Source organism: Streptococcus sanguinis (assembly GCF_013343115.1).
Taxonomy (GTDB): domain Bacteria; phylum Bacillota; class Bacilli; order Lactobacillales; family Streptococcaceae; genus Streptococcus; species Streptococcus sanguinis_H.
This window is the reverse complement of the sequence record NZ_CP054570.1, coordinates 1,727,189-1,784,859: the sequence shown is the minus strand read 5'-3', so window position 1 is coordinate 1,784,859 and position 57,671 is coordinate 1,727,189. Positions and strand designations below refer to the sequence as shown.

Here is a 57,671-nt window from a genome sequence, read left to right as displayed (position 1 = left end):
TAGAAAGTCAGGGCCAAAAGGCTCTGCCTTTGCTGCAGGAATTGGGGAATTTAACGAAAATCCTTGAGAAGGCTATTTCTATCAAGGACCTGATGACAATGGGACAAGCTATGACCAAGGCTCATGAGAAGCTAGCCAAGCTAGGGGTTTCTTGCCAGAAAGCAGATGAGCTGGTAGCGGCAGCTCTTGAAAATGGAGCTTTGGGAGCTAAGATGAGCGGCGGCGGTCTGGGTGGCTGTGTCATTGCTCTTGTAGGAGAAAGAAGTCAGGCGGAGGCCTTAGCCGCCTTATTGAGAGAGAAAGGGGCCATTAACACATGGATCGAAAGCCTGTAAGTGTCAAATCCTATGCCAATATTGCAATTGTCAAATATTGGGGGAAGAAAGATGCAGAAAAGATGATTCCGTCTACCAGCAGTATCTCGCTGACACTGGAAAATATGTATACTGAGACCCAGCTGAGTCCTTTGCCGGATTCAGCGACTGGAGATGAGTTTTATATTGACGGTCAGCTGCAAAGCCCGGCAGAACATGCCAAAATCAGTAAGATAATTGACCGTTTTCGTTCTCCAGAAGATGGTTTTGTCCGCGTTGATACCAGCAATAATATGCCGACAGCAGCGGGCCTGTCTTCCAGCTCCAGCGGTCTGTCAGCCCTAGTCAAGGCCTGCAATTCCTATTTTCAGACAGGCTATCAGACGGAAGAACTGGCTCAGCTGGCCAAGTTTGCTTCAGGGTCATCAGCTCGGTCTTTCTTTGGTCCGCTAGCGGCCTGGGATAAGGACAGTGGGGCCATTTATCCAGTCAAGACGGATTTGAAGCTAGCCATGATTATGTTGGTTCTGCACGATGAGAAAAAGCCCATTTCCAGCCGTGACGGTATGGAGCTCTGTGCTAAAACTTCCACCATTTTCCCAGATTGGATTGCCCAGTCTGCCTTGGATTATCAGGCTATGCTAGGCTATTTACGAGACAATAATTTTGCCAAGGTGGGTCAGCTGACGGAAGAAAATGCTCTCCGGATGCATGCCACGACAGAGAAAGCTTATCCGCCGTTTTCTTATCTGACAGAGGAGTCTTACCAAGCTATGGATGCTGTCAGAAAGCTGCGGGACCAGGGCGAGCGTTGCTACTTTACCATGGATGCGGGGCCAAATGTCAAGGTGCTCTGCTTGGAGGAAGACCTAGCCCATCTGGTGGCTATTTTTGAGAAGGACTACCGGCTTATCGTCTCCAAAACAAAGGACTTGTCAGATGAAGACTAGTGCAAGAGTTCAAACCTGCGGCAAGCTTTATCTGGCGGGTGAATATGCAGTGCTGACGACCGGTCAGCCGTCCATTATCAAGGCCATTCCTATCTATATGATGGGAGAAATACAGGCAGCGCCTGCCTATCGCTTGACATCAGATATGTTTAATCATAGTGCTAACCTAGAGCCAGACCCTGATTATGCCTTGATTCAGGAGACAGTAGCAGTTATGAATGATTATTTGCAGGTCTTAGGCTACCAACTTCAGCCTTTTTCTCTGAAGATTAGTGGCAAGATGGAAAGGGACGGCAAGAAGTTCGGGATTGGCTCCAGCGGTAGTGTTGTTATTCTGACCATTAAGGCCATGGCAGCACTTTATGAGCTAGACTTAGAGCCAGAACTACTCTTTAAGCTGGCTTCTTACGTTCTCCTCAAGCGCGGAGACAATGGCTCCATGGGAGATCTAGCCTGCATTGCTTTTGAAGACCTGATTTACTACCGGTCTTTTGATAGAGAGCTGGTCCGCAAGCGTATGGGCAAAGTTTATTTACAGCAATTACTAGCAGAGGATTGGGGTTTTGAAATTCGCAGTATTAAGCCTTGCTTAGCCATGGATTTTCTAGTTGGCTGGACCAAGCAGCCGGCTATCTCTAAGGACCTAGTCAATCAGGTCAAGTCAGCTATTTCAGAGTCCTTTTTGACAGGCAGTAGGACGCAGGTTGATGCCTTGGAGAAGGCTTTATTAGCAGGAGATAAGCTTGCTATTCAGTCTAGTATGGAAAAGGCTAGTCAGCTCTTAGAAACACTCAGTCCGGCTATCTATACAGACAGGCTGAAAGTCTTAAAAGAAGCGGCAGAGGGACTGAACTGTGTGGCTAAGAGCAGTGGTGCCGGTGGTGGCGACTGCGGGATTGCTCTCAGCTTTGATGTCGCATCTAGCAACCAACTGATTCAAGCCTGGCAAGAAGCTGGCATTGAGCTATTATACAGAGAAAGGATGGGCCATGATGAGCCAGAATCGTAAGGATGACCATATTAAATACGCTTTAGAGCAGCGTCCGGGTTACAACAGTTTTGATGAAATGGAACTGGTTCACCGTTCTCTGCCCAAGTATGATTTGGCAGAGATAGACCTATCTACTCACTTTGCTGGCCGTGACTGGGAGTTTCCTTTTTACATCAATGCCATGACTGGCGGTAGCCAAAAAGGTGGTCAAATCAATGAAAAACTGGCTCAAGTAGCTGAAAGTTGTGGCCTTCTTTTTGTGACTGGCTCTTATAGTGCAGCCTTGAAAAATCCTTCTGATCCTTCCTATCGGGTGGCGACTGGTCGGCCTAATTTATTGCTGGCTACCAATATCGGCTTGGACAAGCCTTTTCAAGCCGCCCAGCAGGCAGTAGCTGATTTGCATCCCCTCTTTTTGCAGGTCCATGTCAATCTCATGCAGGAATTGCTGATGCCAGAGGGCGAGCGAGAGTTTCGTTCTTGGCGCCAGCACTTGGCAGATTATAGTCAGCGGCTGGATCTTCCTCTAATTCTTAAAGAAGTTGGCTTTGGCATAGATCGCTCTACTGTTGAAGAAGCGCGCTCCTTGGGGATTCAGACTTTTGATATTTCCGGCCGTGGTGGCACTAGCTTTGCCTATATTGAAAATCAGCGGGGTGGCAATCGTGACTACCTTAATGATTGGGGTCAATCTACTCTGCAAAGTCTGCTAGCTCTTCAGCCATTGCGTGATGAAGTCGAACTCTTGGCTAGTGGAGGTGTCCGCCATCCTTTAGACATAATCAAAGCTCTGGTCTTAGGAGCCAAGTCGGTTGGCCTTTCTCGCGCCATGTTGGACTTGGTGGAAAATCACTCAGTGGAAGAGGTTATTGATATTGTAGAAGGCTGGAAATCGGATTTGCGGCTTATCATGTGCGCCCTATCCTGCCGAAACTTGCAAGAATTAAAGAGTGTACCCTATCTACTCTATGGGCGGCTGAAAGAAGCTCAGCAACAGATTCAATAAATAGCATAAAGACATACAAAAAAGGCCATCAATGGCCTTTTTACTTGTCCTGTTTTCGTAAGTCAGCTAGTATTTCCTGGGCAGCAGCGAGGTTGAAAGTCTTCTTGACTGTTAAACAACTGGCTACAGCAGCGATTTCTTCGCCTTGGGCTCCAGCTTGCAATGCTAAAGATTTGGCTTGCAATTTCATATGACCGGCTTGGATGCCAGTGCTGACTAGGGCTTTGAGGGCGGCGAAGTTTTGTGCCAATCCGACTGAAACGATGAGGGAAGCCAATTCCTTGGCCTGAGGCTGCACCAGCAAGTCAAAGCTGGCTGCCACTGCGGGATTGAGGCCAATGGAACCTCCTTTAGTTGCAATGGGCATGGGCAGGGTCATCTGACCATGAAGCTGGCGTTTGTCTGGGTCTGCCGTCCAAGTAGAGAGGCCGCGGTAGCTTCCTTCTCGGCTGGCATAGGCATGGGCACCGGCTTCTACAGCCCTCCAGTCATTTCCAGTAGCCAGCACCAAAGCATCAATACCATTAAAGATACCTTTATTGTGGGTAGCTGCCCGGTAAGGGTCAACCTGGGCTAATTTGCTGGCCAGCTGCATTTTATCCGCAAGAAGTTCCGCCTCGGCCGTATCCCGGCTGAGAAAGCGATAGCCGATGACACAGCGGGCTGTTACGAGACTATCTGTTGCATAGTTTGACAGGATAGCCATCAGACTCTTACCGCCAGTCAGATCTTTCAGAGGAAGGGTGAGGGCCTCCAGCATGGTGTTGAGCATATTGGCTCCCATAGCTTCCTGCGTATCCACAGATAGATAGAAAATGAGGAAGTCATCCTTTTGCTCCAGCCAGAGATCTCTAGCTCCGCCCCCACGGGCAACGATCGATGGATAGGCTTGGTTGGCCTGCTCCAGCAACTCTTTCTTTTTCCTGAGAACATCTTTAATGGCTTGGTCGATCTTTTCAACCTGATAAAGGGCAATCTGTCCAATCATCTGGCGTTTGTGAACCTCGGTCTCAAATCCGCCTGAACGTTTGATAATCTTAGCCGCAAAGCTAGCCGCTGCTACAACAGATGGCTCTTCTGTCACAAATGGAACTTGATAGGTCTTACCATCCACCAGAAAGTCTGGCACCAGAGAGTAGGGCAGGGCCAGAGTGGCCAGTACATTTTCACTCATCTGGTTGGCTGTTTCCAGAGGCAAAGTCTGCTGACTGTCTAGCAGCTGCCAATGTTCATCTTGTAAAAGTCCCTTTTCTTTCAACATCTGCAGCCGTTCAGCAGGAGTTTTTTTGGAAAATCCAGTCCAGTTTACTTTCATGATGATTTCTCAACTTTGATGTACTTACGCTGGTGCTCTGCAATTTCTGCCAGAGCAAAGCTTTGGTCTTCATAGCCAGAGAAGCTGGCATTGCCCTCCGCATCAAGCTCAGCTTCTTCAAAAAAGATGCGCTCATAATCCGGGATGGAAAGAGCCTGACGCTGGTCTAATTCCTCTAGACGTGTCTGGGATAGATGCTTTTCATAGCCTTCTACCAAATTGGCGCTGAAGATTTCAGAGACAGCTCCGCTGCCATAGCCGAAGAGAGCAATCCGATCGCCAGCCTTGAGGTTGTCAGAGTTTTCTAAAAGGGACAGGAGGCCTAGGAAGAGGGAGCCTGTATAGATATTTCCAACCTTTTGGCTGTAAAGAATAGAGGCTTCAAAGTTCTTTCTAAGCTGGTCTTGCTGCTCCTGAGGAAGGCTTTTATCCATGATTTTATTGAGGCCTTTAAGGGCCAATTTTGGATAAGGCAGGTGGAAGCAGTAGGCCGCAAAATCTTTGAGAGCCAGCTTGTGGCGTTTTTGGTACTCTGTCCAAGTTGTCTTTAAGCTATCCAGATATTGCTGGGTTGAATAGAGACCGTTGACATAAGGAGTTGTCGAGTAATTTGGGCGCCAAAAATCCATGACATCACGTGTCTGAGCTACATTATCATCATTGAAAGCGAGGATACGAGGATTGCTGCTAATTAGCATAGAAATAGCTCCCGCTCCCTGGGTTGGCTCGCCAGGTGTGTTAATGCCATACTTGGCAATGTCGCTAGCTAACACCAAAACTTTGCTGTCTGGATGTTTTTCGATATGGAGCTTGGCATAGTCCAGTGCAGCAGTAGCTCCATAGCAGGCTTCCTTGATTTCAAAGCTGCGGGCAAAGGGCTGGATGCCCAAAAGGCCGTGGACAAAAACGGCTGCCGCCTTGCTCTGGTCAATCCCTGACTCAGTGGCCACGATGACCATATCAATCTTTTCTTTGTCCTCTGTTGTCAGGATGGGTTCTGCTGCCGCCGCTCCCAAGGTAACAATATCCTCGGTCAGAGGAGCAATGCTTAGTTCCTTGAGCAAGAGCCCCTTGCTAAGCTTTTCTGGGTCAGTCCCACGGGCTGCTGCTAAATCATTTAATTTTAAAACATAATTACTGGTCGCAAAACCGATTTTGTCGATTCCGATTGTCATTATAAGACCTCTTTAAATCCTTTTATTCTAGTATATTCCGAAAACTATTTTACCATACTTAGGAATAAAACTCTTACAAAAAACATCTAATCTCAGCTAAATCAGGCTTAAGATGTATTTTCCAAAATAAAAACAGCAGATGACTCTACTGTTTATTTACTGTGAGTTTGGTTTGGCGCTTTTTCAAGTAGTGGTAGAGCTTGAGTACGACGGTGCCGCTGGCCATGCCAATTGAGATGACCAAGGCTAGAATGACTACCAGAGTGGCGTGAATCATAGCCTGGCTGTAGTCACCAGTGACAAAGAAGGCAGTCGTCCGATAGGAAATGTAGCCTGGGACCAAAGGCGCTAGAATGGCCAAAACAAAAACAACAGCGGGCGTTTTGTAGATGATGCTGAGAATTTGGCTGACGCAGGAACCAATGATAGCAGCCACAAAGGTTGCTATGATGACGTTGGTCGGTCCTTTGAGCAGGAGATAGAGTAGCCAAATAGCCATACCCAGTACTCCACCGGGAATCAGCATACTGCGCTGGACATTTAGAACGATTAAAAAAGTAATGATAGCCAGTAGGCTGGCAACTGCTTGCAGTAAGAATGTCAAGATTGTCATAGGCTTATTTCATAATAAGGAGGGCGACAGAGGTACCTGCACCGAGAGCAAGAGTGATGAGGAGCGATTCAAAGAGCTTGCTCATCCCAGAGTTGATATGGTTGGTCATGATGTCACGCACAGAGTTGGTCAGAGCAATGCCGGGCACAAAAGGCATGACAGAACCCGCAATAATCAAATCATCTGTGGAGTTAAAACCAGAATAGCGTGTCCAGATATGAGCCAGCAGTCCAAAGACAAAGGCACCAGCAAAAGCTGTCACAAAAGGGATACGGATATACTTGTCCACATACAAAGAGAAAGCAAAGCCAAAGAAGGTGGCAATGGCCGCGCCTAAAGCATCGTAGAAGTTTCCGCCAAACATGATGGAGAAGAAGGGAGCACTGAGCGTTGCTGCTGCAATCAGCTGCTTGTTATTATAGGGGAGCTCCTTAACTTTGAGGCGATTCAGCTCATCAAAAGCCTCTTGAAGTCTGATTTCTCCTGTTACCAACTGACGGGAGACCTGATTGACATCGCAGACCTTCTCAATGTTGTAGTTGGTCTTGAGATTGCGCTTCATCCGTGAGACGTTTGTATTTTCAATCGAAAAGAAAATAGCCACTGGCATTGCTAAGGCGTTGCAGTCGATAATCCCTTGCGAATGAGCGATACGAATCATGGTGTCTTCCACCCGATAAGTCTCGGATCCGCTCTGCAGCAGTAGTGTTCCAGCCAGCATGATAACATCTACCGCCAGATTGAAATCTTTGGCTTCTTCCCTGATACCTTTCTCTGTCATTTCCCCAGTCCTTTTCCTAGTATAGCAATAGAACCATTATACCATAAAGCCTCTGAAAAATTTCATCAAGTTAGTAGTCATTTGAAGTCTGAAATACAAAAAAGAAGATTGGAAATCCCCAATCTTCTTTCAAATGGTTTGTAAGTCGTCAGTCGTTTATTAGCTCAAAGCATCGTCCATAGAGAGTACTTCGTGGAATACACGTTGAGTCAATTCAGTTTTTTGCTCTGGAGTCAAGTACTTAGTGTTTACACAGTAACCTGAGATACGAACGATAACGTCTTCACCAGACATAATCTTGTCGTAAACGTCCTTCAAGTCCATGACGTTCAAGTTAACGTGCTGACCACCGTTTTCGAAGTAGCCATCCAGGATAGTAACCAAGTTGTCTACTTGTTCGTCGTGAGTCTTACCAAGCGCACGAGGTGATACTTGAGTTGTCAATGAGATACCGTCAGCTGCGTAACTGAAGTCCAAGCTAGCAAGAGAGTTAAGGTTTTGCAACCAGCCACCTTTTGCCTTGTTAGATGGGTTAGCACCTGGTGAGAAGAATTCCAATTTAGACAAGTTCACGCTGCCATCTTCGTTGAGGTAAACTCCTTTGTGAACTGGTGAGTTACCAGTTTGTTTAGAGTAAGCAACGTTAGATGTGATAGTCAGAAGAGACACAGTAGCTTCTGCATTCTTATACAGTTTGTGGCTGCGCAGACGAGTTGTGTAAGCTTCAACCAACCATTCAGCCAATTCGTTTGAACGAGGATCGTCTTCACCCCAACGTGGGTATTCACCGATTGTTTCGTAATCGTAGATGTAGCCATTTTCGTCACGGATTGGTTTTACTGTAGCGTACTTGATAGCTGACAAGGTATCAACAGTGTTGGCAAAGCCACAGATACCGAATCCCATGTTAGCGCGTTGGTAAGTTGGTAAGAAGGCCATTTGAACAGCTTCGTAGTTGTACTTGTCAGTCATGTAGTGGATGATGTTCAAGGCATCTACGTAAGTGTCAGTCAACCAGTCAAGTGATTTTTCAAAGTTTGCTTTAACTGATTCGAATTCAAGAACTTCGTCACGGATAGGCTCGATGTCAAATACCTTGTAGTCTTTATGAACATCGTCGTAACCACCGTTGAGACCTGTCAGAAGGGCTTTCAGCACGTTTACACGAGCACCAAAGTATTGGATGTTGTGGCGTTGTTCTTCGTTTTCAGGGTCAAGTGGAGACACACAGCAAGAGATACAGCTCATTTCACCGTAGCCGTCTTTAGCCATAGTTGTTACACCTTCGTATTGGATAGAAGAGTGCTTGTGGCTCATGTGCATACAGTAGCGACGGAATGAGTATGGAAGTTTATCAGTCCAGAGAACGGTCAAGTTTGGCTCTGGAGAGTTACCAATGTTGTCAAGTGTGTTAAGGAAACGATAGTCCATCTTTGTAACACGGTGACGGCCATCGTTACCCATACCAGCCATAGAAGTAGTGATGAAGGTTGGGTCACCAGAGTAAAGTTGGTCGTAAGCTTTCGTACGAGCAAACTTCACTGTACGAAGCTTCATAACGAAATCATCAACAAATTCTTGGATTTCTGATTCAGTGTAAGTACCGCGAGCCAAGTCACGTTCAGCATAGATGTCAAGAACGATAGGCACACGTCCGAGAGAAGTAGCAGCACCGTTGATGACACGGCAGACAGCCATGAAGGCGATGTTAGTCCATTGGATAGCTTCTTTAACGTCGAAGGCAGGACGGCGAACGTCAACTCCGTAAAGGTCACCCAATTTTACAACTTCACCAAGTGCTTGGTATTGCAGGTTGATTTCTTCGCGCAGACGGATTGTTTCTTCGTCAATATCAGTCAAACCATTCCAGTCGCGAACTTTTTCAGCCATGAGGTAGTCAGCTCCATAAAGAGCAAGACGTGCGTAAACCCCGATGATACGTCCACGTGAGTAAGCATCTGGAAGACCAGTTACAGTGTGGGCGTGACGAGCACGGCGGATGTTAGAAGTGTAAGCACGGAAGATACCATCATTTACTGTAGTAACATATTTAGTAAAGATTTCATGAACAGCAGGATCTGGTTCGTATCCATTTTCTTTCAAAGTAGTTTCAGCCATGCGGATACCGCCTTTTGGCATGAAGTTCAATTTGAAGAGTTCGTCGTTTTGGATACCGTAAATCAGTTCGTTGTCCTTGTCAATGTAACCAGCGTCAATATCAGCGATAGATGCTGGACGAGTGTCCATTGGGAAACGAGTTTCTTCGTAGTGAGCTTTTGTTTCTTCTACGATTTTCTTGATGTGGAGTGAGCGCTCAGTAGGACCTGCCAAGAAGCTTTCATCTCCATCATAAGGTGTGTAGTTAGCTTGAACGAAGCGAGAAACACTTGCTTTCTCTTTCCAGTCTTCACCTTTGAAGCCTTCCCAAGCTTTGTCAAAAATATCTTGAGCTTCAACAACTGTTTTTACAACCATTTGATTTTCCTCTTTATTCTAGCAACATAAACTGTTACATTTATAAGTAAAGTATATCATACGGTAATCGGTTTCACAAACCATTTTCGGCAGAAAGAAAGACTTTCTTTTATAATACAGAAAGTAAAAAGTCGCGGATGTGTACTATAGATTTGAAAAACATAACTCTTTTCAAATATTTTGGAAAAATGGGTAAAAAAGTTATAATAAAAGTAATTAAAATGTCATACAAAAATTGCTGACGAAGAATCTTACGTTTAAAATACTTTTTACAAGAACGAAAAACTGTTTCAGATTTATTTGAGTAAAAGGGCTGACTTTGTGAAAGCTTGTAAGCTGAGATTGATGGCAGGAGAAAGGAGGAGGACATGCTGATTTTTCCACTGATTAACGATACATCTCGGAAGATTATCCACATTGATATGGACGCTTTTTTCGCTTCGGTGGAAGAGCGGGATAATCCTAAGCTAAAGGGGCATCCGGTCATCATCGGCAGCGATCCCCGCTTGACAGGCGGTCGTGGTGTCGTCTCCACCTGCAATTATGAGGCCAGAAAGTTCGGAGTTCATTCGGCTATGAGCTCCAAGGAAGCCTATGAGCGTTGCCCACAGGGGATTTTTATCTCGGGGAATTACGAAAAATATCAAGCAGTCGGCTTGCAGATCCGAGAGATTTTCAAACGATATACGGATTTGATTGAGCCAATGAGCATTGACGAGGCTTATCTGGATGTAACGGAAAACAAGCTTGGGATTAAATCTGCAGTCAAAATAGCCAAGCTGATTCAGCACGATATCTGGAATGAGCTGCAACTGACGGCTTCGGCAGGTGTTTCTTATAATAAGTTTCTGGCCAAGATTGCCAGTGACTATGAGAAGCCTCATGGTCTGACTGTTATTCTGCCTGAGGAAGCAGAGGTCTTTCTGGCTCCTATGGACATTGCCAAATTTCATGGGGTTGGTAAGAAGAGCGTTGAAAAACTGCATGAAATGGGAGTTTATACTGGTGGAGATCTGCTCAAGATACCAGAAATGACCCTGATTGATAAGTTTGGTCGCTTTGGTTTTGATCTCTATCGTAAAGCGCGTGGCATCAGTAATAGTCCAGTCAAATCCAATCGTATTCGTAAGTCGATCGGGAAGGAGCGGACCTATGCCAAACTGCTCTATAGTGAGGAGGACATCAAGAAAGAGCTGACCCTGCTGGCACAGAAGGTAGAAAATAGCCTGACTAAGCATGATAAGAAAGGACGAACCATCGTTCTGAAAATCCGCTATGCAGATTTCTCTACCTTGACTAAAAGGAAAAGTTTGAATCTAGCCACTCAAGACAAGGAGCAAATCGAGCGAACGGCTCATGAGATTTACGATAGCTTGGAAGAACAACCACGAGGTATTCGTCTGCTAGGACTGACAGTGACGGGGTTTGAATAAAGATAAAGGCTTGGTTCATTACCGGGCTTTTTTAGATATAGTTTTTAGTATGAGAGAGTTGCTTGTGACGAGTTTCTAAGTTGTCTGATAATTTTCATTGACTAAAAATAATCTTTTTTGAAAAAATACTGGACAAAGTTTTCTGTGTCTGTTATACTGAGTTTATAAAATAAAAAACCGTCTGGTCGGTTTTTAAAAAGAAAGGAGCAGAAATGAAGAAATCTGTAGTAGAAAAAACAAGCGAGCACATCCTCAAGTTTAATCAGGAGCTGGATCGGCAGCGGGAAGGTCAGAAAGAGTTTTTGCAGCAGCAGGCAGAAAAACGTAAGGTGTGGCTAGAAAAGATAACACAGGGTGAGAATCTCATACGCTATTCTAAGTGGGGAGTCAAAGCTGGATATGCTGTCCTTGCTGGTGGCTTGCTGACTTCTGTCTTTAGCCCTTGGCGAGGACTGGGTATTATGGCAGTAGGGGGGCTGAGTCTTGCCTCCAATCTCTGGCAAATTCGGCGATTGCAAAATCAAGAAAGGAGCAAGTAGCATGTCTTAAGCATCAGAGTCAGGACAACTTAGAAACTAAAAGCAGCAGGCAGTAGCTAAACGGTGCTGACATAGCTTTTAGCATTATTTAGTCTATCTTTGCTTTTTATTTTAGGCAAGGACTAAAAGACTACGTTTTCTATTTGGCGCAGGTCTTTATTTTTTATAACAAAACAAACCGAATGGTCGGATTTTACAAAACTACGTTTCAAAACAGGCAATCATCTGAAAGACTGAAAGTAAAGGATGCTTTTGTCCAGTTTTCGGATGACTTTTCACTATTCTACATTTGATAAGGAGTTATCGTATGAACAAACAAACACATGTAGAGCCAGAGACAAGGCATATCCTGCCCTTTCTGGCCTGGACTTTTGGCATTACCTGGGGATCCTGGCTGATTCAGTATATTTTAACCGCCCTGAAGCTGACCAGCGGGGCTGATCCTTTGGGCTTTGCTCTCAATTTCATCGGGGGCTTCGGACCGACCTTGGGAACTTTTATCAGCCTCAAAATTTCTCATCCTAAGAAGATGCTGGACTTTATCTTTTCTCATGCTAAGGGCTGGTGGATTTACATGCTGGTCTTCTGTCTGGTTCGGGTTTTGACCCTTTTTATCGCCAATCCTGTATTACCGCCACTCAATGCCATTCTGATGTTTCCTCTGGGCTGGACCTTTGTCACCTTTGCTGGGGGCGGGAATGAAGAGCTGGGCTGGCGGGGCCTCCTGCAGCCGGCTCTGGAGAAAAAATTCTCCTTCCCTCTGGCAACTGTCATCACGGCTCTGGTCTGGGTGGCCTGGCATCTGCCCCTCTGGCTGATTCCGGGAACGAGTCAAAGTCAGATTTCTTTGCCCTTCTATCTCTCCTTTGGTATCTTGCTCTGTTTCTGTCAGGCGGTTCTCTACAAGCAGACGGCCTCTGTCTTTGCCTGCATGGTCTTTCACGGCTGCATTAACTTTGCTCAGGCGACGATTGTCGGCAGTGCTACAAATGGCGGAAGGTATCTCAGCTTCCAGGCTGCTAATCTGGTCATGACCGCCCTGCTGGTCGGCTGGTGGTATTGGAAGGGCAACCGGAAAGGAGTTCAGAAAGATGCAGGCTAAAAATCTTGGCAATCGCTCTTCTTCCAAAGAAAAAGGAGTAATCATATGAAAACACAAACACATGTAGAGCCAGAGACAAGGCATATCCTGCCCTTTCTGGCCTGGACTTTTGGCATTAGCTGGTCTGCCTGGCTGGCTTCGGCTTTCTTGAGGATTCCTATTATTTCCCAGGTCCTAACCATCGCTGGTGTTTTTGGCCCGGCCATTGGAGCCAAACTGGTCTTAGGAAAATCGTTCAAGGAGCTCTTGGCTTCTATCGGATCGGCCCGAAAAAGGACTTGGGTCCATCTCTTGATTTTGACAATTCTTTATACCCTTTCCATAGTCTTTTGGAGCCCGCTCCTGCCTGGTTTTAGCCTTCTCAGGATTGCCCTGATTTTTCTCATGACGACTCTTCTGACAGGCGGCAATGAAGAGATTGGCTGGCAAGGTTTTCTGCAGCCGACTCTGGAAAGACTTCTGCCCTTTCCGATAGCGACTGTAACAACTGGGTTAATCTGGGTTGTCTGGCATCTGCCCCTCTTCTTTACCCCCGGCAGCAGTCAGGCAGGGACTTCTTTTCTAGTCTTTACTGCCGCCTGCCTACTCGCCCGTTTCTGGCTGGCGGCTCTTTACAAGGTCAGTCAGTCCATCCTTTACTGTGTTCTTTTCCACGGGGCCATCAATACCATTGGTGAAGGCATTTTCCTGGGGAAGGGGACGGAAAATCCGCTCTTTTTCCTAGGCTATATCTTGATGGCGGCTTACAGTATCTATCTTTGGTATCAAAGGGATCAGCAAGACAAGGCTTAAAGATATTTTTATGATTTTGTATTTCCCCGGCTTTTTTGGTAGAATAAAGCTATATTAGAAACAAAGGGGAACAGAATGGCGCAACGAAAAGACAAATCCCAGGCCATGAGAGAAAAAATTTTAAATACAGCAACCCAGCTCTTTATCCAAAAGGGGTCCGAAAAGACCAGTATGCAGGATATCGCCCAGACGGCAGGCATTTCCAAGGGGGCTATCTACCATCATTTCAAGTCAAAAGATGAGATTGTCGTGGCGGTGATGAGGAGCCGGCAGGAGTTGATGGAAGAAGAGATGAAGCAGTGGCTCAAGGCTACGGAAAATCTGACTGGCAGGGAGCAGCTGCAGACCATCCTCAAGTCCAATCTGGAAAGTCAGACAGCCCGGGCTACGGACGGCATTGTGGGTGAGTATGAGAAGGACGCGGGCTTTATTTTGACCATGATGCGGGACAATCTGCGGATAGGCGCCCCTGTGGTCAGTGACATTATCAAAAAAGGGATGGCAGATGGCTCCCTTCAGACCCAGTATCCGGAAGAGGCTGCAGAAGTTTTTCTGCTGCTGGTGAACTTCTGGATGCATGGGACCGCTTTTGAAAGTGAGCCCGAAAAACTGCCAGAACGTTTCCATTTTCTGCAGTTTATGATGACCTCGGTCGGTCTGGATATCTTTACTGACGAGCTCCTGCAGCTCTTTAGCCGGAAAAATAAGGCATAAAAAAAGGCGATAGGACAGAACTAAAAAATTTAATTCTGTTCCAGCCTTTTTATTTATGTGCTGAATATACTGTGGATATCTTCCTCGGTCAGGCCGATTAGGGGGTCAATTTTCAGGAAATTTTCTTCTGTCAAGACATATTTTTCCACAGGTGTTTTCATTTTATCCACAGGATTGTGGATATTGCTTTCGGCTTGCGGGAGGTCTCCAAAGCGCTCGATGAGATAAGTTTTGCGGGCGGTGCCGGTGTTTTTGACGGCATAGTTAAAGGCAGCTTTTTCCCCAAGCAGGATCAGCTTGCTCTTGGCGCGGGTGATAGCGGTGTAGATGAGGTTGCGCTGCAGCATCCGGTGACTGCTCTTAGTGATGGGCAAGATAACCACCGGAAATTCACTGCCCTGAGACTTGTGGATGCTCATGGCGTAGGCTAGGCGAATCTTGTACCATTCGCTGCGCGGGTAGATGATTTCATTGCCGTCAAAGTTGATGGTCAGCTCGTCCTGCTTGGAGTCGGTGTACTTAGCAGGCAGCAGGTCGCTGATATAGCCTAAGTCACCGTTGAAGACATTGCTTTCAGCATCATTGACCAAGTGGATAACCCTGTCTCCTTGGCGATACTGACAGTCGGGAGCTTCAAAGGTCAACTCATCTTTCTCGACAGGATTGATGAGATTTTGCATAAGATTGTTAATCTGGTCGATACCGGCTGGCCCCCGATACATAGGTGCTAATACCTGAACATCTTGAGCTGGGATACCGCTGCGAATGGCTGCGCTAGCGATTTTCTCAATCATAGGCGGGATGTGCTCATTTCTAGCTTCAAAATATGAGCGGTCCGCTTTTTTCTCTGTAAAATCTGCTGGTAAAATACCCTTCTGAATCTGGCTAGCCAGTGTAACGATTGTAGACTCTTCGCTCTGCCGATAGATGGTTTCCAGCTTGGTCTGTGGAATAGTCGGTATCTGCAGCAAGTCCGCCAGTACCTGACCTGGACTGACAGAGGGCAGCTGGTCGGCATCTCCGACAATCAAGAGTTTGGTCTGAGAGGAGATATTGCTGAGGAGTTGATTAGCCAACCAAGTATCCACCATGGAAAATTCATCTACAATGATAAAATCAGCATCTAGATAATCATCCAAATGACTGGTATCATCATCGCCAGTCATCCCCAAATGGCGGTGAATAGTAGCGCTAGGAAGACCAGTCAATTCGTTCATGCGACGAGCAGCACGTCCGGTCGGAGCTGCCAGCAGAATCGGCAGATCATTGACCTTTCGCAGATCCAAACCGCGAAGCTGGGCGTAGACTGCGATGATACAGTTGATAACGGTAGTTTTTCCAGTACCCGGTCCGCCGGTTAGGATAAAGACCTTCTGATTGATAGCCTGACGGATAGCTTCTTTTTGGATACTGTCATAGGTGATGCCGGAGTTCTCCTCCACTTGCTGGATAGCGGCAGTAATTTCATCTGCGTCAAAGCAGTCTTGTTCTCCTTTTTCCAGCAGACGTACTAGATTGCTTTTTATTCCTTCTTCAGCAAAAAATAGGCTGTTTTCAAAAATCTTGGTCTCTACATTTTGGACCTTATCTTCCTCAATCAGATGGGCCAGTTCATCAGCGACTAGACTAAGGTTCAGCTCCACTTGACGTGAGCTTTCTAAGAGTTCGATGGTGTGCTCTAGTAAATCACGAGCTTCAACATAGGTATCTCCCCGCTCCATGGACTGGGTCAGCAAGGTATGGACAAGGCCAGCCCGAAAACGCTCAGGGGCATCACTTTGGATGCCCAGCTCTTCTGCCAGATGGTCAGCAATTTTAAAGCCGATTCCCTGAATATCCTCTACTAGCTGATAGGGATATTTTTCGACAATATCCAGCGTTTCTTCCTTGTAGGTATCCTGGATTTGAAAAGCTAGCTTATTGGGAATGCCGTAGGCTGCCAGCTTGGCTAGTACCATCTCAGTTCCGTAGTTGAGTCTTAGCTTGGCGACAAAGGCCTCGCGGTTCTTAGCTGCTAAGCCGTTTATCTGAGTCAGCTTTTCCGGCTCTGCTAAAATCTTGTCAATGGTGTCCTCGGTATCTTCTCCGTAGAGTTGGACGATTTTTTGAGCAGTCTTGACCCCGATGCCCTTGAAATGGTCGCTGGAGAAGTATTTTACTAGGCCTTTGCTGCTGGGTTTGGCACGCTCATAGCGAGAAATTTTCAGCTGCTGGCCATATTTGGGGTGCTGGACGAGACTGCCCCAGAAGGTGTAATCTTCACCTTCCATGACATCTGCCATAGAGCCGGTGACAATGATTTCAAAATCTTCAAAATCCTCGGCATCTGTATCCTCAATATCTAAGAGTAGGATACGGAAAAAGTTGCTGGGATTTTCAAAAATAATACGTTCAATCGTTCCTGAAAAGTAAAATTCCATAGTTTATAGGTTCTTCTTTTAAAACGAACCCAGCTGATGTTCAGCTGAGTTCGGTATGCTTAATAGGTCTTAAAAGGCAGCAGTGGCCAGAAGCGGAACTTAGCTTCGCCCTGGATTTGTTTTGCTTTGAAAGCACCAACCTGGCGGCTGTCCTTTGAAACAATACGGTCGTCACCCAGAAGCAGGTATTCATCATCCAGAAGCTTGATGGTGAAGACAGGACTGCCATCTTTGTCAACAGTGAAGGCTTGAGCTTGAGCTGCGAGTTTCCTGAAAAACTCACCATTGTCATCATAATCATCCCCAGTATAAGTGGATTGGAGCTTGTCTTCTTTGAATTTCTTGATGTAGTCCGTCAGGTAAGGTTCGTCTGTTTTTTTGCCGTTGATGTAAAGAGTATCGTTTTCATACTGAATAGTGTCACCCGGCATACCGATGACCCGCTTGACAATCTCCTTGGTCGTTCCGTTATCATCTGTCTCAGTGGCGACGACGATATCAAATCGGTCAATAGACTGATGTTTGAGGACAAGCAGGTATTCCCCATTAGCCAGCGTAGGGTCCATAGAGTGGCCATCTACCTTTACAGGGGACCAGAGAAAGAGCCGTGATAGGATGATGATAGAGATGAAGAAGAGAAAGAGGCCCCATTCTTTGAGAAATGAGAGGACAGGATTTGATTTTTTCATAGGTTACCTTTCTAAAAGTTTTTGTGCTTTTTCAGTATTTTTAAAGTGGAGTTTAGCAGAATGCTGCAGACCGGCCATTCCGTGGGCTTGAAGAATCTGGCTGGCAACATGATCGCTCTTGCTTCCGGCTCCGCTAGGCAGGGTATAGCCTAACTCTTGGCTGAGGTTTTCTAGGTTTTCTAGAAAGAGGTCGCGAGCGATAATAGAGCTGACCGCAACAGCTAGGAACTTTCCTTCAGCCTTTTCAATCAGACTTACCGGATTTGGAAAATGATTCTTTTCCTGCTTTAGGTATTTATTGTAGTTTTGCTGGCTGGTAAAGGCATCGATGACGATTTTTTCGGGATTGATGCCTTTCTGCAGCAGTAGGTAGATAGCTTGATTATGTAGGGCTACCTTTACAGAGACGGCATTGTAGCCAGAAGCGATAACTTCATTGTACTTCTCTGGCGATAGGAGCAGAGCTTGATGAGCAATCTTTTCTTTCAAGACAGGAGCTAGTTGGCGAATCTTGCTATCGTTCAAGGTTTTAGAATCACCGACACCCAGTTTTCTCAGAAAGTCGTGCTGGTCTGGAGTGACGAAAGAAGCTACGACGGCTAGACCTCCAAAGTAGGAGCCGTTTCCGACCTCATCCGTCCCAATGAGGGCAAAATTCTGAGAAGCAGGACTATAACTGGATTTGCCTGCTTGATGGCCAAAAAAGCCAGCGTAGTGAGCAGCTTTTGCCCCTTGAAAGAGAACTTTTCCGGAGCTAAATACACTGACCGTCGCCTGATCCAGCCGGAAGAAATATTGAATATGCGGGTTCTTGCTGGGAGCCAGCTGGCTCTGATATTTCTCAACAAAAGCCTGAATTTCTTGCTGTTTGGGACTGAGGGTGATACTTTCCATACCCCCTATTGTACCATAAAAAGGAAAAGTCGAAAGTCATAAGATTGAAAATCCTACAAAAATTTTGTAGGAAAGCATCGCTGTTTGCTATGTCAAAAAAGATGAAAAAGAAAGTCCCTGTCTAGTTCCAAGTGTTTTTATAACTGACAAAGGGCTTCTTTTTTGATATAATACAATGAGGTGATTTTATGGCAAATTTGAATCGATATAAATTTACATTTGGAAACAAGACCTTAACTCTAACAACAGAACACGATAATCTCTTTATGGAAGAAGTAGAACGGGTAGCAAAGGAAAAATACAAGGCTATCAAAGAGCAGATGCCTGCGGCAGATGATGAAGTCCTGGCGATTTTGCTGGCGGTCAATAGCCTATCTACTCAGCTCAGTCGAGAGATTGAGTTTGATGACAAAGAAAAAGAACTAGAAGATTTTCGTCACAAAATGCTCAGTGATTTGAGAGAAAAGTCGGGTAAATAGAGGAGAAATAATGCTTTCTATTATTATTTTACTAATATTGGCCTGGAGCTTTTATATTGGCTACTCGCGTGGCATTGTTCTGCAGGGCTATTATGCCGCTGCGACCATGGTTTCCATGCTGGTGGCTGGAGCTTTTTATAAGAGCTTGGCCAAGTTTATCAGTCTTTGGGTGCCTTATGCCAGTGCGACTCAGGGCTCTTCGACCTATTTTTTCCCTAGCTCCCAGCTCTTTCAGTTGGACCAGGTTTTTTATGCTGGTTTGGCCTATCTCATTATTTTTACGGCTGTCTACATACTTGGGCGCTTTTTTGGGATTTTTGCGAATCTGATTCCCTACCCCAATAAGCTAGATACCAAATGGTACAATGTGACTAGCGGAGCCATCGCTGTTTGCATCTCTATTTTTGTTTTGGGAATGTGCCTGACTATTTTAGCGACGGTGCCGATGGAGATGGTTCAGGAGCGGCTCAACAGCAGCTTTATGATTCGCTTTATTGTCAAGTATACCCCTATCACATCCAATATCCTCAAAGATCTCTGGGTGAATCAAGTTATCGGATAAAAGACGACTCAGTTGGCCTGCTAGCTGAGTTCTTTTTTACTAGAAAAGAAAATTATGAACACAAAAATTTTAGAAACCTTAGAATTTAAAAAGATTAAAGAACTTTTTGCTCCCTATCTTTTGACCGAGCAGGGGCAGCTGGAGCTAGGCCTGCTCTTGCCGACCAGCAAGAAGGAGACAGTGGCCTCGGCTTTTCTGGAAATGAGAGATATGCAGCAGATTTTTGTGCAGCATCCCCACTTTAGTCTGGCTGCGACTCAGGATATCACTGCCTTGACCAAGCGGTTGGAGCTGGAGAGCGACTTGAATATTGAGGAGTTTTTGGCTCTCAAGCGCGTCTTGGCTGTGACTCAGGAACTCAAGTCCTTTTATGAGGACTTGGAAAATGTGCACTTGGAAAAGCTGGACCGTCTGTTTGAGAATCTGGCTGTGTTCCCTAAGCTACAAGGAAGCCTGCAAGCTGTGAATGATGGCGGTTTTATCGAAAGCTTTGCCAGCGAAAATTTGAGCCGTATCCGCCGAAAGATTCAAGAAAATGAAAACCAGGTGCGGGAAATTCTGCAGGAGATTCTCAAAAACAAGGGAGAGATGCTGGCTGATCAGGTAGTGGCTAGCCGGAATGGTCGCAATGTGCTGCCTGTGAAAAATACCTATCGCAACCGCATTTCTGGTGTGGTTCACGATATTTCAGCCAGCGGCAATACCGTCTATATCGAGCCTAGAGCAGTTGTCAACCTCAACGAAGAAATTGCCAGCAGTCGGGCGGACGAGCGTTATGAAATTCAGCGGATTTTGCAAGAATTATCAGACCTCTTCCGTCCCCATGCAGCTGAAATTGCCAACAATGCTTGGATTATCGGACATCTGGATCTGGTGCGTGCCAAGGTCCGCTTCATGCAGGAGACGGGAGCGGTGGTGCCAGATCTGTCAGAAGAGCAGGATATCCAACTGCTTAGTGTCCGCCATCCCCTGATTGAAAATGCAGTGGCTAATGACTTGTATTTCGGGCCTGATTTGACAGAGATTGTCATTACTGGGCCTAATACCGGTGGTAAGACCATCATGCTGAAGACCTTAGGCTTGGCTCAGATCATGGCCCAGTCAGGATTGCCGATTCTGGCGGACAAGGGGAGCCGTGTCGGGATTTTCAGTCAGATTTTTGCAGACATTGGTGATGAGCAGTCCATTGAGCAGAGTCTGTCGACTTTCTCCAGTCACATGACCAATATCGTCTCTATTTTAGAGCAGGTTGATAGCGAGAGTTTGGTTCTGCTGGATGAGCTAGGAGCTGGGACTGACCCGCAAGAGGGTGCAGCTCTGGCTATTGCTATCTTGGAAGATTTGCGGCTAAGGCAGATTAAAACCATGGCAACGACCCATTATCCTGAGCTCAAAGCCTATGGGATTGAGACGGACTGGGTGGAAAATGCTAGCATGGAATTTGATACAGATAGTTTACGGCCGACCTATCGCTTTATGCAGGGAGTGCCTGGCCGCTCCAATGCCTTTGAAATTGCTCGACGTTTGGGCTTGTCGGAAGTTATCGTTGGTCATGCCCAAGAGCAGACCGACACAGACAGTGATGTCAATCGGATTATTGAGCGCCTAGAGGAGCAAACTCTAGAAAGTCGCAAGCGCTTGGATAATATCCGCGAGGTGGAGCAAGAAAATCTCAAATTTAACCGAGCCCTCAAAAAACTTTACAATGAGTTTAACCGAGAAAAGGAAACCGAGCTGAATAAGGCACGGTTGGAAGCTCAGGAAATCGTTGATTTGGCTTTGTCAGAGAGTGAGAGCATTCTCAAAAATCTTCATGACAAGTCCAGTCTCAAACCGCATGAGATTATTGAAGCCAAGTCTCAGCTTAAAAAGTTGGCACCAGAAACGGTTGATTTATCAAAGAATAAGGTGCTCAAGCAGGCCAAGAAAAATCGGGCGCCCAAGGTGGGAGATGATATTCTGGTGACAAGCTATGGTCAACGGGGAACCTTGGTCAAGCAGCTCAAGGACGGCCGTTGGGAAGCTCAGGTCGGTCTTATCAAGATGACTCTAGAAGAGCAGGAGTTTAACTTACTCAAGGCTGAAAAGGAGCAGCAACCTAAGCGCAAGCAGGTCAATGTGGTCAAGCGGACCAATACTGCTGGACCGAAAGCCAGACTGGATCTACGGGGCAAACGCTATGAAGAGGCTATGGAAGAGCTGGATGCCTTTATCGATCAGGCCCTCCTCAATAACATGGCTCAGGTGGATATTATCCACGGTATCGGGATCGGGGTCATCCGTGAAGGGGTGACAAAATACCTCCGCCGCAACAAGCACGTCAAGTCCTTCGGCTATGCTCCGCAAAATGCCGGTGGCAGCGGTGCGACGATTGTGATCTTTAAGTAAGAAGGATAAAGAAAAATGGCTGGTTAAGCCATTTTTTTGATATAATGTAAGCAGCATAAAGAGCATTGGAGGGAAAATAATGAGATTAAAACACGTATCAGATTCCTGCACGACTATTTTGGTGGGCAAGAAGGCCAGTTACGACGGTTCAACCATTGTGGCTCGTACGGAGGATTCACAAAACGGGGTCTTTACACCCAAGAAATTTGTCGTAGTGGAGCCACAAGACCAGCCCCGTCATTATCAGTCTGTTTTGACGTCTTTTGAGATGGATTTGCCGGACAATCCAGTCCGCTATACGGCAGTGCCAGATGCAGTTCCCAAAGATGGGATTTGGGGAGCTGCTGGGATTAACAGCTACAATGTTGCTGTCAGCGCAACGGAAACGATTACGACCAACAGCCGCGTACTGGGGGCTGACCCTTTGGTAGAGTCAGGTATCAGCGAGGAAGATATCCTTACGCTGGTTCTTCCCTATATCAAGACAGCTCGCGAAGGGGTTCTTCGTCTAGGGAAAATCCTAGAGGAGTACGGCACTTATGAGTCCAATGGGATTGCAATCTCAGATGTCAACGAAATCTGGTGGCTGGAAACCATTGGCGGCCACCATTGGATGGCGCGGCGCGTGCCGGATGATGCCTATGTGACCAATCCCAATCAGCTGGGCAGCGATTATTTTGAATTTGACAATCCTGAGCACTTCCTCTGTCATCCAAATCTCCAAAACTTTATCAAGGAAAACCATCTCAATCTGAATTACTCGGACGAGGGTTTCAATCCACGCTATGCTTTTGGCAGCCAGAAGGATAAGGACCGTCATTACAATACACCGCGTGCTTGGGATATCCAGCGTTTTCTCAATCCAGAAGTGGAGCAAGATCCAAGGAGCTTCTTCATCCCATGGTGCCGCAAGCCATACCGCAAGATCACGATCGAAGATGTCAAGTATGTCCTGAGCAGTCACTATCAGGATTCACCTTATGATCCTTACGGAGCAGAGGGGGACCACCACAGCAGACGGGCCTTTCGGACTATTGGGATCAATCGGACCAGTCAGACAGCCATCTTGCAGCTGCGCCCTAATCAACCGCAGGAAACGACTGGTATCCAATGGCTATCCTACGGCTCCATGCCTTACAATACAGCCGTTCCTTTCTTTACTCAAGTCTCAACAACGCCAGACTACTTTGCCAATACGACGGACAAGGTTTCGACAGATTCTTTCTACTGGGCTAATCGACTCATTGCTGGGTTGGCTGATGCTCATTTTAGCAGTCATGTCGGAGACTTGGATGACTATCAGGAAAAGACCATGGCTTGGGGCCATGAAATGATTGGTCGGGTAGACCAAGCTCTGGCTAAGGGGGAGGATGTGGACTTTGAAGCTGAAAATCAAGCCATGAGCGACAAGGTGCAAGAAGCGACAGACCAGCTCTTGGAGAAAGTACTCTTGGATGCCAGCAATCTCATGATTAACCATTTCTCACTGAGCGACTAAGGTCTACCCGTAGCAAATATTTTTCTTTCTCTAGCTTTTGGTGTAAAATGTTATCAAAAGTAAGCTATTCAAAGGAGAAAATTTATGGTAGCAGCAGTTACAGATGCAACATTCGCAGAAGAAACAAAAGATGGATTGGTTCTGATTGACTTTTGGGCAACTTGGTGCGGTCCATGCCGCATGCAGGCGCCTATCTTGGAGCAGTTGGCAGGAGAAGTTCATGAGGACGAACTGAAAATCCTCAAAATGGATGTGGATGAAAATCCAAATACTGCCCGCGAATTTGGCATTATGTCCATTCCGACCCTTTTGTTCAAGAAAGACGGTCAAGTCGTTAAGCAAGTCGCAGGTGTTCACACCAAAGACCAGCTCAAGGCTATTATTGCCGGATTAAGCTAAGCAAGAAGCCTTTGGGCTTCTTTTTTTGTATCAAAAAACGTTTACATCCTTAAAATTTTTCATAAAATATTGACAAAAGGCGAATGTTCTTTTAGAATAATAGAAAATTAATAATCAACACCGAACGAAGTTTTTCAGAAAGAGGCGGACGCTTCTGACTGTGAAATGGACGGAACTCTGGAGAGACCATGAATGGCACCGAAGGGGCAAGGCGGTTTAGAACCGCTCAAACTCTCAGGTAAAAGGACAGAGCGAAGAGGCAGGGATTTCCCTACTCCAGCACATCCAGAGTACATGTTTTGCATGTGCTCTTTCTTTTTCTCGGTGTGAAAAGGAGCTTATATCATGTTGGAAATATTGAATCAATTAGATTCTTTTGTTTGGGGTCCGCCCCTGCTCATTTTGCTGGTTGGTACCGGTATTTATCTCAGTCTGCGTCTGGGCTTGCTGCAGATTTTTCGTCTTCCGCGTGCCTTTCGATTAATCTTTGTATCAGACGAGGAGCATCAGGGCGATGTCTCTAGCTTTGCGGCTCTCTGTACGGCTCTGGCTGCGACTGTGGGAACGGGAAATATCATCGGAGTGGCAACGGCCATTAAAACCGGTGGACCGGGTGCCCTCTTCTGGATGTGGGTAGCTGCTTTCTTTGGGATGGCGACGAAGTATGCCGAAGGCCTCTTAGCTATCAAGTACCGCCGCAAGGATGCTCATGGTGCTATGGCGGGCGGACCCATGCACTATATCTTACTAGGAATGGGCGAGAAGTGGCGCCCGCTGGCCATCTTTTTTGCGATAGCTGGTATCTTGGTGGCTCTCCTGGGGATTGGGACCTTTACGCAGGTCAATTCCATCACAGAGGCCATGCAGAATACCATTCAGCTGCCTCCAGCTGTGACAGCTTCTATCTTGGCTATTTTGGTGGCTCTGGTTATTTTCAGTGGCATCCAATCTATTGCTCGAGTATCGACCAAGGTTGTGCCCTTTATGGCAGCGATTTATATCTTGGGGACTGTGACTGTTTTAGCGGTCAATCTAGATCGATTGCTGCCAACTCTCCAACTGGTCTTTAGCTCAGCATTTAGCCAGACGGCTGCTGTCGGTGGCTTTGCCGGTGCGACCATCCAGATGGCAATTCAAAACGGGGTCGCGCGTGGAGTTTTCTCCAATGAATCTGGTTTGGGATCAGCGCCCATTGCAGCGGCGGCAGCTCGGACTAAGGAACCGGTAGAACAGGGCTTGATTTCTATGACCGGAACCTTCATAGACACCCTGATTATCTGTAGCCTGACAGGATTGACGATTTTAATCACAGGGGTCTGGGATGGCAATCTCAACGGTGTGTCCCTGACTCAGGCAGCCTTTGCGAGGGTTTTTGCTAATTTTGGTCCGGTTCTGCTTTCAGTCTTTCTAGTTCTGTTTGCCTTTACGACTATCTTGGGCTGGAATTACTATGGTGAGCGCTGTTTTGAATTTCTCTTTGGGGTGCGCTATATCCGCGTTTATCGCTTGCTATTTGTCCTTATGATTGTACTCGGTGGCTTTGTGGGTCTAGAGGCGGTTTGGATTCTTGCAGATATTGTCAATGCCCTCATGGCCTTGCCAAACTTAATCGCTCTTCTGGTGCTTTCTCCTATTGTTATCAGTGAAACAAAGAAATACTTTGCCAAGCATCGAAAGAACTAATTTTCGCACATAAAAAAGCCTCTAGTTTTCTGTAATGATGGAAGTCTAGAGGTTTTTTGTCGAAATTAATAGCGTTTTTCTTTTGGCCAGCTGCTCATCTCGGCCACAGCTGTAAAGAGAACGTCAGTAGAAGAGTTGAGGGCGGTCTCGCAGGAGTCCTGAATGACACCGATAACGAAGCCGACGCTGACTACCTGCATGGCCAAATCATTGGAAATCCCAAAGAGGCTGCAGGCGACTGGAATGAGCAAAAGAGAACCGCCAGCTACGCCGGAAGCCCCGCAAGCAGAAATTGCCGCTACGACACTGAGAACGAGAGCCGTTCCAAAGTCAACCCTGATACCTAGCGTGTTGACAGCAGCCAAGGTCAGGGTATTGATCGTAATAGCAGCCCCTGCCATGTTGATAGTGGCTCCCAGAGGGATAGAAACTGAGAAGGTTTCTGGATTGAGTCCCAGATCCCGACAAAGCTTCATATTGACAGGGATGTTAGCCGCTGAGCTGCGCGTGAAAAAGGCAGTCACACCACTGACTCGCAAACAGCGCCAGACCAAGGGATAGGGATTTTTCCGCAGCATGATAAAGGTAATCAAAGGATTGATAATCAGAACGACAATCAGCATGCTGGCTATCAAGGCTAGCAGCAGGACACCATAGCTTTTTAGAGCCTGGAAGCCTTTCCCGGAAATGGTCGTGTAGACCAGGCCTAGAATACCGAGAGGGGCTAGATTGATAATCCACTCGACAATCTTAGAAGTGATATCTGCCAAGGTCTGCAGCAGTTCCTTGCTGTGGTGGCTAGCTTCTCGCATGGCAATCCCAAAGATGACAGCCCAGGAAAGGATACCGATATAGTTAGCGGTGATGAGTGCGTTGACGGGATTGTCCACCAGCTGAAGCAGAAGATTGCTGAGGACTTGTCCGATTCCGTCTGGCGGAGAAACCTTTTGGGAGGACGAAGCCAACTCTATGCGAATGGGAAAGAAGAAGTTGACCAGAACCGCGACCAGGGCAGCCGCAAAGGTTCCCAGAAGATAGAGCAAGATGACTGTCTTCATATTGCTCTTTTGCCCTTTCTGCTGTTGAGACAGGGCGTTTGCCACCAGAGCGAAGACTAGGAGCGGAGCAATGGCCTTGAGGCCGCCAACGAAGATTTGGCCCAGAAGTCCAATGGCCTGTGCTTGGGGGAAGATGACAGCCAGCAGGACACCAATGCCAATACCAATGGAAATCCGCTTGATTAGATTGGTTTTATTCCAAATAGTGATGAAGCGATGGACCATGTAAGTTCCTTTCTTGTCTTAGATACTTATTTTATTATACGATAGGAAGGGGGTGAAAGCAATGCTAGGTCATGCTAACCATTCTATGTCCATGCAGATTGGTCTTTGTGGTATAATGGTAGTAATCTTTTTGGAGGTAGCCTATGTCTAAGACCGGAAATGTCTTTTCCCGTTATATCCAGCAGTTTGACTGGAGCAAGATTGCAGATGACCTTTTTTCCAAGCTGGTCTCTTTACTTCTGCTTTTTATCTTATTTTACATCGTTAAGAAAATCCTGCATTTGTCAGTGACCAAGATCATTGCTCCCTCTCTCAAGCTATCCAAGCAGGATGTAGCCAGACAGAAAACCATTACCCGTCTCATTGAGAATCTGCTTAATTATGTCTTGTATTTCCTCTTGATTTACTGGGTTTTATCCATCTTGGGACTGCCGGTTTCCAGCCTTTTAGCTGGTGCCGGAATTGCCGGGGTGGCCATCGGGATGGGAGCCCAGGGCTTCTTGTCGGATCTGGTCAATGGCTTCTTTATTCTTCTCGAGCGACAGTTAGATGTCGGTGACAATGTCCGCCTGACTAACGGCCCTATCAACATCGCTGGAACAGTAATCAGTGTCGGGATTCGGACGACGCAGGTACGGGACGCGGACGGAACGCTTCATTTTGTGCCCAACCGCAATATCATGGTTGTCAGTAATCTGTCTCGTGGAGATATGCGGGTCCTGATTGATATCCCCATTTATGCCCAGACGGATTTGGACGAGATTTACCGCATCATTGCCAAGGTCAATGAAGAAGCCGTGCCAGAACATCCAGAGATTCTTAAAGAGCCGAATATCTTGGGGCCGCAGATGGCTTCAAATGGCCAGTTCAACTTCCGTATCAGCATGATAGTGCAGGGAGGCATGCAGATTTCTATTTACCATATCTTCTACCGTCTTTACCATGAGGCGCTTTTACGAGAGGGGATTGAGCTCCCAACGCTTGGGCCTCTTTCAAAAGGCAAGTAATTATTGATTAGAAAGGTCCATATGAATCAGCGAATTCAGCAGGAGATTGTCAGTGAGGACAATCTTGTTTACCGTTTAAAACGTCCTCTCCACAAGCAGGGTCTCTTTTGGGCAGCTCTAGTGTCTGGTATTATCATCTTTCTTCTGGCCTTGCTCAGCATTCTCCTCGTCATTACTACGATTGGCCTTATGGAGGAAAATGACCATCTCAAGTCTCTCACAGGCTACCATAACTCGCCTTTAGAGACCTATTCCAGCCATGCTTTTGAGAAAACAGTTGAATTTTCCAGCGGACTCAAGGTGACAGTTCATTCGGCAGTGGAAGATAGCAAGAGAGTCATGAGCGATGAGTCAACAGGGGTAGCTGTCGTTGCGACTATCACGGTTGAAAATACTTCTAAAAAGCCCATTCTTGTCAGTCCTTATGACTTTGGACTTTATGACAAGAAGGAAAATGTTTATATTTTGGACGGCTCAACCTTTGACAATACACAAATCGGCACCAATCTAGCGCCAGGCAAGTCTATCCGCTTTGACTTGGTTTTTGACGGGGAAGGCGGCGATGAGGATACCTATACCGTGACCTACGAAAATGCTAAGTGGCAAAAGGAGAAAAGCAAGCCAAAGCAAGAGAAAAAGAAGGAGCAATAGGGAAAACTATCCTATTACTCTAATACCTTTGCTACTTTCCTCACTAGATTTGAAAGTGGAGGCAGCAAATGTTATAGATAAAAGAGGATTTGAGGCGAAAGTTTCAAATCTTTTTCTTGACTCTGACCTTAGAGGAGGGTGTATACTGGTGAAAATTAGAAAAGGAGATTACCATGAAAATCAATATGATTCGTTCGGATAAAGTTTATCAAGAGATGCTCGAGCTGCCTGTAGAAAAGAGAGAAGGTTGTTTTCGAGCTAAGATTTTAGCACCTTTTGCAACAAAATATCAAACTCAACACATTCCTCTGAAAGCGAAGTATCCCGGAGGATTTGATTCTCTTTTCCTACTTGGCTTTATGAATCAGCTACCCAGTACTCTGTCAGAAAAGGATAGACCGGCTATTGATGCTCTGAGCTCTGATCAACTCTGGCAAAATTGTCAAGATACCATCAAGAGGAGTATCGGTCTTTTTGAGCAAGCTGGCTATGACTTAGAGGTTGAGGATTACCATTTTACTATTTTATTAGGAAATCCTGAAAAACCCATGCTACAGCTCAATAAGGGTTACAGCGGAGATGGAGGAATTCCAGGCTACCTCATGCTTAGCCTGCTACCGAATGACTATACTTTGCCACGTGTACAGGCGGCGCTAGCCCACGAGTGCAATCATAATGTCCGCTTCCAATTTATCAAATGGAACCAGCAGACGACATTGGCAGACTGGGTAGTTAGTGAAGGATTGGCAGAGTCTTTTGCAGCTGAACTCTATAGCAAGGAGCTCATCGGACCTTGGGTCACTTCGACTAGTTCCGAGCAGTTAGAAGAGATTAAGCCCATCATCTCAAGTCAGCTTCAGCTAACGGGGATGGCGGAAATGGCTCCTTATCTATACGGTGATGAAATCGCTGAGATACAGGGTCAAATTCCAGTTGGTATGCCCTATGCTGCAGGCTATGCTTATGGCTATTATCTGATACAAGCCTATCTGAAAAAGACTGGCAAGAGCATTATTGAGGCCACAGTAACACCGACAGAAGAAATTTTAGAGGCGACTAAAGACTTTTGGAAATGACACTTTTGCTTGAAAATCTGCCAGAACCTGATATAATGTAGGTGATTTCTGGAGGTATCAGTATGCATTATAAAAGAATAGAATTGAAAGTCACAAATCAAGGTATCCATGAGCGCAAGATTTTTCAAGGTGTTAAAATTTTCAGCCGCAGTAAGCTGTCCAAAGATCAGAAAAGCATTCTGACGCAGAAGCTTTACCTGACACCGAAGCAAAACATTATTTACTATCAACGGACAGATGTCAACTATGACCAGAACTGGCATCATAAGAAGGATTATTATGAACTAACTTATGGCCAGTTGGACAGAGAGACTGTTTTTAAGGTTTGCCAAGATTTTGACGAGCTAAGCCCTTTTCTGGAGAATGAGCTGCTTGAGAAGCTAAAAGAAAAGCAGTCAGCAGGCAAATTTTTTGAAAAATTAGATATATAAAAATCCGGCTGCTTATAAAAGCAGTCGGATTTATTCTAGTTTGATAGTGCTTAAACAAATACCTTGAGCAATCATAGCTTTGGCTACGTTTTCGAAGGAAGCGATATTAGCACCAGCCAGGTAGTCTTTGCCAAGTCCGTAAGTTTCAGCTGTGTTGAAGATGTTAGTCATGATGTCCTTGAGGCGGCCAGAGTATACTGACATCTATTCATCTGATGAGAGGGATTTTATCATCCAGATATTCATAGCTGGGTGGCCGGCAGCGTTAGAAAGTGGTTGTTGCAGTGATGTAAAACCATAGTGTTGATAGACGGCCACGGCTGTAGCCAGTTCAGTAGTGGTTTCTAGATAAAGCTGTTCATAACTTGCTAGACGGGCTTCCTGGAATATCTGCTTTATCAGCCGACTGGAATACCCCTTGCCACGACTGTTTTTAGTGACATACAGTTTTTGTAATTCGGCAATCTTATCAGACACAGGTGCAAAGCCACCACAGCCAACGAGTTGACCTTCATCTTCCAGAACAAAGTAAGCTGCCCTCTCTTGCTGTTGATAATAGTCGGCCAAATGATCTAGATGAGAATCAAAGTAGACAGTTCCTGGTTTGTCAAGCCCGAATTCTTCTAGGCTAGCTCGAATGAGCTGCGCTACAGCTGGATTGTCTCTCACTTCCATTGGCCGCAAGTTCATGATTTGTCCTCCGATAGGATGTATCGATTAGTTAAACAATACCTTGCGCAATCATAGCGTTTGCTACGTTTTCGAAGGCGGCGATATTTGCTCCTGCAAGGTAGTCAGTACCAAGTCCGTATGTTTCAGCAGTTGCTTTAGCTGTGTTGAAGATATTTGTCATGATGTCTTTGAGACGGCCGTCAACTTCTTCGCGAGTCCATGACATACGAAGGCTGTTTTGGCTCATTTCCAGAGCGGATACTGCTACACCACCAGCATTGGCAGCTTTGGCAGGTCCGTAGAAGATACCGTTCTCTTTGTAGACTGCGATAGCATCCAGATTGCTCGGCATGTTGGCACCTTCAGATACACAGATAACGCCTTGAGCAACCAAACGTTTGGCAGCTTCGCCATTGATTTCATTTTGTGTCGCACATGGCAGAGCGATGTCATATTTCTCAGCGTAAGTCCAGACAGAACCTTCATGGTAAGTAGCAGTTGCTTTTTCAGCAGCATACTCAGTCAAACGAGCACGGCGTTTTTCTTTAACATCAACCAAAAGATCAAAGTCAATACCGTTTTCATCGATCACATAACCGTTTGAGTCAGATACAGAGATAACAGTTGCACCAAGCTCAGTTGCTTTTTGAAGAGCGTATTGGGCTACGTTACCAGAACCGGAAATAACCACTTTTTTGCCAGCAAAGCTTTGGCCGTTAGCCTTGAGCATTTCTTCTGTGTAGTAAACCAAGCCGTAACCAGTTGCTTCTGGGCGAATCAAGCTACCACCAAATCCAAGGGGTTTACCAGTCAAGACACCAGCGTCGAATTGGTTAAGGCGTTTGTATTGGCCATAGAGGTATCCGATTTCACGTCCGCCGACACCGATATCACCAGCTGGAACGTCAAGAGATGGGCCGATGTGCTTTTGCAATTCTGTCATAAAGCTTTGGCAGAAGCGCATCACTTCAGCATCAGTCTTACCTTTGGGATTAAAGTCAGATCCACCTTTACCACCGCCGATTGGCAGGCCAGTCAAGACGTTTTTAAAGATTTGCTCAAATCCGAGGAATTTCAAGATACCTTGGTTTACAGTTGGGTGGAAACGAAGTCCGCCTTTATAAGGACCAACTGCTGAGTTAAATTGCACGCGGTAACCGCGGTTGACTTGTACGTTACCTTCGCGGTCTACCCAAGGAACACGGAAGCTGATTACACGTTCAGGCTCAGTAATACGTGCTAGGATGTTTTCTTCAATGTATTCTGGGTGTTTTTCGAAAACGGGCTCCAGAGTATTGAGAAACTCTTCAACAGCTTGGAGGAATTCTGCCTCGTGTCCGTTGCGGGCTTTTACGGTCTCGAAAGTGCTTTGGATATATTCTTTAGCAGTTGTCATCTGTCATTCTCCTTTAAATAAAATAGTAAACCATCCTGTCGGAAGCTGCTTGCAGCTTGTGTGACGAGGATGTGTTTAAATTTTTAAAACAGGCATCTTTTAGATGTCATATTTTATTACATGGAACATTATAGCAGACTTTTTTTCTCTTGTAAAGAAAAAAGTTGAATTTTCTAAAAATTTCCACAATTTATTTTCTGAAACATTCCAGAAAATAGTCAAGCGAACGGGATGTTTTCCGAACGTTAGTCAGGAATTGCCGGTTAAAAAAACGAAAAAGTGGAGTTTGGTGATATAATAGAGGAAATGAGCTAAAGGCACTCGCCTTCAAAAGAAAAAGGAGCGTTTTACTATGGTTTCGACATCTACACAGATTGCTGGTTTTGCATTTGACAACTGCCTGATGAATGCAGCTGGGGTTGCCTGCATGACAAAAGAGGAACTGGCGGAAGTCAAAGATTCTGCTGCAGGAACCTTTGTGACCAAGACAGCGACGCTCGAATTTCGTCAGGGAAACCCAGAACCGCGCTATCAGGATGTTCCGCTGGGGTCTATCAACTCCATGGGCCTGCCCAACAATGGTTTGGACTACTATCTTGACTACCTGCTGGAACTCCAGGAAAGCGAAGCAAATCGGACTTTCTTCCTCTCTTTGGTCGGTATGTCGCCAGAAGAAACCCACACTATTCTTAAGAAAGTGCAGGCAAGTGACTTTAAAGGCATTACTGAGCTCAATCTCTCCTGTCCCAATGTCCCTGGTAAGCCACAGATTGCCTATGACTTTGAAACGACGGAAAAAATCTTGGCAGAGGCTTTTGCTTATTTCACCAAGCCGCTGGGTATCAAGCTGCCTCCTTATTTTGACATCGTGCATTTTGATCAAGCCGCTACGATTTTTAACAAATATCCGCTCAAGTTTGTCAATTGTGTAAACTCAATCGGAAACGGCCTTTACATAGAAGATGAGTCAGTGGTCATTCGTCCGAAAAATGGTTTTGGAGGTATCGGAGGTCAGTATATCAAGCCGACTGCTCTGGCCAATGTCCATGCCTTTTACCAACGTCTGAAACCGGAAATCCAAATCATTGGAACTGGTGGTGTCCTGACGGGGCGCGATGCCTTTGAGCATATCCTCTGTGGTGCCAGTATGGTGCAAGTAGGAACAACCCTTCATAAAGAAGGAGTGGCAGTCTTCAAGCGCATCACCGCAGAACTCAAGACTATTATGGAAGAAAAAGGCTATGAAAGTCTGGAAGATTTCCGAGGAAAATTGAAGTATATTGAGGAGTAATCTTCTATACAAGAGTTGTAGTGATTTGAAATGAAGAACATGGCTGGGTTGATTGTCATTAAGACCCAGCTTTTCATATCAATTTGAAGAAAGTTCCAATCAAATTGCTATAATTTCAACTTCTTTTATGAGAGAATAGTCGCAAAGAAATGAGGTGCTTTTATGGCAGAAATTTATTTAGCTGGCGGATGCTTCTGGGGCTTGGAAGAGTATTTTTCCCGCATTGAGGGTGTGGAGGAAACGACAGTGGGCTACGCCAATGGACAAGTAGAATCAACCAACTACCAGCTGATTCACCAGACGGATCATGCAGAGACGGTTCATCTGGTCTATGATGAAAAGCGGATTAGCCTGCGGGAAATCCTGCTCTATTATTTCCGAGTCATTGATCCTCTGTCGGTCAATAAGCAGGGAAATGATGTAGGACGTCAGTATCGGACGGGCGTTTACTATACCAATCAAGCCGATAAGGCGGTCATTGAGCAGGTCTTTGCTGAACAGGAAAAACAACTGGGACAAAAGATTGTTGTTGAGCTAGAACCTTTGCGCCATTATGTTCTAGCTGAGGACTATCATCAGGATTATCTCAAGAAAAATCCTGGTGGCTACTGCCATATCAATGTCAATGATGCCTATCAGCCCTTGGTCGATCCAGGCCAATACGAGAAGCCTACAGATGTGGAACTAAAAGAGCAGCTGACGGAAGAGCAGTACCAGGTGACCCAGAACAGTGCGACAGAGCGCCCTTTCCATAATGCCTATAATGCCACTTTTGAGGAAGGAATTTATGTAGATGTGACGACTGGGGAGCCCCTCTTTTTTGCTGGAGACAAGTTTGAGTCTGGTTGCGGCTGGCCTAGCTTTAGCCGGCCCATTGCCAGAGAAGTTCTGAGATACTATGAAGACAAGAGCCATGGCATGGAGCGGATCGAAGTGCGCAGCCGTTCAGGGAACGCCCATCTGGGGCATGTCTTCACAGACGGCCCAGAAGCAGCAGGCGGCTTGCGCTACTGCATCAACTCAGCAGCTCTGCGATTTATTCCAAAAGAAAAAATGGAAGCAGAAGGATATGGCTATCTGCTGACCTTCATGCAGTAAAAGGGCATAAAATCAACTCAAATGCTTCAATCAGTCATATATTTTTTTTATCACGGCGATAAATTATTTATATAAGCCAAGTCTCCTTTAACATGGTAAAATGAGAAGTAATCTTATAAAATAGAAGATTTAGAATTTTATCCATTAAAGGAGAATAAATGATGAATTTGAAAAAAATCTTTTCAGTCGGCTTAGTCGGCCTTGCAGCCTTGGGTTTGGCAGCTTGCGGAGGCTCTTCTAGTAAGGAGAGCAAATCAGCAGACGGACCTGTAACCGTCAAGGTTGGGGTAATGAGCCTGAGTGATACAGAAGAAGCGCGCTGGAACAAGGTTCAAGAGATTCTTGACAAAGAAAATGCAGGCGTTAAATTAGAGTATACACAGTTTACCGACTACTCTCAGCCTAACCAAGCTCTGCTTGACGGTGATGTGGATATCAACGCTTTCCAACATTACAACTTCCTTGAAAACTGGAACAAAGAGAAGGGAGCAGACCTTGTGTCTGTTGCGGATACCTATATCGCTCCTATTCGTCTCTACTCTGGTACAAAGGACGGCAAAAATAAATATACAGATGTGAAAGACATCCCAGAAAATGGTACAATTGCTGTTCCAAATGATGCGACAAACGAGAGCCGCGCTCTTTATCTTCTTGAATCAGCTGGCTTGATCAAGCTTGATGTTAAAGGTAAGGAACTTGCGACTGTTGCCAACATCAAAGAAAACAAGAAGAATCTGACCATTTCTGAGTTGGATGCTTCTCAAACGCCAGCTTCTCTGACTTCAGCAGATGCTGCAGTTGTCAATAATACTTTCGTCCGCGAAGCAGGCATTGACTACAAGAAGGCCCTCTTCAAAGAAGAAGCCAATGAAAACTCAAAACAATGGTATAACCTGATTGCAGCGAAACCAGATTGGAAGAAATCAGACAAGGCTGACGCAATTGAAAAAATTATCAAGGCTTACCACACTGATGAAGTGAAAAAAGTTATTGAAGAATCATCAGATGGTATGGATCAGCCAGTTTGGTAATTTTTTTCCAGCAGAAGGTCATTGTATTGAATAAATGAAATGATTAAGAAGGGCGGAGATTAGCTTCTCCAGCCCTTTATCTGCTATTATGGTCATTTAGTTTGAACAGTATCTGGCTTTGGGTTAAGTCGGTAAAGATTGCGGCTTATGGCATCACATTTCCCTAGTCAAGTGACAGACGGAAATCAAACTAAAAGGCTACAGAGGATAAATCACATATTGGACAAATCAAGGAGTGAATCGGAAATTATGGGCAAAGAAATTATCAAATTGGATCACATTGATGTCGTTTTTAATCAAAAAAAGCAAGACATTAAGGCCGTAGAAGATGTGACCATTCATATTAATCAGGGAGATATTTATGGAATTGTAGGTTATTCTGGTGCCGGAAAATCTACTCTGGTTCGTGTCATTAACTTGCTGCAGGTGCCGTCTGCCGGTAAGATTACGGTGGATGATACGGTTTTCTATGATCATCATCAGGTTCAGCTTACTGCGGCTCAGCTACGTCAAAAGCGTAAGGATATCGGGATGATTTTCCAGCATTTTAACCTCATGGCTCAGATGACAGCCAAGGAAAATGTTGCTTTTGCGCTTAAGCATTCACCTTTATCAGCTGCTGAAAAAGAGAAGAAAGTTCACACTCTTTTGGACTTGGTAGGCTTAGCAGATCGGGCGGACAATTATCCTGCCCAGCTGTCTGGCGGTCAGAAGCAGCGGGTGGCCATTGCACGGGCCTTAGCCAATGATCCCAAAATCCTAATCTCGGACGAGTCCACATCCGCTCTGGATCCTAAGACCACCAAGCAGATTCTGGCTCTATTGCAGGATTTGAATCAAAAATTGGGTCTGACTATTGTCCTCATTACCCACGAAATGCAGATTGTCAAGGACATTGCTAACCGGGTGGCAGTTATGCAAAATGGCCGGCTGATTGAGGAAGGCTCAGTTCTGGATATTTTCTCTAATCCCAAGAATGAGCTGACCCAAGACTTCATTACGACCGCAACCGGTATCAATGAGGCTATGATTAAAATCAACCAGCAAAAGATTGTGCAAAACCTGCCGGAAAATTCCATTCTGGCCCACTTGAAATACTCAGGTGTGGTAACGGACACAGCCATTATAAACGACATTTACAAGCAGTATCATATATCTGCCAATATTCTTCACGCCAATATTGAGATTTTAGATCATGTACCGGTCGGAGAAATGGTCGTTATCTTATCTGGAGAGACCAAGCAACTGGCGGCGGTCCAGGAAAGTCTGCGCGAAGCAGGAGTAGAGCTGCATGTTCTGAAAGAAGGGAGTAACTAATGCTACAGCTGATTCAACAATTTATGCCCAATGTTTATAGAATGGGATGGTCTGGGCAGGCTGGCTGGGGAACAGCTATTTACCTGACTCTGTATATGACTATCATTCCTTTCTTTATCGGAGGGATTCTAGGCTTTATCGCTGGTCTCTTGCTCGTCTTGACAGGGCCGAGAGGTATTTTGGAAAATAGACTTGTCTTTTTCGTCTTGGACAAGGTTACCTCTATCTTCCGGGCTATTCCGTTCATCATTCTCCTAGCCCTTATTAATCCCTTTACTCGGATTATTGTGGGAACTGGGATTGGACCGACTGCGGCCTTGGTCCCTCTTTCGCTGGCTGTTTTTCCTTTCTTTGCCCGTCAGGTTCAGGTGGTCTTATCCGAACTAGACCGAGGAGTCATTGAGGCGGCGCAGGCTAGTGGAGCAACCTTCTGGGACATTGTCGGTGTTTACTTGCGGGAAGGTATGCCGGACTTGATTCGGGTGACGACTGTTACGCTCATTTCTCTGGTTGGTGAGACCGCTATGGCCGGAGCGATTGGAGCTGGTGGACTGGGAAATGTTGCCCTGACTTATGGTTATCAGCGTTTCAACCATGATGTAACTATTCTTGCGACCATTCTTATTTTGCTGCTCATCTTCTTTATTCAGTTTGTTGGGGATTTCCTGACACGGAAGATTAGTCATAGATAATGATTGACAACTAGGGCCTCAGCTGGGGCTCTTTTTTATGCCATAATTGTATTAAAAGACTTGCGCAATTAGATTAGGCTTGTTATAATAGCTAAAATCTCTTGAAGCCAAGTATTGGGAAAGTGAGGATATGGCGGATGAAAGCTTATACAAATGTCAATCTAGTGACCTGTGACAGCGCATTTCATGTTTACCGGGAAGGGCTGTTGGTCGTGGAAGATGACCGCATTGCCTACTGTGGTCCCTATGATGAAAGCTGGCTAGGGAAATGTAGTGAAACAGTGGATTATGAAGGTACTTGGATCATGCCAGGGCTGGTCAACTGTCATACTCACTCCGCCATGACCTTGCTACGCGGGATTCGTGATGACAGTAATCTGCATGAATGGCTAGAGGACTATATCTGGCCGGCAGAAAGTCAGTTCACATCGGATCTAACGACCGAGGCTGTCCAGCTGGCTCTGGCTGAAATGCTGCTGTCAGGAACAACAACTTTTAACGACATGTATAATCCTCAGGGAGTAGAGATTGACCGGATTTATCAAACTGTGCGGCAGTCCGGTATGCGTTGCTATTTCTCACCAACACTCTTTAGCTCAGAGGTAGAAACGGCAGAAGAGACTCTGGCTCGTACTCGGACCATTATTGAGAAAATCCTCTCCTATGACGATGAAGATTTTCAGGTTATGGTGGCGCCTCATTCGCCTTATGCCTGTGACGAAGAGTTGCTCAAGGGCAGTCTTGAGCTAGCGCGTGAACTGGATTTGAAGCTTCATATCCATGTGGCGGAGACACAGGATGAAAATAAAATCATACTGGAGCGCTATGGCAAACGGCCTCTGGCTTTCTTAAAGGGTTTGGGTTACTTGGAGCAGCCAGCAATTTTTGCTCACGGAGTTGAACTGAATCCGTCAGAGATTGCGGATTTGGCGGCTTCACCAGTCAGCATCGCCCACAATCCTATCAGCAACCTCAAGCTAGCTTCTGGAGTAGCTCCGGTGACCGACTTACTAGCCGCTGGGGTGACCGTTGGCCTAGCGACAGACTCTGTCGCTTCCAATAATAATCTGGATATGTTTGAAGAAGGTCGGACAGCTGCTCTTCTTCAGAAAATGCGGGCAGGCGATGCGACCCAGTTTACGATTGAGCAGGCTTTGAAAGCTTTGACTATTGAAGGAGCTAAAGCGCTGGGATTGGATAACAAAATTGGTAGTCTGGAAACGGGCAAGCAAGCCGATTTCATTGTCATTCAACCTAAGGGACGACTTCACCTCTATCCTTTGGAAAATATGCTGTCGCACCTAGTGTACGCAGTCAAGGGCAGCGATGTTCAGGATGTCTACATTGCAGGGCAGCAGGTTGTCCGAGACGGCCAAGTGCTGACTATTGATGTAGGAAGTTTTGTGTAAGTGTAAAAGTTTAAAATGGAAGCGAGAAATTAGCCTAGCTTCCATTTGTTTTTATAAAATTCGACAATTTATTCGGAAAACGCTTGCAATTTCTCCAGCTTCTGGTATAATAAACTTATGGATTGTTACTGGTCAAGCAGGCAAAACCTAAGCAAATACGAGATATAAAGCAGTTTCTTGCTTTCTATTTGGTGTGTGTTTAGGTTTTTTTCGTGCCCTATTTTCCGGAAATAGGAACAAACTGCTAACCTAAAAAATACAAGGAGGATCCATTATGGCTAAAGACTATACTGAATTAGCTAAGGACATTGTTGCCCATGTTGGGGGCAAGGACAATATTACCAAACTGGTACACTGCGTGACACGCTTGCGTTTTTCTCTAAAGGATGAATCTAAAGCAGATACAGACTATCTGATGAAGCGCGACGGAGTTGTAACGGTTGTCAAGGCTGGTGGTCAATATCAAGTTGTTATTGGCAATCATGTGCCAGATGTTTATGAAACAGTGCTTAAGGTTGCAGGTATTTCTGGTGAGGGCAGTGTTGAAGCAGATGATGATGCTGTAGAAGGAAATCTGTTTGATCGCTTCATTGCGCTCGTATCTGGCCTCTTCCAGCCGATGCTAGGTACCTTGTCAGCAGCAGGTATGATCAAAGGTGTGGTAGCCATTATGGCAGCCTTAGGTGTCGCCAAAACAGATGGTGCTTATGTGGTTCTCAATGCAGCGGGAGATGGCCTCTTCCAGTTTCTTCCATTGATTTTGGCTATTACAGCTGCTAAACGTTTCAAGATGAATCAGTTCACGGCTTTGGCTATCGGTTTTGCTTTGGTTTATCCAAATATCGCAGCTAGCTTTACGGCGGAAAAACCGCTTTATACACTTTTTGCTGGTACACCGATTGAGTCTCCAATTTTTTCGACTTTCTTCGGTCTTCCAATTATCTTTCCAGCATCGAGCTATTTGTCAACGGTCCTTCCAGTGATTGCAGCTGTTTGGGCTGGAGCCAAGATTGAAAAAGGCTTTAAAAAAATCATTCCAGATGTTGTCAAAGTCTTTATCGTACCATTCTTTACCCTTTTGATTACAGTGCCACTGGCTTTTTTGCTTATCGGTCCGGTCATGAGCTGGGCGTCTGATTTGGTAGGTGCTCTCTTTACAGGTATCTATGATTTTAGTCCGGTGCTGTATGGTATCGTTCTTGGTGCTGCTTGGCAGGTTCTAGTTATGTTCGGTCTTCGCTGGGGCCTGGTGCCGCTAGCAATCTTGGAACTGCAAAAAGGTCCAGGAGTTATTCTTGTTGCCTCTATTGCTATCTGTTTTGCTCAGGCAGGTGCCCTACTCAATATCATGATGCGTACTAAAGAAGAGAAGGTTCGTCAGCTTTCGATTCCAGCTTTCATCTCAGCTCTCTTTGGTGTAACGGAGCCAGCTATTTATGGGATCACGCTCCCTATGCGCTTGCCATTTATCATGACCTGTATTTCTGGAGCGCTGACTGGTGCGTATCTAGCTTTCTTTGATGTCAAAATGCAGGTTATGGGAGGTATGGGACTTTTTGCCATTCCATCCTTTATTGAAGCTGGCAACAGCATGACCTTGATTCACTTCCTCGTCGCTATTGTAGCAAACTTTGTACTAGGTTTTGGCCTGACTCAGCTGGTCAAGATTCCAAACCTTTTCGGTGCTCCGTCTGAAAAAGATGCTACTCCGTCTTTAAATGTTGAAAACGAAAGAGTCTCAGCGGGAATTACAGAGAAAGTCGTAACCAGTCCATTAGCTGGCGAGATAATCGCTCTTGAGGACACTCCGGACGCAGTCTTTGCCAGCGGAGCTATGGGCAAAGGAGTTGCCATTGAGCCTAGTGTGGGTGAAGTAGTAGCGCCTGCTGATGGGGTCATTCGCCTGCTCTTCCCTACCAACCATGCTATTGGTTTGGCTACGGATGATGGAGCAGAACTGTTGATTCACGTCGGTATGGATACAGTAGCCCTTGACGGAAAAGGCTTTACAGCCCATGTTGTCCAAGGCTCTAAAGTCAAGAAAGGCCAGCTTTTGCTTAGCTTTGATATCGATACTATCAAGGAGGCTGGTTATCCAGTGACAACTCCAATCATTGTTACTAACACAGCTAATTATAAGCAGATTGAAGTCCTTGCAAAAGGAGAAGTTCAGCTCGGCGATCAGCTCTTAGATTTGAAAAAATAGAAAATGAAGCAGGAGAATGGTGGAAGCATGCCGCAATTTGGAGAGTAGCATGCTTCTCCCTCTCCTGCTTTTTGCTTTTCTTTCCTTTTGGCGGTAAAAATAGTACAATATAGTAAATGTTGATGCACTATTATCAAGCAAGAAAAAGCGGAGAGATGTGATGGATAAAAAAATTCTTTGGGAGAAAATTCAGACTTTTTTTCAGGAACTTTGGAAAAAGATATCGGGTTTTGCTGCGGAACATAGTCTGCTGGCAGATGCTTACCATGCTTGGCGAGACTGGTTTAAGGGACTTCCATTTCCTCGTCCCAAAATCTTTCAAAAACAGCTTAGTAATCGCCAGTTTGTCGGAGTGCTTTTGACCGTAGTAGGGCTGTCAGCCGGATTAATTCTTCTGTCGGAGCATGTGCAGGATTTTACCTTACTGTCTCCTAGTAAGAAAGAGCAGCAGTCAGGTTCTTCTCAGAATCAGACGGTTCGTATCATGGCGACTGGGGATTTGCTTTATCACGATGGCCTTTATCTGAGTGCTCAGAAAGAAGATGGAACTTATGATTTTTCTGAGAATTTCCACTATGCTAAGGAATGGCTTCGGCAGGGGGATTTGGTCTTAGGAGACTTTGAAGGCACGATTCGGCCGGACTATCCCTTGAATGGCTATCCGCTCTTTAATGCTCCAGAAGCCGTAGTTCCAGCAATCAAGGATGCTGGCTATCAGGTGATGGATCTGGCTCATAATCACATTTTAGACTCTGGCTTGGAGGGAGTTTTCACTACAGCTCAGGCTTTTGAAAAAGAGGGAATCACTCCCGTCGGTGTTTATCCGCATGAAAGCCGCAGTCAGGCACCGCTCTTGATAAAGGAAGTAAAAGGCATTAGGATTGCACTGCTAGCCTACTCTTATGGCTACAATGGCATGGAGGGGCTTCTCAGTCAGGAAGACTATGACAATCGACTGTCCGATCTGGATGAAGAAAAGATGCGAGCCGAGATTGAGCGGGCAGAAAAGGAAGCAGATATTACAGTCGTCATGCCTCAGATGGGGATAGAGTACCAGCTGGAGCCAACCGAGGAGCAGATGACCCTCTACCATAAAATGGTTGACTGGGGAGCGGATATCGTCTTTGGAGGGCATCCGCATGTGGTTGAGCCGGCGGAGATTTTAGAGAAAGATGGTCAGAAGAAGCTGATCATGTATTCTATGGGAAATTTCATTTCCAATCAGCGCATCGAAACCATGGAGGGAATTGAAAATGCTCATTGGACCGAGCGCGGAGTGCTGATGGATGTTACCATTGAAAAGACAACAAAGGGCACGCAGATAAAAAGTGCTCAGGCTCATCCGAGTTGGGTCAGCAGAGTTGAAAAGGGCACTACTTCGGCAGACGGTCTACCTTTATACACTTACCAGACCAGGATTTTGGACGATTTTGTCGAAGGTGGCAAGTATCGAGACAAACTGGATCAAGAAACCAGAGCACGGATTGATACCGCCTATCAGGAAATGAATTCTCATGTTGGACTGAATTGGCCGGGGCAATAAATTGCTTGAATATGATTTTAGCCAGATTGGATTTGCCAATCTGGTTTTTGCTGTTTTAAAAATGAGGACTTTGTTATAATTAAAAAGGTTTATGAGCTGTTAATGAATGAAACTGACCGCTTTCGAGCTCGTCTATTATTTTATTGGAAAGAAAATGAAATGTATTTTGGTTTGAGGCTGCTTTTGTATTTTATACCCATGTTTATCTTGTTTTTGTTGCTAGTGTGCTCCCTGGTCTTGTTGATTTTCTGCCTGTTTCTGAGAAGAAATCTCTTCAAGGAAAAGCAGGGGCGCAATTTGCTGCTAGCTATCTTTTGGCTGGGGCTCTTCAATCTTCTGCTGAACTTGCTAGTATAGAAATGATGAGTTCGTAAGGAGAACAGTCCAAATGAAATGATAGGGACTAGCTTTATCCTTGTTCGTTGAAACTAAATATTGATTGAGAATTAAGGAAAGGCTAAATATGTATTTTTTTGAACAACTTTTTCTTTTAATAGACTTTTTAATTCACTTTTTACCACTCTTATTTATCTTTGTTGTTTTTATCGTTTCATGGATAGTTTATATCTGTATAAAGAAGCCTTTCTACAAAAGCATTTATGGGAAAGTGATTAGTCTACTCTTTTTGGGAACTTTGATTTGGAATCTTGTTTATTTTGGCGGAGAAGATCATGGTGGCTCTTACCAATTAGTAAAATTAAGGCCAGGCGAAGCTGTTTATGTAAAGATTAAAAAGCCTAATTTTGAGCTAATAAAGGGTTCAGGAGTCAGTGTTTTAAAATTTAAAGATAAAACAGATGGGAAAATTAGAATTTATGATTCTTATTTGAGAGAGCAGATAGGTGAAAATGAGTATATCTATGATGCAGAAAAAAAGTCTGTTCACTACTATAATGAAAAGGAAGGGGGGGATAACAATCCCAAACGAACAGGCTTTATCCGATTTAGGTGTTGAGTTTAACGAAAACTATAGCATTGATGTCAACTTTACCCAAAATAGAACGTTTGTTTTTAGTGTAAGCGACAGTGATCAAGATATCACTGTCCAAAACGAATCAGATAAACCCATATCTTTTTATGTCAAAGCTTATCACAGAGTCTATGGCTCAGAAGGCAGGGACCGAGATCTAGAATAATATCTTACAAAACATGGTGCTGTTTCTATCCTTCTTATAATATTAGCGTTACAAAAAAACGAATACCACAAAGTTCATTTAGCTTAGCAGGTATTCGTTTTTTTATTTTCCATTTTAGAGCTTCATTTCTTCCGATACTGACTTGGTGTCATTTGGTAGTATTTTTTGAACTGGCGGTTAAAGTTGGACAGGTTATTAAAGCCTGCTTGGCTGGAGATTTCCAGTACAGAGAGATTAGAGTGCTGCAGGAGTTCGGCTGCCTTGCGAAGGCGGAATTGGATCAAGTACTCAATGCAGGAAACGCCCAGATGCTTCTTGAAGAAGTTCATGAAATGGGTAGAGCTGTAGCCGCAAATGCCAGCCAGTTGGTCAATATTCAGGTCTTCTTGGTAGTGGGCATTGATGTAGTCGATGATGGAGCGAATCTTTTCTTCCTTGCGATAGCCTTCTGGTGACAGGTCTTTGGAAATGACATAGCCATTCTCAAAGAGCAGGTAGAAGAGCTGGTTAAGCTGGGCTTTGAGCTGAAACTCGTAGTGAGATTTGCGGAAATAGCCTGTTTCCATAGCTGCTAAGAGGCACTGGCGAATCTCGGCATAGGCTGTATCCGTAGGCTTGATAACATGAGTCAAGTCTAGCTGACCATTGTAGAGGGGCTGCAGATAGTTGATGCTGGCCTGATCCATGGCAGAGTAGCCCATCAGATCCAGATGGAAATTAATAGCGTCCATATAATGGCGCTCGTCGTTGATGGGGTGGATGGAGTGCAGGGCATTGGGACGAATCAGGATAATATCACCTTTTTCGCTGTTAAAGTAGTCGTCGTCAATATGAAATTGTGCTTTTCCTTCGTGGACATAAATCATTTCAACATCGGTATGCCAGTGGAAAAGAATATCTGGATGACCATTTTCAGTGATGGTGCGGGTCAGAGAATAAGGGGTTCCTTGGTTTTTAAAAACGGTATTTTTATGTAGTTGGCCTAAATCAATCATGGGGACACTCTTTCATAGAATAGTACAATTTATTAAGATAATTGTGTTAGAAAATATGTTTGACAACTATTATAATATAAATACAAAAAAAACGAAAGTGAGAAAATGCAAATGGGTAAATTTCCGCAGAATTTCCTCTGGGGCGGTGCAACTGCAGCCAACCAGTATGAAGGCGCCTATAATCTGGATGGAAAAGGCCTGTCTGTTCAGGATGTGACTCCAAAAGGCGGTGTGCCAGCTACGCCAGGTGATTGCAATCCTTTGATTACCGAGGAGCCGACACCAGATAATCTCAAGCTGAAAGGAATTGATTTCTACCATCGCTATAAGGAGGACATTGCCCTCTTTGCGGAGATGGGATTCAAGGTCTACCGGACTTCCATTGCCTGGTCTCGGATTTTTCCAAATGGGGACGAGCTGGAGCCCAATGAAGCTGGTTTGCAATTTTATGACAATCTTTTTGATGAACTGGCCAAATATGGCATTGAGCCTCTGATTACCTTGTCTCACTATGAAACGCCCCTGCATTTAGCGCGTCAGTACAATGGCTGGGCCAACCGCGATTTGATTGGTTTCTACGAGCGCTATGTCCGCACGGTTTTTACTCGCTACAAGGATAAGGTCAAGTATTGGCTGACTTTTAATGAAATCAACTCTGTTCTCCATGCGCCCTTTATGAGCGGCGGTATTGCCACGCCAGCTGAAGAGTTGTCCAAACAAGACCTCTATCAAGCGGTCTATCATGAGCTGGTAGCTTCTGCCTTGGCAACGAAAATCGGTCATGAGATCAATCCTGATTTTAAGATTGGTTGTATGGTCCTGGCTATGCCAGCCTATCCCATGACACCTAAGCCTGAAGATGTGCTGGCAGCACGAGAATTTGAAAATCAAAACTACCTCTTCTCTGATATCCATGCGCGTGGAAAATATCCAGCCTATATTAATCGTTTCTTCAAGGAGAATGGGATTGAGATTCAGTTTGCGCCGGGAGACAAAGAGCTTTTGGCTGAAAATACTGTAGACTTCATTTCCTTCTCCTACTACATGAGTGTGGTTGCGGCCCATGATCCGGAAAATTATTCTTCCGGCCGAGGCAATCTTCTAGGTGGCATCCTAAATCCTCATCTGGCTAGCTCAGAATGGGGCTGGCAGATTGACCCAGTCGGCTTGCGCTTGGTTCTAAATAGCTTTTATGACCGCTATCAGCTGCCTCTCTTCATCGTGGAAAATGGTCTCGGTGCCAAGGATGTCTTGGTGGATGGTCCAACTGGCCCAACGGTTGAAGATGACTACCGCATTGATTATCTTAAACAGCATTTGCAACAGGTAGGAGAAGCGCTGGAAGATGGCGTAGAACTGCTAGGTTACACAACTTGGGGCTGTATTGACCTGGTTTCAGCCAGCACGGCAGAACTCAGCAAGCGTTACGGCTTTATCTACGTTGACCGCAACGATGACGGTAGCGGAACTCTAGCCCGCTATAAGAAAAAATCTTTTGATTGGTACAAAGAAGTCATCGCGACGAATGGAGACAGTCTCTATCAGGATTGAATGACTTAAACAAAATGGCTCCTTATAAAATAAACCAAGTCCTATCTGGCTTGGTTTTTCTATGTTTTAAGGAGGTAATTGGCTGAAGCCTCTTGATTTTGAAAGCAAGATGAGGAAATGCAGTAGTTTGAGGGAAGCTGTTTCTATAAAAAAGTAAGAATTTATTCGCAAAATTACAGCTGTTTGAATCCGTTTACAAAAAAACAAAGACGCCTCAAATAAAATATGGTATAATATGTTAAGAATATCTATTTCAGGAGGGGAAATCATGAGTAGGAAAATCCGTTTCATTTCTCTGCTTACTCTGTTGATTTGTTTTCTGATGGGCTGCAGTCTTTTTCAAAAGAACGGTGGAGGTCCGGGAGAGCAAGGCGGCAAATTTTCGGAAAGTGTTCGTAAGCTGAGAGAAAAATACAGCAAAAATACTCCTTATGATGTCCAAGAAAAGGTCATTGAGATCAAGGAAAATGAGCCTATTACATTTCCGACAGAGGTACAAAAGCCTAACGATTTTGAGACACTGCCCCATGCAGGACAGACTGAGTTGATTTCTTCCTTTGAAATTTATGGGGACAGCAACTTACGAGCTATTTTAGGGGGTGACTTCAAGATGAATGATAAGCGGCAGATAGTGATTGAGCCAGCTTATCATTTCTCTGCGACTAGAGTAGAGGCAAATGGAGAGCATACAGAATATGGTCTAGCCAAGCAAGGTGAGAGCTGGGGTGTTTTTGATACGCTCTATTTGCTGCAACGGGATGATGAGCGAACGGGTAAAAAGCTTAAAAAGCCAAAACTTTGGATCGTTAAGATAGATAAGAAAGGGCGCGACAAGCTAACTCTGAAAACCAAGAGCAGTCTGCTCGGAGATGGACGCTTGCAGCTGGAATGGACGGAAGTACCGGGAGCGGACTCTTATTCCATTATAAAAAGAGAGTATGTGACCATGCCTGGCAGTGATACGAAGACAGGCCTTTATAACTATAAAGAGGTCGATCGGGTCACTTCGACAGTGTATCGGACAGATTTGCCTACCCACTATGATAGCCGCAACGGAGGCCGTTCTGGTGATGATCCAATTCTTGCCAGACAACGGTTGCTGCAGGCTTACGACCAGGATTACAGTAAGAAAACGGTTGAGAAAAAGCCTTATGAACTCCTTGTTGTTCCCCTTAAAGACAAAGAAGCTTTAGGAACTATCAGCAATCCTATCTCATCTGATAGCTTTGCGAAACTGATGCCGAATCAAATCGATTTTCGGACTTTTTCTGACCAGGTTTCCGCCCTGAGGCAGAAAGGAAACATTCCTGAAGAAGCACCGCTGCAGATGATGGATGGCCAGATTCAGAACTTTCCAATCGTCTATGAAAAAATTGAAAAAGAAGGCCGGGATGTCAGATGTCTGGTCTCTATCAAGGGCATGCCTACTGTCAAAACGGACTTTTTCATTGAACAGGCCAGTGTAGAAGAAGTGCAGCCTGTTGTAGATAAGCATAATGAAAAGGTCAATAAAGAGGAAAGCAAGTCTGGTGTTTCAGAGAAATATATCAGCGTAGAGCAGGCTGACTTGGATCTCAAGGGTAAAACAGTCGTTCATGATGTTAGTGATATTGAGGAAAGAGTGGCAGCCAGAAGTGCAGCGCAGGAATATTTTGCCAAGGCCCTTCTGTCCGATGCAGAATATGTTGATTACAGTGAGTTTCCAGAGCTGAGTGAAGGAGATGTCAGTGAATTGCTTCACGATGTTTTAGAGCAAAATCCAGTCATTCAGCAGGGAGTGGTTCCTGCCATTGATGCTAAGAAACATGTGGTAAGTTTTAAATACGATGCTGATGAAACAGCCAAATATAAGAAGGCCCGCAAAAAGGTCAAAGAGATTGTCAAAGACATCATCAAAGATCAGATGAGCGACCGAGAAAAGATTGAGGCAATTAATCAGTATATGATTGAGCATATTAGCTATGATAAGGTTGCTTACCAAGGCTTTTTGAATTACAAAACATCTATTGAGAATAAAGAATCAGAAGAAGCTATTTCAAAAGCGTTTAAAGATATGCAAGACGGTATTCGCAAGTATGAATCTAGTTTTGATATTACTGGTCCGCTATTTGAGGGCAAGGGAGTCTGTCAAGCTTACGCTGTAACTTTCCAGGCTCTTGCTCAGGAAGCTGGTCTCGAAACCATGTATGTGAGTGGAAATACAGATGATTTTGACCCGCATGCTTGGAACTTCGCAAAAGTAGATGGTCAGTGGCTGGCTTTAGATGTTACCTGGAATGACTCTGATGGAGACAGCACTAAAAAAGAAAATGAATACTTGCTATTGGCCATGGACAATCCACTCTACGCACAGAGCCACTATGCCTTTGACAGATACGAAGATGCTATTAAAGAATGATGATCCAAATAGAAGCAATCTTTAAAAGATGCCTAAGTCTTGTAAGACAAGGAAGAAGCCAATCAAAAACCCTGAGATAACAGTATCTCAGGGTTTTTTCTATACTTTTATTTCTTCCAGCTTTCGACTTCTTTCTGGTGGTTTTTGATCCACTCTTTGGCTGCAGCTTCTGGTGAGCTGCCTTCGTTAATCTTAAGCATGACTTCTTCCATGTCCTTTTGAGTCCAGTTGAAGTTGTCTAGGACCTTGTTGACTTCTGGCAAGTCCTTATCTAGATTTTTTCGAGTAATAGTGTGGATAGCTTCCTTGCCGCCCATGGTTCCCTTAGGATCCTTGAGGTATTTGAGGTCGTATTTGGAGAACATCCAGTGTGGTGACCAGCCGGTTACGATGATATCTTCTTTATTCTTAATAGCCTGATCCAGAGCAGTAGTCATGGCTCCTGTTGAGGAAGAAGAAAGATTCCAGCCACTGAGATTACTGTATTCTTGCATAGTCTTCTCAGTCGCGGTCATGATACCAGCGCCGGGCTCAATACCTGTGATGGTTTTCTTGGCTTGGTCTGATAGGTCTTCGATAGAGTCAGCATCCATATAGCTTGGTACGACTAGCCCTGTCTTAACGCCCTCAAGGTTTGGTCCCAAGTCCACTAACTTGTCCTTGTACTCTTTATAGAGAGCAGCATGGGTAGTCGGCAACCAGGCAGAAACCATGGCATCGGCTTCGCCATTAGCAACGGACTTCCACATAACGGCATTGTCCAGCGGTGTGATGGTGACATCGTAGCCCATTTCCTTGAGAGCTTCCGCTATGACATTGGTTGAGGCAACTTCGGAGTCCCATTCAACATAGGCAAGGTTGACCTTTTCTTTTTTGCTTTGCTGGAGCTTGGTCACTTGATTTCCGACAAAGGCTGTCAGGATGACAGCAGCTAGAGCAGACCAGAGCATAATCTTGTTACGTTTTTCCTTAGTAGTGACCGGTGATTTTTTAGCCAGAGGCTGGTTGAGCTTCTGAGTCAGGCGGTCAATGATAATGGCCAGGATAACCAGAGATACCCCATTGACAAATCCGGAACCGATGTCGGCATGCTGCAAGGCAGAGAGAACGCCGCGGCCCAGTCCTGGCGCCCCAATCATAGAGGCAGTAACGACCATAGACAGAGCTAACATGATGGTCTGATTGACCCCAGCTAGGATAGTATTTTTAGCCAGAGGCAGCTCAACTTTGAAGAGCTTCTGCTTGCCAGTACCCCCGAAGGAGTCTGACGCTTCAATCAGCTCGGTCGGAATCTGACGAATGGCTAGATTGGTAAAGCGGACAGTCGGTGGCAGGGCAAAGATGACAGAGGCAAAGACCCCAGGCACCATACCGATACCGAAGAAAGCCACGGCAGGTATCAGGTAGACAAAGGCTGGCATGGTCTGCATAAAGTCCAGCAAGGGCTTGATAACTGCTTCGACACGATTGCTCTTAGCCATCCAAATCCCCAGTGGAATACCGATGATAATGGAAATGGCACTGGAGACGATGACCAAGGTCACAGTGTTCATGAGATTTTCCCAGAGGCCTTGGTTGTAAACAAAGAGCAAGCCTAGGAGGGTGAGCAGGGGCAGTCCTAGCTTACGCTTGGAAATCAAATAGGTAAAAATAGTGATGACTGCGATAAAGAGCAGGGGTGGAATGAAGAGCAGGGTGTCTGTCATTCCATTCATGATGGCATTTCCGATAGCCTGAAGGACCGAGAAAAGCCCGGAGAAGGTATCAGTTACCCAGTTAGTAAAGGCCTCAACCCATTGAGAAACGGGGATTGGCTGTTGTAAAATATCCAAAATGCGAACCTCCCTTATTCTTCAGATTCAGTAGTATTGGCCAAGGCTTCGATGACTCGACCTTTGATAATAACGCCGACTAACTTGTCCTTATCATCTACAACGGCCAGAGGTGCTGGTGAATCGTAAATCAGCGGGAAAATATCAGTAATCAGGGTTTCCTGAGTGACCTTGCGGACGTTCTTATCAATCACTTCAGCCAGAGCTTGATGTTGCTTACGGGCATCTCGGGCGCCTTCGGCAGTCAGACTGCCCTTGAGATGCCGCTTCCTATCCACAGCCAGCAGCATACTGACCTCTTCTTTTTTCATCCGATTAAGAGCCACAGTTGGTCCGTCGATGTCAATGTTGGTAGTCAGTGGCGTTGTCATGATATTCTGAGCAGTCAAGACCTTGGAGCGGTCCACATCTTCAACGAACTCTCGAACGAAGTCGTTGGCTGGATTGGTCAGGATTTCCTCACCGGTGCCAATCTGCATAATCTGACCGTCAGCCATAATAGCAATACGGTCACCGATACGCAGGGCCTCATTGAGATCGTGGGTGATAAAGATAATGGTACGCTCATGCTCTGCCTGCAGATCCAGCAGCTCATCCTGCATTTCGCGGCGGATGAGGGGGTCTAAAGCTGAGAAGGCTTCGTCCATGAGCAGAATATCAGGATTGTTGGCCAAAGCTCGAGCTAAGCCAACCCGCTGCTGCATCCCACCGGAGAGCTGATCGGGGTATTGGTCCTTGAAGGACAGGAGACCGGCATTGTCTAGAGCTTGTTCAGCTAGGCGCGTGCGCTCTTCCTTATCAACACCTCGAACTTCCAGACCGAACTCAGTATTTTCCAGAATGGTCCGATGTGGAAAGAGGCCGAAGTTCTGAAAGACCATATTGAGCTTGTGGCGGCGAACGTCACGCAGCTCTTCTTCGTTCATCTTGGCCACATCTTGGCCGTCGATGTAAATGTCGCCTGATGTCGGGTCAATCAATCGGTTGAGCAGGCGGATAAGGGTAGATTTCCCACTACCGGACAGTCCCATGATGACAAAAATTTCTCCGATCTGAACTTCAAAGTTTACATCGTAAACTCCGACAGTAGCACCGGTTTTTTCTAAAATTTCCGTTTTGCTTTTGGCTTGCTGCACCATTTCCAGTGCCTGCTTTTGCCTTTTACCGAAAATTTTAGTCAAATGTTTTACTTCTAGTTTATTCAACGTATTTCTCCTTTTACAAAAGTGACTACATGTTTATTTTGATAAGTTGTCACTTAAAAGACCATCACAGTATAACATCGTGTGGTCACTTTGTCAAACCCAAAAGACCGTCAGACCGGCATTTTTCGACTATTATAAAAAAGGAGGATGATTTTCTAGAATATTTCTGAAAGTCGCAAAAGGCTTGTCAGACAGCGGATTCGCCTGTCTATTCTGCTTTTTGACAAAGAAAAAACAAGCGCTGTTTCACTTGTTTGTTTCAATTTCATTAAAAAATAAATTATGCATCAAACCGACTGATAATTCGTTGCCAACAAAGTAGATGGTATTGCCGGCTTCCAGCTTGGTATAAGGACCAGGCGAGATTAGGAGTTGGTCTCCCTGCTGGACTGCGACAATGGTAGCGCCAGTCGAGTGCCAGATATTGAGCTCATTGATAGATTTTCCTAGGTTGATGGCGTCTGCTGAGAGCTGGAGCTCGTAGGGATTGAAAGGGAAGCGCTGCTGGACATCTTTAGTTCGGCTGAGAAGCTGATTGAGCAGCTGGGAAAAGTTGGCAAATTCTTCCTCTTGGCGTTGGATGCTCTGGTGGAGCTTGCTTTTGAGGTCCTGCAGAGAGTTGACATCTTTATAGGTCTCAAGGAACTGCTGGGCTTTTTCCTTGGAAGAAATGAAGGCTCCACTGCCGTGGCGGACTTCCATGATTTCCAGGTCTACCAGCACATTAATAGCCTTGCGGGCTGTCTCAGGTGAGACATTGAAGTTGCTGGCTAGGGTAGAGCGGGCATAGATCTTGCTTCCGATGGGATATTTGCCGTCAACGATTCGCTCGGCAATGGCGACGGCAATCTGCTGGTAGCGTGGGAATGCGACTTCTTTTTTGCTCATGAGGACCTCCAATTTACAACAGAAATATAGCTATGATTATAATATAAAACTGGAAGATTGAAAAGTGCTCTTTGTAAAATCGACTGTCCTATCCGCCTCTTCTTACCTTTCTTTTTACTTTTTTAAGTAGTATAATATGTCTAAAAGTCAGAGGTTTTCTGGAAGGGGTGAGGATATTTATGTCACAATTTATCTTGGTATTACTGGGCTTTTTGGCGGTGCTAGTGCTTGTCATAGTCTCTGCTATTCGGAGAAAGCTTCGCTTTAAGAAGCGTTTAGCTACTGCTTGGGGAAGTCGTGAGCGGGTGGATTGCCGGCCAGACAGTGAGTCCAGTCTGTATGAGTCTTTTTTGCTAGACGAAGAAGCTGGAACCTATGATAGTCTGGTGGACGACCAGACTTGGGGAGATTTGGACTTTTTTGATGTTTTTCAGGATATTGATACAGCAGCCCAATCCAGTCTAGGTTCAGAGTACCTTTACAGCAAACTTCGCCTGTTGCATTTCGAGGCAGATCAGGAATTTGATGATTTGCAGGCCAATTTGACCCAGCATCCAGAGGTGCGCATTCAGCTGCAGCTGCTTTTTTCTGAGCTTGGCAAGAAAAATCACAATCAAGCTAAGAAACTGATCTATAAACCAGCTCAGGCGAATCACAAGGGAAGTTTTTACCTGTTTTTGGCTGCGATTCCGCTACTTTCCCCTTTACTCTATTTTATCAATCCTAGTCTGGGATATATAGTTCCCATCATCAGCATGGCCTTTAATATCGTTTATTCCATGGCCACGCGCTGGTCTCTAGAGATGAAGTTAGACAGCATGGGCTATCTGGTACGGATCTTCTATATTGGTGAAAAGATCGCCCGCCTGCCCTTGCCCCAGCAAGCTTCTCTAAAAGAAGCGGTGGCTTCTTTTAGCCGAACACGGCTTTTTGGAGAAGTCTTTCGGCCCCAGTCGGGTGCCTCTGAGCTGGAGATTTTCTATCTCTATATCAACTCCGTCTTGCTGATACCTCAGTTGGCTCAGGCCTATATCTCCAATCGTCTGGTCAAGGCCAATCAACAGGCTAGGCAAGTGCTGGAGATTCTAGGTCGCTTAGAGGCAGCGATTGCTGTACTTAACTACAAGGAAAGCCTGCCGATTTATGCGAAACCTAGCTTTACAAGCTCAGCTGGGATGAAGGGCAAGGGTCTCTATCATCCACTCTTAGAGCGACCTGTTAGCAATGATTTGGACTTTTCTAAGAATATGATGATTAGTGGCGATAATGCTTCTGGAAAATCGACTTACCTGAGAATAGCAGCTATCAATGCTATCTTGGCTCAGGGGCTAGGCTTTGCTTGTGCAGAGAACTTGACCTTGCAGCATGGTCATGTCTTGAGCTCAATGGATGTGACCGATGACATCGGCTCTGGGGATAGTTACTTTATCGCCGAGAGCAGGGCTATTGAGCGCATGATAGATTCCTTGGAAGAAGAGGGCTTGCACTACTTTTTCATCGATGAGCTTTTTAAGGGAACCAATACTGTTGAGCGGATTGGTGCAGGACTAGCAATCATTGATTGGCTAGCCCAGAAGCCCTGTCTTTACATGATTTCGAGCCATGATGTGGAGTTGGTAGCAGCCTCTGGTCAGCTCAATGCTCAATATCACTTTGACAGTCAATATATAGCAGGAGAGATTGTCTTTGACTATAAGATTAAGCAAGGCAGCGCTTTGACCAAGAATGCGGTTAATACACTAGAGAGCCTGAACTATCCAGAAGAGATCACGGATACAGCCAGGGAGATAATCACCGCCTACGAAGCCAGCGGCAACTGGAGCTTGCTGGGAAAGGGACAGTCCAAATTGGATGACAAAGATAGAAATGGATAAAAAGATGACTGTAAAGATGATAGCGACAGACATGGATGGAACCTTGCTGGACGGACAGGGACAGCTGGATTTGCCACGTCTGGCTACTATTTTAGATGAGCTGGATAAGAGAGACATTCGCTTTGTGGTGGCTACTGGCAATGAAATTCCACGGATGCGTCTGCTATTAGGAGATTTGGTAGAACGAATGACCTTGGTAGTCGCCAACGGAGCCCGGATTTTTGAAAAGAACCAGCTAAGCATGAGCAGCTTCTGGGAACCTGGATTGATTAGGGATGCGCTGGCTTACTTTGCTGGGCGTGAAAAGGAGCTTCAGCTGGTTGTGACTTCTGAAAGAGGTGGCTTTGTCCAGGAGGGTACAGAGTTTCCCTTGATTGAAAAAGTCATGACCAAGGAAATAGCCCAGTTTTTCCACAAGCGGATGAACTTTGTGCCAAGCCTTCAGGATTATCCCTTTGACAAGGTCTTAAAAATGAGTATGATGGTAGAAGAGGCTGCAGCAGCAGAGCATGCTCGTCTGATTAATCAGCATTTTGCTGGCCGATTGAGCGCTGTTGCCAGTGGTTACGGTGCGATTGACATCCTCCAAGATGGGATGCACAAGGCTTGGGGCTTGCAGCAGCTGATGGCTAAGTGGCAGATTCAAAGCTCAGAAATAATGGCTTTTGGGGATAGTGAAAATGACATAGAAATGCTTGAATTAGCAGGTATTTCTTACGCTATGGAGAATGGCGATGAGCGGGTCAAAAAGATAGCGGACTACCTAGCGCCAGCAAATACAGAAGCCGGTGTTTTACAGATACTTGAGCAATACTTAGAAGAGGAAAGGGAATAATGGCAGTACAATTACTAGAAGAATGGCTTCTCAAGGAGCAGGCAAAATTGCAGCAAAACTACAGAGAGCTCAATCAACTCTCTGTCAAGGAGCCAGACATCATCTTTATTGGAGACTCCATCGTAGAATACTATCCGCTTCAGGAGCTCTTACAGACGGATAAAAGACTGATTAACCGTGGCATTCGGGGCTATAAGACTGATTTGCTTTTAGAAAACCTAGATGCCCATCTCTTTGGGCAGGCTTTGGATAAGGTCTTTATCCTGATAGGTACCAACGATATTGGCAAGGAGATGCCTCAGACAGAAACGCTGGCTAATTTGGAAGCCGTTATTCAGGAGATTTCTCGTGACTATCCTCTGGCTCAGATCCAATTGCTGTCGGTCCTGCCGGTCAATGAAGCTCCCGCCTACAAGAGCACGGTCTATGTCCGCAGCAATGAAAAGATTCAGGCTCTCAATCAGGCCTATCGCCAGCTGGCTAGCGCCTACATGAATGTCCAGTTTATTGATCTCTACGATACCTTTCTGGACGAGGGAGGCCAGCTGCGCCCAGACTACACAACAGATGGTCTCCATCTGACCATTCCTGGCTATGCAGTCCTGTCCAAGGCTTTGCAGGAATATTTGTAGTTTCTTCGAAAGAACACAGCTCTGTTTTACCGGAACAGAGCCTTTTTTATTTTCCTTAACTTACAAATTTTTTCTGTGAACAATACTTGATTTCAAAGGGATTATGAAAATTATTATAAAACACATTGGACTTTGTGAAAAAAATCAGGGCTTGGTGTTATGTAATAGTTCTATATCATCTTTGAGCATATTCTTATACAAGAGCGAAAAAACATGATAAATTGATAGAGTAAAGTTTCTTGAAGCGTTTTCATTCACAAATGGAAATATTTTCAACAACTGAAAATTTATTTTATTGAAGGAGAGTTATTATGACTCAAGGAAAAATTACTGCATCTGCAGCAATGCTCAACGTATTGAAAACATGGGGCGTAGACACTATCTACGGTATCCCATCAGGAACACTCAGCTCATTGATGGATGCTTTGGCTGAAGACAAAGATATCCGCTTCTTGCAAGTTCGCCACGAAGAAACAGGTGCTCTTGCAGCGGTCATGCAAGCTAAATTCGGCGGCTCAATCGGGGTTGCAGTTGGTTCAGGTGGTCCAGGTGCGACTCACTTGATTAACGGTGTTTACGATGCAGCTATGGATAATACTCCATTCCTTGCTATCCTTGGATCACGTCCAGTCAACGAACTCAACATGGATGCCTTCCAAGAGCTCAACCAAAACCCAATGTACAACGGTATCGCTGTATACAACAAACGTGTAGCTTACGCTGAGCAATTGCCAAAAGTAATCGACGAAGCTTGCCGTGCTGCTGTTTCTAAAAAAGGGCCAGCTGTTGTTGAAATCCCAGTAAACTTTGGTTTCCAAGAAATCGACGAAAACTCATACTACGGTTCAGGTTCTTACGAGCGCTCATTCATCGCTCCTGCCTTGAACGAAACTGAAATCGACAAAGCTGTTGAAATCTTGAACAAGGCTGAGCGCCCAGTTATCTACGCTGGATTTGGTGGTGTCAAAGCTGGTGAAGTGATTACTGAATTGTCACGTAAAATCAAAGCGCCAATCATCACAACTGGTAAAAACTTTGAAGCTTTTGAGTGGAACTACGAAGGTTTGACAGGTTCTGCTTACCGTGTTGGTTGGAAACCAGCCAACGAAGTGGTCTTTGAAGCAGACACCGTTCTTTTCCTTGGTTCAAACTTCCCATTTGCTGAAGTATACGAAGCCTTCAAGAACACTGAAAAATTCATCCAAGTAGATATCGACCCTTACAAACTTGGTAAACGCCATGCTCTTGACGCTTCTATCCTTGGTGATGCAGGTCAAGCGGCGAAAGCGATTCTTGATAAGGTAGACGCAGTTGAGTCTACTCCATGGTGGCGTGCAAACGTTAAGAACAACCAAAACTGGCGCGATTACATGAACAAACTCGAAGGTAAAACTGAGGGTGAATTGCAATTGTACCAAGTTTACAATGCTATCAACAAACATGCTGACCAAGACGCTATCTACTCAATCGACGTTGGTAACTCTACTCAAACATCAACTCGTCACCTTCACATGACACCTAAGAACATGTGGCGTACATCTCCACTCTTTGCGACAATGGGTATCGCCCTTCCTGGTGGTATTGCTGCTAAGAAAGACAATCCAGACCGTCAAGTATGGAACATCATGGGTGACGGTGCATTCAACATGTGCTACCCAGACGTCATTACAAATGTTCAATATGACCTTCCAGTTATCAACTTGGTTTTCTCAAATGCTGAGTATGGCTTCATCAAGAACAAATACGAAGATACTAACAAACACTTGTTTGGTGTAGACTTCACAAACGCTGATTATGCGAAAATTGCCGAAGCACAAGGTGCTGTTGGATTTACAGTTGACCGTATCGAAGACATCGATGCAGTCGTTGCAGAAGCTGTAAAACTCAACAAGGAAGGCAAGACAGTTGTCATCGATGCCCGCATCACTCAACACCGTCCGCTTCCAGTAGAAGTACTTGAACTCGATCCAAAACTTCACTCAGAAGAAGCTATCAAAGCCTTCAAGGAAA

Annotated in this window: 48 protein-coding genes, 3 pseudogenes and 1 riboswitch (2 of these 52 running past the window's edge); of the genes and pseudogenes, 35 read left to right on the top strand and 16 right to left on the bottom strand. The window is 45.3% G+C overall.

Translation table 11 applies throughout. The annotated features are described in order from the left end of the window. The 4 genes in view from mvk to fni are tightly spaced (each overlapping or abutting the next) and all read left to right on the top strand, a layout consistent with a single transcriptional unit that may run on beyond the window. Positions 1–335 carry the final stretch of a mevalonate kinase gene (gene mvk, locus FOC72_RS08510; protein ID WP_002896612.1) on the top strand. It extends 544 nt beyond the left edge of the window, so only the last 335 of its 879 coding nucleotides appear in the window; its start codon lies off the left edge, out of view; the stop codon is at positions 333–335. Next, positions 317–1,264: a diphosphomevalonate decarboxylase gene (gene mvaD / locus FOC72_RS08505; RefSeq protein WP_002896611.1), complete on the top strand. Its 948-nt coding sequence runs from the start codon at positions 317–319 to the stop codon at positions 1,262–1,264. The genes mvk and mvaD overlap by 19 nt, the downstream gene beginning before the upstream one ends. Beyond that, a complete protein-coding gene (locus FOC72_RS08500) occupies positions 1,254–2,273 on the top strand; it encodes a phosphomevalonate kinase (protein WP_002896610.1) in 1,020 nt (339 codons plus the stop codon). The genes mvaD and FOC72_RS08500 overlap by 11 nt, the downstream gene beginning before the upstream one ends. Next, complete coding sequence (fni, locus tag FOC72_RS08495) at positions 2,254–3,261, top strand: type 2 isopentenyl-diphosphate Delta-isomerase (RefSeq protein WP_002896609.1); 1,008 nt, start codon at positions 2,254–2,256, stop codon at positions 3,259–3,261. The genes FOC72_RS08500 and fni overlap by 20 nt, the downstream gene beginning before the upstream one ends. Positions 3,262–3,301: 40 nt before the next feature. Here fni and FOC72_RS08490 read toward each other — a convergent pair whose 3' ends face one another. The 5 genes from FOC72_RS08490 to pflB form a co-directional block, all read right to left on the bottom strand. Next, positions 3,302–4,576, bottom strand: coding sequence for a hydroxymethylglutaryl-CoA reductase, degradative (locus FOC72_RS08490; protein ID WP_002896608.1), 1,275 nt, complete (start codon positions 4,574–4,576; stop codon positions 3,302–3,304). Next, positions 4,573–5,751, bottom strand: a complete 1,179-nt coding sequence (locus tag FOC72_RS08485; RefSeq protein WP_002896606.1) for a hydroxymethylglutaryl-CoA synthase — start codon at positions 5,749–5,751, stop codon at positions 4,573–4,575. The genes FOC72_RS08490 and FOC72_RS08485 overlap by 4 nt, the downstream gene beginning before the upstream one ends. 145 nt (positions 5,752–5,896) lie before the next feature. Then, the gene (locus FOC72_RS08480; protein ID WP_002896604.1) at positions 5,897–6,364 is read right to left on the bottom strand and encodes a threonine/serine exporter family protein; all 468 of its coding nucleotides are present in this window, start codon (positions 6,362–6,364) and stop codon (positions 5,897–5,899) included. A 4-nt stretch (positions 6,365–6,368) separates the two neighbouring features. Further along, positions 6,369–7,145, bottom strand: a complete 777-nt coding sequence (locus tag FOC72_RS08475) for a threonine/serine exporter family protein (protein WP_002896603.1) — start codon at positions 7,143–7,145, stop codon at positions 6,369–6,371. Positions 7,146–7,304: 159 nt separating this feature from the next. Continuing rightward, the gene (pflB, locus tag FOC72_RS08470; RefSeq protein ID WP_002896602.1) at positions 7,305–9,620 is read right to left on the bottom strand and encodes a formate C-acetyltransferase; all 2,316 of its coding nucleotides are present in this window, start codon (positions 9,618–9,620) and stop codon (positions 7,305–7,307) included. Between the two features lie 368 nt (positions 9,621–9,988). On the opposite strand from pflB, the gene dinB reads away from it, so the two are divergent. The 5 genes from dinB to FOC72_RS08445 all read left to right on the top strand — a co-directional run bounded on the left by dinB (position 9,989) and on the right by FOC72_RS08445 (position 14,200). After that, entirely contained in the window at positions 9,989–11,053 is a 1,065-nt protein-coding gene (gene dinB, locus FOC72_RS08465; protein ID WP_002896601.1) for a DNA polymerase IV, read from the top strand. A 212-nt stretch (positions 11,054–11,265) separates the two neighbouring features. Beyond that, positions 11,266–11,592, top strand: a complete 327-nt coding sequence (locus FOC72_RS08460) for a hypothetical protein (RefSeq protein WP_002896600.1) — start codon at positions 11,266–11,268, stop codon at positions 11,590–11,592. 307 nt (positions 11,593–11,899) lie between these two features. Then, positions 11,900–12,694 carry a CPBP family intramembrane glutamic endopeptidase gene (locus tag FOC72_RS08455; RefSeq protein ID WP_002896599.1) on the top strand — a complete coding sequence of 265 codons (795 nt, stop codon included), beginning with the start codon at positions 11,900–11,902 and terminating at the stop codon, positions 12,692–12,694. A 45-nt stretch (positions 12,695–12,739) separates the two neighbouring features. Then, positions 12,740–13,486 (top strand): CPBP family intramembrane glutamic endopeptidase, encoded by a 747-nt coding sequence (locus FOC72_RS08450; protein WP_002896598.1) that lies wholly within the window; start codon positions 12,740–12,742, stop codon positions 13,484–13,486. Positions 13,487–13,561: 75 nt separating this feature from the next. Then, entirely contained in the window at positions 13,562–14,200 is a 639-nt protein-coding gene (locus FOC72_RS08445; RefSeq protein ID WP_002896597.1) for a TetR/AcrR family transcriptional regulator, read from the top strand. Positions 14,201–14,253: 53 nt separating this feature from the next. Here FOC72_RS08445 and recD2 read toward each other — a convergent pair whose 3' ends face one another. The 3 genes from recD2 to rnhC are packed head-to-tail and all read right to left on the bottom strand — an operon-like array spanning position 14,254 to position 18,203. Next, a complete protein-coding gene (recD2, locus tag FOC72_RS08440) occupies positions 14,254–16,620 on the bottom strand; it encodes an SF1B family DNA helicase RecD2 (protein ID WP_002896596.1) in 2,367 nt (788 codons plus the stop codon). A gap of 59 nt (positions 16,621–16,679) precedes the next feature. After that, on the bottom strand, positions 16,680–17,309 hold the full coding sequence (gene lepB / locus FOC72_RS08435) for a signal peptidase I (RefSeq protein ID WP_002896595.1): 630 nt from the start codon (positions 17,307–17,309) through the stop codon (positions 16,680–16,682). 3 nt (positions 17,310–17,312) lie between these two features. After that, complete coding sequence (rnhC, locus tag FOC72_RS08430) at positions 17,313–18,203, bottom strand: ribonuclease HIII (protein WP_002896594.1); 891 nt, start codon at positions 18,201–18,203, stop codon at positions 17,313–17,315. A gap of 188 nt (positions 18,204–18,391) precedes the next feature. Here rnhC and FOC72_RS08425 point away from each other — a divergent pair, with 188 nt between their 5' ends. The 6 genes from FOC72_RS08425 (at position 18,392) to FOC72_RS08400 (ending at position 25,212) form a co-directional block, all read left to right on the top strand. Further along, positions 18,392–18,682, top strand: coding sequence for a hypothetical protein (locus FOC72_RS08425; protein ID WP_002896593.1), 291 nt, complete (start codon positions 18,392–18,394; stop codon positions 18,680–18,682). A gap of 10 nt (positions 18,683–18,692) precedes the next feature. Further along, the gene (locus FOC72_RS08420; protein ID WP_002896592.1) at positions 18,693–19,244 is read left to right on the top strand and encodes a CvpA family protein; all 552 of its coding nucleotides are present in this window, start codon (positions 18,693–18,695) and stop codon (positions 19,242–19,244) included. A 54-nt stretch (positions 19,245–19,298) separates the two neighbouring features. Next, the gene (locus tag FOC72_RS08415) at positions 19,299–21,632 is read left to right on the top strand and encodes an endonuclease MutS2 (protein WP_002896591.1); all 2,334 of its coding nucleotides are present in this window, start codon (positions 19,299–19,301) and stop codon (positions 21,630–21,632) included. A 79-nt stretch (positions 21,633–21,711) separates the two neighbouring features. Continuing rightward, the gene (locus FOC72_RS08410; RefSeq protein WP_002896590.1) at positions 21,712–23,130 is read left to right on the top strand and encodes a C69 family dipeptidase; all 1,419 of its coding nucleotides are present in this window, start codon (positions 21,712–21,714) and stop codon (positions 23,128–23,130) included. An 84-nt stretch (positions 23,131–23,214) separates the two neighbouring features. Then, positions 23,215–23,529: a thioredoxin gene (gene trxA, locus FOC72_RS08405; RefSeq protein ID WP_002896589.1), complete on the top strand. Its 315-nt coding sequence runs from the start codon at positions 23,215–23,217 to the stop codon at positions 23,527–23,529. Positions 23,530–23,696: 167 nt separating this feature from the next. Continuing rightward, a riboswitch (glycine riboswitch) is annotated at positions 23,697–23,789 on the top strand. Positions 23,790–23,874: 85 nt separating this feature from the next. Then, on the top strand, positions 23,875–25,212 hold the full coding sequence (locus FOC72_RS08400; protein ID WP_002896588.1) for an alanine/glycine:cation symporter family protein: 1,338 nt from the start codon (positions 23,875–23,877) through the stop codon (positions 25,210–25,212). Between the two features lie 65 nt (positions 25,213–25,277). Here FOC72_RS08400 and sstT read toward each other — a convergent pair whose 3' ends face one another. Then, positions 25,278–26,495 (bottom strand): serine/threonine transporter SstT, encoded by a 1,218-nt coding sequence (sstT, locus tag FOC72_RS08395; RefSeq protein ID WP_002896586.1) that lies wholly within the window; start codon positions 26,493–26,495, stop codon positions 25,278–25,280. Between the two features lie 143 nt (positions 26,496–26,638). On the opposite strand from sstT, the gene FOC72_RS08390 reads away from it, so the two are divergent. The 4 genes from FOC72_RS08390 to FOC72_RS08375 all read left to right on the top strand — a co-directional run bounded on the left by FOC72_RS08390 (position 26,639) and on the right by FOC72_RS08375 (position 29,660). Further along, positions 26,639–27,502 carry a mechanosensitive ion channel family protein gene (locus FOC72_RS08390; RefSeq protein ID WP_002896584.1) on the top strand — a complete coding sequence of 288 codons (864 nt, stop codon included), beginning with the start codon at positions 26,639–26,641 and terminating at the stop codon, positions 27,500–27,502. Between the two features lie 21 nt (positions 27,503–27,523). Next, entirely contained in the window at positions 27,524–28,153 is a 630-nt protein-coding gene (locus FOC72_RS08385) for a DUF4352 domain-containing protein (protein ID WP_002896583.1), read from the top strand. Positions 28,154–28,326: 173 nt separating this feature from the next. Continuing rightward, positions 28,327–29,229, top strand: a complete 903-nt coding sequence (locus FOC72_RS08380) for a DUF2268 domain-containing putative Zn-dependent protease (protein WP_002896582.1) — start codon at positions 28,327–28,329, stop codon at positions 29,227–29,229. A 62-nt stretch (positions 29,230–29,291) separates the two neighbouring features. Beyond that, complete coding sequence (locus FOC72_RS08375; protein ID WP_002896581.1) at positions 29,292–29,660, top strand: EXLDI protein; 369 nt, start codon at positions 29,292–29,294, stop codon at positions 29,658–29,660. Between the two features lie 30 nt (positions 29,661–29,690). Here FOC72_RS08375 and FOC72_RS08370 read toward each other — a convergent pair. The 3 genes and pseudogenes from FOC72_RS08370 to gdhA all read right to left on the bottom strand — a co-directional run. After that, positions 29,691–29,849: pseudogene (locus FOC72_RS08370) on the bottom strand (NADP oxidoreductase); the annotation flags it as partial. Between the two features lie 15 nt (positions 29,850–29,864). Beyond that, positions 29,865–30,350 carry a GNAT family N-acetyltransferase gene (locus FOC72_RS08365; RefSeq protein WP_002896578.1) on the bottom strand — a complete coding sequence of 162 codons (486 nt, stop codon included), beginning with the start codon at positions 30,348–30,350 and terminating at the stop codon, positions 29,865–29,867. 31 nt (positions 30,351–30,381) lie between these two features. Next, positions 30,382–31,728 carry an NADP-specific glutamate dehydrogenase gene (gdhA, locus tag FOC72_RS08360; RefSeq protein ID WP_002896576.1) on the bottom strand — a complete coding sequence of 449 codons (1,347 nt, stop codon included), beginning with the start codon at positions 31,726–31,728 and terminating at the stop codon, positions 30,382–30,384. A 352-nt stretch (positions 31,729–32,080) separates the two neighbouring features. On the opposite strand from gdhA, the gene FOC72_RS08355 reads away from it, so the two are divergent. From FOC72_RS08355 to FOC72_RS08315, 10 genes and pseudogenes are all read left to right on the top strand, one after another. Further along, positions 32,081–33,019 (top strand): dihydroorotate oxidase, encoded by a 939-nt coding sequence (locus FOC72_RS08355; protein WP_002896574.1) that lies wholly within the window; start codon positions 32,081–32,083, stop codon positions 33,017–33,019. A 162-nt stretch (positions 33,020–33,181) separates the two neighbouring features. After that, a complete protein-coding gene (gene msrB, locus FOC72_RS08350; RefSeq protein ID WP_002896573.1) occupies positions 33,182–34,117 on the top strand; it encodes a peptide-methionine (R)-S-oxide reductase MsrB in 936 nt (311 codons plus the stop codon). Between the two features lie 158 nt (positions 34,118–34,275). Beyond that, positions 34,276–35,148, top strand: coding sequence for a MetQ/NlpA family ABC transporter substrate-binding protein (locus FOC72_RS08345; protein ID WP_002896572.1), 873 nt, complete (start codon positions 34,276–34,278; stop codon positions 35,146–35,148). Positions 35,149–35,397: 249 nt separating this feature from the next. Further along, positions 35,398–36,465 (top strand): methionine ABC transporter ATP-binding protein, encoded by a 1,068-nt coding sequence (locus FOC72_RS08340; RefSeq protein ID WP_002923210.1) that lies wholly within the window; start codon positions 35,398–35,400, stop codon positions 36,463–36,465. Further along, a complete protein-coding gene (locus FOC72_RS08335; RefSeq protein WP_002896569.1) occupies positions 36,465–37,157 on the top strand; it encodes a methionine ABC transporter permease in 693 nt (230 codons plus the stop codon). Before FOC72_RS08340 ends, FOC72_RS08335 begins: the two co-directional genes overlap by 1 nt. Before the next feature lie 137 nt (positions 37,158–37,294). After that, a complete protein-coding gene (locus FOC72_RS08330; RefSeq protein ID WP_002896568.1) occupies positions 37,295–38,566 on the top strand; it encodes a TRZ/ATZ family protein in 1,272 nt (423 codons plus the stop codon). 274 nt (positions 38,567–38,840) lie between these two features. Then, the gene (locus tag FOC72_RS08325) at positions 38,841–40,772 is read left to right on the top strand and encodes a beta-glucoside-specific PTS transporter subunit IIABC (RefSeq protein WP_002896567.1); all 1,932 of its coding nucleotides are present in this window, start codon (positions 38,841–38,843) and stop codon (positions 40,770–40,772) included. A gap of 160 nt (positions 40,773–40,932) precedes the next feature. Next, positions 40,933–42,315, top strand: a complete 1,383-nt coding sequence (locus tag FOC72_RS08320; protein WP_002896566.1) for a CapA family protein — start codon at positions 40,933–40,935, stop codon at positions 42,313–42,315. A gap of 176 nt (positions 42,316–42,491) precedes the next feature. Next, positions 42,492–42,689: pseudogene (locus FOC72_RS11680) on the top strand (RhtB family transporter); the annotation flags it as partial. Between the two features lie 89 nt (positions 42,690–42,778). Further along, positions 42,779–43,451, top strand: a pseudogene (locus FOC72_RS08315) (hypothetical protein). Between the two features lie 122 nt (positions 43,452–43,573). Here FOC72_RS08315 and FOC72_RS08310 read toward each other — a convergent pair. Continuing rightward, entirely contained in the window at positions 43,574–44,446 is an 873-nt protein-coding gene (locus FOC72_RS08310) for an AraC family transcriptional regulator (RefSeq protein ID WP_002896563.1), read from the bottom strand. A 105-nt stretch (positions 44,447–44,551) separates the two neighbouring features. Between FOC72_RS08310 and FOC72_RS08305 the strand changes: the two genes are divergently transcribed. Both FOC72_RS08305 and FOC72_RS08300 read left to right on the top strand, forming a co-directional pair. Continuing rightward, on the top strand, positions 44,552–45,997 hold the full coding sequence (locus FOC72_RS08305; RefSeq protein ID WP_002896562.1) for a glycoside hydrolase family 1 protein: 1,446 nt from the start codon (positions 44,552–44,554) through the stop codon (positions 45,995–45,997). A 268-nt stretch (positions 45,998–46,265) separates the two neighbouring features. After that, positions 46,266–48,395, top strand: coding sequence for a transglutaminase domain-containing protein (locus tag FOC72_RS08300; protein WP_032914262.1), 2,130 nt, complete (start codon positions 46,266–46,268; stop codon positions 48,393–48,395). Positions 48,396–48,502: 107 nt separating this feature from the next. Here FOC72_RS08300 and FOC72_RS08295 read toward each other — a convergent pair whose 3' ends face one another. From FOC72_RS08295 to FOC72_RS08285, 3 genes are all read right to left on the bottom strand, one after another. After that, positions 48,503–50,227, bottom strand: a complete 1,725-nt coding sequence (locus FOC72_RS08295; RefSeq protein WP_002896560.1) for an ABC transporter permease/substrate binding protein — start codon at positions 50,225–50,227, stop codon at positions 48,503–48,505. A gap of 14 nt (positions 50,228–50,241) precedes the next feature. Further along, entirely contained in the window at positions 50,242–51,432 is a 1,191-nt protein-coding gene (locus tag FOC72_RS08290) for a quaternary amine ABC transporter ATP-binding protein (RefSeq protein WP_002896559.1), read from the bottom strand. A 246-nt stretch (positions 51,433–51,678) separates the two neighbouring features. After that, the gene (locus FOC72_RS08285; RefSeq protein WP_002896558.1) at positions 51,679–52,320 is read right to left on the bottom strand and encodes a GntR family transcriptional regulator; all 642 of its coding nucleotides are present in this window, start codon (positions 52,318–52,320) and stop codon (positions 51,679–51,681) included. A gap of 179 nt (positions 52,321–52,499) precedes the next feature. On the opposite strand from FOC72_RS08285, the gene FOC72_RS08280 reads away from it, so the two are divergent. The 4 genes from FOC72_RS08280 to spxB form a co-directional block, all read left to right on the top strand. After that, entirely contained in the window at positions 52,500–54,194 is a 1,695-nt protein-coding gene (locus FOC72_RS08280) for a MutS-related protein (RefSeq protein WP_002896556.1), read from the top strand. Further along, positions 54,172–55,029, top strand: coding sequence for a Cof-type HAD-IIB family hydrolase (locus FOC72_RS08275; protein WP_002896554.1), 858 nt, complete (start codon positions 54,172–54,174; stop codon positions 55,027–55,029). Before FOC72_RS08280 ends, FOC72_RS08275 begins: the two co-directional genes overlap by 23 nt. Beyond that, on the top strand, positions 55,029–55,661 hold the full coding sequence (locus tag FOC72_RS08270; protein ID WP_002896553.1) for an SGNH/GDSL hydrolase family protein: 633 nt from the start codon (positions 55,029–55,031) through the stop codon (positions 55,659–55,661). The genes FOC72_RS08275 and FOC72_RS08270 overlap by 1 nt, the downstream gene beginning before the upstream one ends. Before the next feature lie 311 nt (positions 55,662–55,972). Further along, a protein-coding gene (gene spxB / locus FOC72_RS08265) for a pyruvate oxidase (RefSeq protein ID WP_002896551.1) crosses the window boundary here: on the top strand, positions 55,973–57,671 show its 5' portion. Its footprint extends 77 nt past the window's final position; the window shows 1,699 of its 1,776 coding nt (coding positions 1–1,699); its start codon is at positions 55,973–55,975; its stop codon lies beyond the right edge, outside the window.

Excerpts from the sequence above, each read along its gene's own strand:
- FOC72_RS08300 (WP_032914262.1), top strand. The coding sequence starts at position 46,266 with ATGAGTAGGAAAATCCGTTTCATTTCTCTGCTTACTCTGTTGATTTGT.
- rnhC (WP_002896594.1), bottom strand. The coding sequence starts at position 18,203 with ATGGAAAGTATCACCCTCAGTCCCAAACAGCAAGAAATTCAGGCTTTT.
- FOC72_RS08270 (WP_002896553.1), top strand. The coding sequence starts at position 55,029 with ATGGCAGTACAATTACTAGAAGAATGGCTTCTCAAGGAGCAGGCAAAA.
- FOC72_RS08310 (WP_002896563.1), bottom strand. The coding sequence starts at position 44,446 with ATGATTGATTTAGGCCAACTACATAAAAATACCGTTTTTAAAAACCAA.
- FOC72_RS08355 (WP_002896574.1), top strand. The coding sequence starts at position 32,081 with ATGGTTTCGACATCTACACAGATTGCTGGTTTTGCATTTGACAACTGC.
- FOC72_RS08365 (WP_002896578.1), bottom strand. The coding sequence starts at position 30,350 with ATGAACTTGCGGCCAATGGAAGTGAGAGACAATCCAGCTGTAGCGCAG.
- FOC72_RS08475 (WP_002896603.1), bottom strand. The coding sequence starts at position 7,145 with ATGACAGAGAAAGGTATCAGGGAAGAAGCCAAAGATTTCAATCTGGCG.
- mvaD (WP_002896611.1), top strand. The coding sequence starts at position 317 with ATGGATCGAAAGCCTGTAAGTGTCAAATCCTATGCCAATATTGCAATT.
- dinB (WP_002896601.1), top strand. The coding sequence starts at position 9,989 with ATGCTGATTTTTCCACTGATTAACGATACATCTCGGAAGATTATCCAC.
- lepB (WP_002896595.1), bottom strand. The coding sequence starts at position 17,309 with ATGAAAAAATCAAATCCTGTCCTCTCATTTCTCAAAGAATGGGGCCTC.
- pflB (WP_002896602.1), bottom strand. The coding sequence starts at position 9,620 with ATGGTTGTAAAAACAGTTGTTGAAGCTCAAGATATTTTTGACAAAGCT.
- FOC72_RS08380 (WP_002896582.1), top strand. The coding sequence starts at position 28,327 with ATGAAAATCAATATGATTCGTTCGGATAAAGTTTATCAAGAGATGCTC.
- FOC72_RS08335 (WP_002896569.1), top strand. The coding sequence starts at position 36,465 with ATGCTACAGCTGATTCAACAATTTATGCCCAATGTTTATAGAATGGGA.
- FOC72_RS08455 (WP_002896599.1), top strand. The coding sequence starts at position 11,900 with ATGAACAAACAAACACATGTAGAGCCAGAGACAAGGCATATCCTGCCC.
- FOC72_RS08480 (WP_002896604.1), bottom strand. The coding sequence starts at position 6,364 with ATGACAATCTTGACATTCTTACTGCAAGCAGTTGCCAGCCTACTGGCT.
- FOC72_RS08385 (WP_002896583.1), top strand. The coding sequence starts at position 27,524 with ATGAATCAGCGAATTCAGCAGGAGATTGTCAGTGAGGACAATCTTGTT.
- FOC72_RS08285 (WP_002896558.1), bottom strand. The coding sequence starts at position 52,320 with ATGAGCAAAAAAGAAGTCGCATTCCCACGCTACCAGCAGATTGCCGTC.
- FOC72_RS08340 (WP_002923210.1), top strand. The coding sequence starts at position 35,398 with ATGGGCAAAGAAATTATCAAATTGGATCACATTGATGTCGTTTTTAAT.
- FOC72_RS08325 (WP_002896567.1), top strand. The coding sequence starts at position 38,841 with ATGGCTAAAGACTATACTGAATTAGCTAAGGACATTGTTGCCCATGTT.
- FOC72_RS08400 (WP_002896588.1), top strand. The coding sequence starts at position 23,875 with ATGTTGGAAATATTGAATCAATTAGATTCTTTTGTTTGGGGTCCGCCC.
- gdhA (WP_002896576.1), bottom strand. The coding sequence starts at position 31,728 with ATGACAACTGCTAAAGAATATATCCAAAGCACTTTCGAGACCGTAAAA.
- FOC72_RS08410 (WP_002896590.1), top strand. The coding sequence starts at position 21,712 with ATGAGATTAAAACACGTATCAGATTCCTGCACGACTATTTTGGTGGGC.
- FOC72_RS08345 (WP_002896572.1), top strand. The coding sequence starts at position 34,276 with ATGATGAATTTGAAAAAAATCTTTTCAGTCGGCTTAGTCGGCCTTGCA.
- FOC72_RS08280 (WP_002896556.1), top strand. The coding sequence starts at position 52,500 with ATGTCACAATTTATCTTGGTATTACTGGGCTTTTTGGCGGTGCTAGTG.
- FOC72_RS08490 (WP_002896608.1), bottom strand. The coding sequence starts at position 4,576 with ATGAAAGTAAACTGGACTGGATTTTCCAAAAAAACTCCTGCTGAACGG.
- FOC72_RS08330 (WP_002896568.1), top strand. The coding sequence starts at position 37,295 with ATGAAAGCTTATACAAATGTCAATCTAGTGACCTGTGACAGCGCATTT.
- sstT (WP_002896586.1), bottom strand. The coding sequence starts at position 26,495 with ATGGTCCATCGCTTCATCACTATTTGGAATAAAACCAATCTAATCAAG.
- trxA (WP_002896589.1), top strand. The coding sequence starts at position 23,215 with ATGGTAGCAGCAGTTACAGATGCAACATTCGCAGAAGAAACAAAAGAT.
- FOC72_RS08415 (WP_002896591.1), top strand. The coding sequence starts at position 19,299 with ATGAACACAAAAATTTTAGAAACCTTAGAATTTAAAAAGATTAAAGAA.
- FOC72_RS08450 (WP_002896598.1), top strand. The coding sequence starts at position 12,740 with ATGAAAACACAAACACATGTAGAGCCAGAGACAAGGCATATCCTGCCC.
- fni (WP_002896609.1), top strand. The coding sequence starts at position 2,254 with ATGATGAGCCAGAATCGTAAGGATGACCATATTAAATACGCTTTAGAG.
- msrB (WP_002896573.1), top strand. The coding sequence starts at position 33,182 with ATGGCAGAAATTTATTTAGCTGGCGGATGCTTCTGGGGCTTGGAAGAG.
- recD2 (WP_002896596.1), bottom strand. The coding sequence starts at position 16,620 with ATGGAATTTTACTTTTCAGGAACGATTGAACGTATTATTTTTGAAAAT.
- FOC72_RS08275 (WP_002896554.1), top strand. The coding sequence starts at position 54,172 with ATGACAAAGATAGAAATGGATAAAAAGATGACTGTAAAGATGATAGCG.
- FOC72_RS08320 (WP_002896566.1), top strand. The coding sequence starts at position 40,933 with ATGGATAAAAAAATTCTTTGGGAGAAAATTCAGACTTTTTTTCAGGAA.
- FOC72_RS08485 (WP_002896606.1), bottom strand. The coding sequence starts at position 5,751 with ATGACAATCGGAATCGACAAAATCGGTTTTGCGACCAGTAATTATGTT.
- FOC72_RS08445 (WP_002896597.1), top strand. The coding sequence starts at position 13,562 with ATGGCGCAACGAAAAGACAAATCCCAGGCCATGAGAGAAAAAATTTTA.
- FOC72_RS08425 (WP_002896593.1), top strand. The coding sequence starts at position 18,392 with ATGGCAAATTTGAATCGATATAAATTTACATTTGGAAACAAGACCTTA.
- FOC72_RS08500 (WP_002896610.1), top strand. The coding sequence starts at position 1,254 with ATGAAGACTAGTGCAAGAGTTCAAACCTGCGGCAAGCTTTATCTGGCG.
- FOC72_RS08305 (WP_002896562.1), top strand. The coding sequence starts at position 44,552 with ATGCAAATGGGTAAATTTCCGCAGAATTTCCTCTGGGGCGGTGCAACT.
- FOC72_RS08390 (WP_002896584.1), top strand. The coding sequence starts at position 26,639 with ATGTCTAAGACCGGAAATGTCTTTTCCCGTTATATCCAGCAGTTTGAC.
- FOC72_RS08420 (WP_002896592.1), top strand. The coding sequence starts at position 18,693 with ATGCTTTCTATTATTATTTTACTAATATTGGCCTGGAGCTTTTATATT.
- FOC72_RS08375 (WP_002896581.1), top strand. The coding sequence starts at position 29,292 with ATGCATTATAAAAGAATAGAATTGAAAGTCACAAATCAAGGTATCCAT.
- FOC72_RS08460 (WP_002896600.1), top strand. The coding sequence starts at position 11,266 with ATGAAGAAATCTGTAGTAGAAAAAACAAGCGAGCACATCCTCAAGTTT.